Below are 57,671 nucleotides of genomic sequence, written 5' to 3' on the forward strand. Positions count from 1 at the left end.
CGCAGTGAGTTGGAAACTCTCATGCTGCGTTCTCAGGGGAGGGGAGAGCGGCGACGCTCGAACCTTACCCGACGAGGAGGACGCGGCGACGTGTTCCTCCTTACCCGACAAATCTACGGCTGGAGTGGATGGGATTAAATCCCTAACGCCTAAGCAGCGCCTAGAACTGGTGGCAACACTAAATTTAGGTACAAAAGCCAGAGCCACACGAAGGGTAATGATTCCAAAACCCGGAAAGGCTGAAAAACGTCCCCTCGGAATTCCCACAATGTATGACAGAGCGCTTCAAGGTCTGGTTAAACAGGCTTTGGAACCAGAGTGGGAAGCAAGGTTTGAAGCCAATTCCTACGGCTTTAGACCGGGAAAGTCATGTCATGATGCAATGGAAGCAATATTCCAAAGTATCTGCAAGAAGCCTAAATACGTGTTAGATGCGGACATAGCAAAATGCTTCGACCAAATCAATCACGAGCGATTGCTAGAAAAATTAAATACCTTCTCAGGCATACGCCGCCAAGTCAAATCTTGGTTAAAAGCAGGATACCTACTAAATCGGCAATGGGAACCAACCCATGCAGGAACGCCTCAAGGCGGAGTTATTTCCCCACTTTTGGCTAACATCGCCCTGCATGGATTGGAAACAGCAATAAGAAGCTGTATAAAGACCAACGCTAACACAAAATACAATTTAGGGGTAATTCGCTACGCAGATGACTTTGTAATCCTTCACAAAGATTACGAAGTCTTGATGCGTTGTAAGCAAGCTGCGGAAAACTTTTTGCGTGACATTGGACTTGAGTTAAGACCCGAAAAAACCCGAATCGCCCATAGCTTGGAAAATATGGGTGAGGAAAAGCCAGGATTCAAATTTCTTGGTTTCAATGTACGCCAATACAAACTAGGCAAGCATCAGAGTAAACAAGGGTTCAAGACTCTCATCAAACCTCAGAAAGAAAAGATACAGGCTCACCACCAAAAGTTGGCTAACATCATTAGAGAAATGACAGCTTGTAATCAAGGACAACTAATTGGAAAATTAAACCCAATTATCCGAGGCTGGTCAAACTATTACAGCACAGCGGTGAGTAAAGAGACATTCAAGTCAATTGACAATCTTTTGTACTGGAATCTTAGAAACTGGGGAAAAACTCGACATAGCAATAAAAGCGAAAAATGGGTATACAAGAGGTATTGGCAAAGAATCCAAGAAGGAGACTATAATGCCATGACCTTTGCGACCAATCAAAACGGGAAAAATCCCGTCAGGTTACTAAGCCATGCCGAAACACCTATAGTTAGGCATAGTAAAGTTAAAAGCTCATCAAGCCCATTCGACGGTGACTTAATCTATTGGAGTACGCGCCTTGGGGAGCATCCCGAAGTGGATGCAACGAGAGCCAAGCTCTTGAAGCAACAAAGCGGAAGGTGCGCCTATTGTCGCCTTAACTTTATGGATGGAGACTTGTTGGAAATCGACCACAAAATACCTAAAAGCCTGGGAGGTAAGGACTCCCTGAACAACTACCAACTACTTCATCGCCATTGCCATGACAAGAAAACTGCAAATGATGGCAGTCTGGAGAAGCCCCAATGTCAAGGATAGGTTAAATGAGGAGCGGAATGAGGTGAAAGTCTCACGTTCCGTTCTGGAGAGCAGCGGCTCTCGTAAGGGAGTCGCTGACTTTAATCGCTCTCCTGTTAACGCCTGCCATCTCGTCTGTTACCTACCTGAACTGCGAGACAATCCCGATTATTGCTCGCAAAAGAAAACGTTACCTCAACTCAAGAAAACACATCCTTGGTATAGCGAAATATATTCGCAAGTCCTTCAGGATGTAGTTAAGCGAGTTAAGACAACATTTGACCGTTTCCTAAAAGGTGATAGCAGCGGAAAACGCAGCGGAAAACCTCGATTCAAAGCTCGCAGCCGCTATCGCACCTTTACTTATCCGCAAATGAAAGAGGGATGCTTACAGGGCAACTTGATTAACTTGCCGATGTTTGGGAAAGTTAAAGTTGTCTTGCACCGTCCTATCCCTGACGGGTTCAAAATCAAAACCGCATCTGTCACCAAGAAAGCTGATGGTTATTACCTTACGCTCTCCCTAGAAGACAAGACAGTTCCAGAGATAAAGCCAGACTTTAATCCTCGCTCGATAACAGGTATTGACGTGGGATTGAAGGATTTTTTGACAACATCTGAAGGCGAAACAGTCGCCCCGCCCCAATATTACCGTAAAGAACAAAAATGCTTGCGAACTATTCAAAAGCGAGTGTCACGTCGCAAAAAGGGGAGCAATAGCAGGCTTAAAGCTATTAAGCAACTGGGCAGACAACACAAGAAGGTTGCAGATAAAAGAAAAGATTTCCACTTCAAGACAGCTAATGGGCTGCTGTCAAAATATGACGTAATTGCACACGAGGATTTAAACATCAAAGGTCTAGCTCGTACAAGGTTGGCTAAATCTGTGTTGGACGCTGGGTGGTCAAGTTTTCTGTCGATACTGACAAACAAAGCCGAAAACGCGGGTTTGTTGGTTGTCCCAGTAAGTGCCCATAATACTTCACAAGATTGTTCTAATTGCGGCGAGAAAGTACCAAAAAAGCTGCATATTCGTTGGCATGACTGTCCTCACTGTGGGTGCAGTCTAGACCGTGACCATAATGCCGCAATAGTAATCAAAAATAGAGCGGTGGGGCAACCCGTTCTTAAAGCTCAGTTAATGTCCTATGCAATAGCAGGAGTCACTGAGAAGCCTACACCAATGGTGACAGCTTGTGTTGGTGTAGGAGTTGTCACTACCCTAAATCCAGCGTATAGTGGGAATCTGGTCTTTGCCAGACACGAGACTTTTCATCCCCAGTTTGGCTGGCTCAAAAAGGGTTTTGATGCAGCCACACAAGATCCAGAAGTATTAGTCCATGAGTTTTATTCCCCGCTTCTCATATAGTCACGATCTGGTGAGGCATTTGGGAGTCATCGAGGGTGCGCGGGCTGTCATCGAGGTGTTACCGCTGCCACCCGATACCACTCTACGCCTGCGCCACGATGCTTTGCAAAGAAGTACGCGCAGCTCGACTCAAATTGAGGGTAATCCCTTGGATGAAGCGGCGGTGCGACGGGCGATAGCGAGGAGCGATCGCACGGGAAGTGATGCCGAACAAGAAGTCCGCAATTATTGGCGGGCGCTTGACCGCGTTGAGGAATTTACCGAAGCACAAACCCCGATTACAGAAGCATTTATCAAAGAACTACACCGCATTGTCATCGTGCGCGGTCGCGGACGGCGGGGTAGCAAAAGCGAGTATCGCATCACAGAATGTCCGGTGGTGGATACAGTCACGCGGGCGATCGATTACGGGCCACCTGAACCGCGGGACGTACCTGTGCTGATGGGGGAATTAGTCGATTGGCTATCTTCAACAGCCGCCGCCGAATTGTCAGCCCCTATCCGTGCGGCTATCCTCACCCACCGCTTTCTCAGCATCCACCCATTTAATGACGGGAACGGTCGCACGGGACGGCTGTTGGCTACTGCTGAACTGTGGCGTTCCGGCTACCGAATGCGGGGGTTTTTCTCGTTTGACGAGTATTTTAATGCCGATCGCGATCGCTATTACCGTTCGTTGCAGATGGGGCTGCCGGTGAACTTCTACGAAGGTCGTCACGACCCTGACCACACGCCCTGGTTGCTTTATTTTGTTGAGACGATGGCCCGTGCGGCCGATGAACTGCAACTCAAAGCCAAATCTCTCTATCAAGGTGCTGCTCCTGACGCACCCCCCTGGGAAGAACTGTCGCGTCGCTCTCAACAGCTCCTCACCCGACTTTTGGCAAGGGTTTTGGATGGAGTGGAAAATCCCTTTGCGATCGGCGTTTCAGATATTGCATCTTGGTTTGGGATTTCGGACAAGACTGCCCGCGAATGGCTGCAAGAGTGGACTGAAGGTGGTTTGATCTATCCGGTTTTGGTGGGTTCTGGGGCAAGAGTCCGCAGTTACGCACTAGCTGAGGAGTGGATCTCTGCTTGCTTCAAAATAAGGGAATCGCTTTCGGAAAATAGCGGAAGTTAATTTGGGCATTTTGCCCCTAATTCCAGGTAGTCGTTACGAATTTGCAAGGGTTTTAGCTGTTATGACCCAAAAAATAACGGAAGTAGGTTCGGAAAAATAACGCCTATTTAACCGGTGGTCGGCGGTGCGATCGCGAATGGCTGTAATGATATTAGGACTTACGCATTGACAAAAAGCATTATCTATGTACTCTCGGCCATAGCATCACTCTGAAGGTTCGCAAAAATATGCTCACGTATAACTAAAGTGAACAGATTTCTTTGTACTTGATACCAATTACCAATTATCTTTTCAGAGCGCATCAACTCCAATTTAACAAATGCTTGAAGTGAACAAAATATATGAGTTTTGATTGCATTGGTATTTCTCACCATGAAACGACAAATTCCACAAACTTGTTTGATTGCTCTGTGAAAGTTTTCAATGCCCCAATGAGTATCATGAATCGTCACAAATTGACTTCTAGTTGTTTCTCCGAGTTCTTCCGAGTTTGGTAAATATAAAATATAGTGTCTAGAGTCATCTTTTTTGAACACTTTCCTAAACAATTTTATAAATCCAAATTCTTTCTTCGGAGTGATTGTTCCTTCATCTGAAACCTCCACAATCTCTACTGCACAATACTTTTGAGGTTCACTGGAGACAGTTCTATTCTTTTTAACTGCGAATAAAAAACCCAATTTCTGGTTTCTGAGAAATTTTAAATTTTCTACTCCTGAATACCAACTATCACCCGTCACTATTTTTGGTTTCACCCCCCAATTCATGATTTCCGTCATCATTTCTCTAAAATATTCATTTTTTGTTTTGCCCTCTTCTCGATCATATATTCTATAATTGATCGGGACTGAATTACCATTGATGTCACTATAATACAGGGTGATTAAGTTTAAGCCTATCATCGTTTTATGGTATTTGCCAGACCAAAAACGACCGATTAGTTTTGTGATTTTGGGGTCGCTATAAGGTTTTTCTATTACTGTATCATCAATACTCAGTATTCCTCCTTCTAAGGTGATAATATTCTGAGCTGTCTCGAATAAATCTTTCGGTTCATATCTTTCTCTTAATAAAAATCGATTGATAGAATCATGGGAAACATCTCCCAATATTTCTGCTAACCTATTACACCCCCCAAACTTTGGTTCTAAGAGCAAAAATAAAATATACTTTTCGGCGTTGCATTGTGCTGTCGAGGGTTTGGTAGTTTTTCTCATTGTCAAATACCTGGAAAGTAGACCACTCATATTTATCAATGCACTATTTTGTGATTTTGTCAATGCGTAAGTCCTAGATATGATGGCGGAATGGCAATCAATACTGCTCGGTTAAGCAATTTCGTGGGTATGATATGTCAGGTGACTCAGTTGCTAGTAAGTTACAACCCCAGAACGATGAATACGGTGGAGGAACTCCAACAAGTCGATCGGCAAACAACCCGCTCGCGTCAAAAAACGGCACGTCGCCCAGTGGCAAAAAAGCGCGATCGCCCGATCGACTCAGCAGTCTGCTCCCTTATCAAATAGCACTCAAGCATATAAAATAGAAATTGACTGGCGGACAATGTGATTCAGGGTGAATAATTCGCTAATTGAGACCAGCCCGCGTGGCTGGGGGTGATAGAAGTCCCTGAAACGCTGGAAATTAGCGCTTCGCTTCGGGCGATCGTTAAATGTTCTTCTTTGAAGAGACGATCGCCAACGCGATTGATGAGGCAAATCAGTCGATCGGACTCAGCCAGCGGGCTGGCAATAGGAGACCTATCTTATTTTTACACAAGAGGGTTAACCCTAGATTCTATCTAGGTTAGGCATCACGCACTCATACAAAAAAGAAAAGGCTTTCAGGCTCCTCACACGTCACAGAGAAAGGCTCAAATCCTTAAAAATTGGTTTCGGCGCCTAATACCTATTGGTTTCATGCGCCGTTATCACCCAGCTTGAATAATTTTTATTTCCAAAAAACCTAATGTCACAAGTAACAACTCCCAACAATTCGACTGCACCTTCTTCCCCAATCCTGCCCTCCCCCCCCGTTGCTGTGGGCGGTATGGATATCCAAGGCGTCGAAACACCCCCCTCACCCATCGGTGATGGTACTTCTACACCGCCATCATCGAGTGGTGATGGTACTTCTACACCCCCCTCACCCATCGGTGATGGTACTTCTACACCGCCATCATCAAGCGGTGATGGTACTTCTACACCCCCCTCACCCATCGGTGATGGTACTTCTACACCGCCATCATCAAGCGGTGATGGTACTTCTACACCCCCCTCACCCATCGGTGATGGTACTTCTACACCCCCCTCACCCATCGGTGATGGTACTTCTACACCGCCATCATCCCCAGTAACAACTCCCAACAACTCAACAGCGCCTTCTTCTCCAATCTTGCCACCCTCCCCAAGTAATGGTTCTTCTACTGAGTCAATACCACCAGTAACAATCCCCAACAACTCAACAGCGACTGCTTCTCCAATCCTGTCACCATCTCCAAGTTCAAGCCCAACTCTCATTACCACCCAAGTCAGCTTACTCAATTTAGACCCAGAGTGTCCAGAACTCCCAGAACCGCCAACAGTTATATTTCAGCCACCAGTGCAACCGCCAAAAGTTACTAGCGACGGGCGCATCACGATTATTGGCGATAATGGTCGCAGTTTTCCCAACAGTGGGGTTAACGATGACATTTTAATCTTTGATGGAGGAAGCAACGATCTTATTTTTGGCGGCAACGGCAATAACTTAATCTGGGGTGAGTTCGGTGCAAATACCTTAATTGGTGGCAGTGGCGATGACACGATCTATGGTGGTGTCATAGATTTATTGAAGCGCAATCAGAATCAACCTTTGTCTGCCCAAATGCAGAATCAACCTGCATTAATCTTTGGTGGTAGTGGCAACGATCTACTGTTTGGGATGGAACAAAACGATACCATCATTGGCGATAATGGCAACGATCTCGCTTATGGGGGTAAAGGAGATGACTTGATCTATGGCGAAAAAGGGCCCGATACTCTTTATGGTGGTCAAGGTCAAGATACGATTATCGGTGATTACGGCGATCGAAATACTACGGATACAAATGATCGGGGAGATTTGCTCTTTGGCAATCGTGGGGATGATGTGATCGCCGGTGGCATTGGCAACGATACTATTTATGCCGGAAAGGATAATGATATCGTTTTGGGTGGCAAAGATAATGACTTGCTCTGGGGCGAAATTGGTAATGATACCCTTGTAGGTGGTGAGGGCGATGATACTGTATACGGTGGTACTAGAGATCCGAACAATCTAGATTCTCAAGGGCGTGACTTGCTATTTGGAGGGTCTGGAAATGACTTGCTCTTTGCCAATGAAGGTGAGGATTCGCTTTCGGGAGGTGAAGGTAATGATACATTATACGGGGGTAAGGGTAATGATATCGTTGACGGCGGCAGGGGAGATGATTTGCTGTTTGGCGATGACGGCAACGATACAAGTTGCGGTGGTGATGGCAATGATACTATTTATGGCAGTACAGGAAATAACACCTTCTCTGGTGGTGCCGGCAACGATCTCTTGTTTGGTGGGGTCGGCAATGACTTAATAGCAGGGGGCGAGGGGGCAGATACGTTCCGGTTCCAGTATCTCGAATCGGGCGAATCAGCGGTATCAGTTGGTGGTGGCCTAAACGGAAATCCTTTTGGGTTAGATACGTTGACTGATTTCACACCCGCACAAGATAAGATTCAATTGGATCGCAGGGCCTTGCCCGTGTTGCAACCAGGTACGTTGCCAGCAAATCTTTTTAGCGTTACTAATAACTTTAATGTTAATAATCAGGGTGCGAGTCCGGCTCGGGTAATTTACGACAAAACAAGCGGTTTGGTGTACTACAATTCTTTGGGTACGCTAGGGAATGAAGTACCGTTAATGCAGCTTCAACCGAATCTGAATATCACTTCCAACGACTTTGATATCGTGTAAATATCTAGGGAGGCAAAGCCTCTACACAAGTGCGTTTTCTAGGGGCAAATCCCCTGCGGTTGCCCCTCGTAAATGGTAATGCTGCGTCTAGGAGTGATATCGATTCCGGTTGCACCGTCCGTGATTGTTGACTGTTGACTGTAGAAGGAGGGGTCAAAAAAATGAAAATTGCGCGAATTATTTGTTGGCCTCCGGATTCGACTTTACGCCCGACGATGAACCGCAGATTTGATATCATTCCGGCAGTAAAGCCGGAATTGATATGATAAAGCTAAACCTGTTTCCAGAAAGAACAAGCAATCCAATGTGTCAAGGCTTTTACGTTGCCATTCCCCCATTCCCCATTTGATAGCGATCGTGGAAAACAAGGCAGATATCTACTATAGTCGCAATAACGTCCTTTACCCACAAGAAGAATTAACGGACGCGGAAACTAGCTATCGGCGAGCGATCGCCCGCGAACCCAACAATGCAACCGCTTACTATAATCTTGGAGTCGTCCTTGACGAGCGGTATCTGCTACCTGAAGCAGAAAGCAACTACCGACAAGCGATCGCCCTTAAACCTGATTATGTCAAAGCTTACAGCAATCTGGGTTGCGTTCTTGTCAAGCTGGATAAGTTATTCGAGGCGATCGAGGTTTTCCGACAAGCGATCGCTCTTTCCCCCAAGTGGGCTAGCTTATACAATAACCTCGGCCAAGCATTTCAGGCACAAGGAAAAGTAGGTGACGCTATATCTGCTTATATCGAGGCGATCGCATTGCAGCCCGATCTGGTTTTAGCTCATTATAACGCCGGTCAAGTTTGGCAGAGCCAAGGTCAGCACGGGTCGGCGGGTCGGTGTTTTGAGAAGGTGATAGAACTCGCTCCCGATAACGCTTCAGCTTATAGTGAGTGGGGCTATTCTCTCATGGCAGAAGGCAAGCTGGATGCAGCAATGGCGTGCTTTCAGAAAGCAATTTCCCTACAGCCGACATTTGTTGAAGCTTACTGCGCTCTGGTTCTCCAAACCATACAGGAAAGCTCTGTAGAAGGTAAAGAAATTGACGAACTGGGACAAGCTAAAATTGCCTGTGCCAGATTTCTTCAAGCACTACAGCGGCAATCAAACGCTCCCGAAGTTTATGCCAATCTCTGGCAAACTTACGTCCATTTAGGAAATGTTTTATTTCAGTATGGTGAATACAAACAAGCCGAAAGTTATTATCATAAAGCTTTACAGGTTAAACCCAATGACGTAGATATTTTAGGGCGGGTGAGTCATTGTTTGGTAAAACAGAAACGGCTCAAGGCGGCGGTGATAGTAGGTCAAATCGCAAGAATTATTCAACCAAATGCTAGTTCGATTTACTTTCAGTTGGAAAAAGTGAGAGCAAACTCGCTTCCCAAAGGCGCTTTATCTGCCAAAGATTGGGTTGTTACCGCACAATTAAACGGGGCTAGTTATATTAGCAATTTCCAGAAAAGCCAGTCAAATGCAGTCAAAATGCCTGTCCCACAAGGCTTATTAGAGATGTCTGTTGGTGTTGATGCGGAATTTGAGTCTAATCCAGTCTGTAGCCAATTACTTGACTTTGATGCCTCTCAAGCGGGATGTGAGGGATTAAACTGCACGCCGTGCTTGAAGCGAATTTACCAGCAGTTTGCTCCCATTCATCAGGGGTTAGGAATTCATGTTTTTAATAAGGGAGCGAACATTGCTATTGATTCCCCCAGTAATTTCGTAGCGGTAATTCCAGATGGGCGCGCTTGGGTTGTTCCGCAAAAAAACTCTTGGATGATTTGTAATGCTATTGCTATTATTACTCCCGATAATTATCTGTTAACAGATGTTTCTCGCGAGTATCCGGGTTCTTTGCCGGGGTGTATGCGACATGATACAAACAAACATCGGGTTTTTAATTTAGAAGAATTACCAATATTAGAACAAATTGATGGGACAGTTGCAGTATTATCTGGACTTTCTGGAAATGTTTACTTTCATTGGATGGTGGATATTCTGCCCCGGCTCGACATTTTACGTCAAAGTAAGGTAGATTGGGAGAAAATAGATTGGTTTTTAGTTAATAGCATCGCGCAACCTTTTCAGCGAGAAACGCTCTTAATGTTGGGGATTTCACCATCCAAGATTATCGAGAGCGATCGCCACCCTTACATTCAAGCTAAAAAACTCATTGTACCATCTTTTTCGGGTTCGCTCGGTTGGCTGCAACCGAGCGCTTTGAAATTTCTACGGCAGCAATTTCTAAAACAAATTTCATCGTCAAGTTCCCCTTACCCAGAACGTATTTACATTAGTCGAGCCAAGTCTCAATATCGGCGGATAATCAATGAAGGAGAAGTGATTGATTACCTGGCTAAATTCGGTTTTCAAACTTTTGTAACAGAATCTTTGTCGGTAGTGGAACAGATTGCGCTATTTTATCATGCTAAAATAATTATAGCCCCGCATGGTAGTGGGTTAACTAATATTATTTTTTGCCGCAATGGTACTAAAATTATTGAACTTGTTTCTCCTCACTATCTTAGACCTTATTATTGTATCATCAGTGAACTTTTAGGGCTAAAACATTACTATTTAATAGGGGAGGTATTTGCCTGTTATCCCATCCGAGAGCTGATGTATCAAAATCCGCTGACCGAAGATATTAAAATTAGCTTTAGCCAATTGGAAGAAATGATGAAAATTGCCAATATAATAAATCATAATTCCTCAATCGCGAAGCCGACTCAGAAGCAAAATCCTATGAATTCTGAAATTACCGCAGTGCAGTATCCCTCTGCCGCCAAACTTACTTCTATGGAAACTACTATCAATTCTGAAATTACCGCAGTGCAGTATCCCTCTGCCGCCAAACTTACTTCTATGGAAACTACTATCAATTCTGAAGCTACCGCAGTGCAGTATCCCTCCGCAGCCAAACTTACTTCTATGCAAACTACTATCAATTCTGAAGCTACCCTAGCGCAGTTAAATGAACAAGCCGAAGTTTATTTAACACAAGGAAAATTAGAAGAAGCAGAAACAGCTTGTTTGCAAGCTTTGAATATTCAACCGAAGTCAGCACCGATTCTCAAAATCCTGGGCAATATTTCGCACGCAAAAGGTAAGATTGAAGAGTCCCGACAGTGCTACATTAAAGCGATTGAAATTCAGCCTAATTTTGCCGCCGCTTATGTAAACTTAGGCAGTTTATACGCACAGCAGCAACAGTGGGATTCAGCCATAAAGTATTATCAACAAGCGATACACATTGATCCTAATTTAACGGCAGCTTACCGCAATTTAGCAAAGGTTTGGACGCAGTTAAATAAGCCGAGCGATGCGGCAGACTGTTGGTATGCTGTATTGAGTCTGGAACCGGAAAAATTTTCAGAACAAGAATGCGTCAATCTGGGAAATAGTTTTGTCCAGTTAGATGATATTAGTATGGGCATTTATTGTTACCAACGCGCTTTGGAATTAAACCCGAATTTGATAGGAGCTTATCAAAATTGGGGGGAAGCTATGAAGCGCCAAGGAAAGTTAGAAGAGGCGTTAGTTTATTATCAAAAAGCTATAGAATTAACTAACCAGGCGGCGGATGTGTCGGATTTATCCAGCCATAAAAATGGGAGTTTTGATAGCCATAAATCGGCGAAATTTGGGGATTTATCTAGCGCTCAAAATAAGCTACATGATAGCCATAAATTGCTAGATTCGCTTACTTCTGAAGATGCCGAGGCGTTAATTGTTTTGGCAGGACATTATTATAATAAGGGGAAATTGTCTGAGGCAATCGCGCAGTGTCAACGAGCAATCTCACTTCAACCCCAGGCTGTTGGTGCTTACCATATATTGGGGGAAGCGCTGCAAGTTAGTGGGAAACTCGAAGAGGCCAAAAATTGTTATTTTAAAATATTAGAAATTCAACCGAATTTTGCTGAGGTTTGGGCAAGTCTTGGTAATGTTTTCGCACAGCAGCAGCGATGGCAAGATGCAATTAATTCTTACCAAAAAGCCGTTAGTTTACAGCCTCAAGTTGCAGAATTTTATCGAAAATTGGCAAACGTTTTTGAGCGAATTGGTGCCACCGATGAAGCAGCAATCTGTTCGTATAAGGCAGTGAATTTAGAACCGCGAGGAGCCACCGCAGAGCAATGCTTAATTCTGGGGAATACGCTGTTGGGACAGGAGAAAGTTGATGAGGCGGTGGCGTGTTATCGTCTGGCTATTCAGTTGAATCCTAAGTTATCACCAGCTTATCATAATATTGGGGAAGTTTTGAGCAGGAAACAGGAGTGGGAAGGGGCAATTAATGCTTACCGTCATTCCATTCAAGTTAAACCGGATAATGCGGGGTCGCATTATGGTTTGGCAAAGGCTTTGTCTGCACAAGAATCTTGGGAAGAAGCCGTTGTTAGTTACCGAAAAGTTATCCAGTTCAATCCTAATTCGGCGGAAGTTTATCATCAATTAGGAGATGCGCTAACAAAGCTGAATAAGTTGGATGAAGCCGTCAGTGTGTATCGTCGGGCAATTGAGTTAAACCCGGATAATTCTTGGTCGCACAATAATTTAGGAGATACACTGATTAAATTACAACGGTGGGAGGAGGCGATCGCTCCCTACCGTTATGCTACACAGCTTAACCCAAGCTGGGCTTGGACTTTCTACAATTTAGGGGAAGCGCTAGCGCAATGCCAGCATTGGGAGGAGGCGATTGCGGCCTACTCTCGCGCTGTCGAGCTCAACCCCGAACTACCGGGGATTGAAAGCAAATTAGCGGGTGCTTTCCGAGAACGAGCTAGATTAGATTTAGATACAGCCTTTAACTGGTATCACAAGGCGATTAAAGTCAATGCCAATGAAGTAGAGACTTATCACGAGTTCCTAGAAATTAAGCAAAAATCGCCGGAAATTGGCTTACAGTTGGGCAATACTTTGGTGAACCACAATCGGCTGGATGAAGCGATTAATTTATATCAAACAATGCTTCAGACATTCCCTGAAAATCCGGCTATTCACTTAGATTTAGGTAAGGCTTTTGCTCGGAAGAAGGACTGGGAGTTGGCGCTGGCTGCCTACCGTCGCGCTATTGATATTGACCCAAATCATTGTTGGTCTCATCACGAACTCGCCGAAGTTTTAGCAGCACAAGGTAAGCGAGAGGAAGCAATATCTAGCTACTATCGCGCGATAGAAACTAATCCTTCTCCTTCATTTTGGCATTATCACAACTTGGCAAAAGTTCAGTCGAGTAACGGTGAATGGGAGCAAGCGGTACTCTCCTACCGCAAGGCAATTGAAGTAAACCCAGATTATTCTTGGTCGCACAGAAACTTGGGCGATATTCTAGCTGCACAGGGGAAAACTGATGAAGCAACTGTCTGTTATCGCCGCGCTATTAAGCTAAAACCTAGAATCTTCTAAATTTGAGATAAAAATCCTCCATGTCTGAGCAAATTGATAGATTAATTGTACATTATCAAAAAGCCTTGTTAATTAAGCCAGATAACGCCGAAATTTACATCAATTTGGCCCAATTATATTACAAACGGGGTCAACTTGATGAGGCAGTTACAGCTTGTGAAAGTGCACTCAAAATTCAACCCACTTTGACAGGTATCTCGAAAACCTTGGCTTTTGTGCTGCAACAACGAGGAGAAGTCGATGCTGCTTTTGAAATGTATAATGCGCTAGGCGAGCGATTGGTCAAGGAAGAAAAGTTAGAAGAGGCGATCGCTGCTTACAGCTCTGCAATTGAGCTAAAACCAATTGCTTATCAAGCTTACTATCGATTGGGGGAAATCTTTCAACGACAATGGAAGCTGGAAGAGGCTATATCTTGTTGTCTCAAAGCGATTGAAATTGAACCGCTATTTATTGAAGCGCACTATAACTTAATAGAATACTATAGAGTAAGTTACTCTATAAAATACGAAATAGAAAATCCCCTAGCCTTGGAGAAAGCAGTTCGCTGCTATCGTTACGTAATTCAAAACCATCCTAATTTTGCTCTGCCTTACATCGGTTTGGGAGATTTATTAACTTATCAAGGAAACTTGGCAGAGGCTATCTCATGTTATCACAATGCCTGTTACAAGCAAATCCTACAGACACGACCTGATTTTGCTAAAAATTATTGGGATACAAAAAACCCACGCCACCCTCATTTTCTCATCATTGGTGCTGGCAAAGGCGGTACCAGTTCTTTATATGCCTACTTAACCGAACACCCTAATATCTTACCAGCTATTAGAAAAGAAGTGGGATTACATCTGGAAATTTTTGATAAGGGGATTGATTATTATCTCTCTCATTTTCCCCCAATCCCAAAACAATCTATTTTTTTGACTGGCGAAGCCACTCCTTGGTATTTTGCCAGCCAAAGTTCAGCCCAACAACTAGGCTTAATTTTTTCTAACATTAAACTTATTTTACTGCTAAGAAATCCTGTAAAGAGAGCATTTTCTCATTATAAAATGCTGGTTAATTATGGCAGCGAACAAAGGGCTTTTGCTGAGGTAATTGCTTCAGAAATAGAACATCTCTCATCTGATGGTGAAGATGAATTTACCTACTGGCAGACAGAAAAAGGTTATTTATTATTGGGTTGGTATTTCCACTTTATCAAGAAGTGGATGGCTGTATTTCCGAGAGAACAGTTTTTAATTTTAAGGAGTGAAGACTTTTATGCTAATCCAGCGGCTACTCTAACTCAAGTTTTCGAGTTTTTGGGGGTGCCGGATTATCCCCTTGTAGAATATTCCAATTATAATCCGGGGTCTTATAATCCTCTAAGCGATGATTTGCGGCAGACTTTAGCCGAGTTTTTCCGACCTCACAACCAGAAATTAGAGGAATATCTGGGCATGAAATTTGATTGGGATTAACCCATCTTAATAGCGAGGTTTTAGCGGGTAGTGATTGGCTTTTGAACTTGTTGCTGTTCTGTTTTTAAACTCTCAATTTCAGCTTGAGCCTGTTGGAGTTGAGATTGCAAGCTATCCAGTTCGTCTTGGGTTTCTAGCGCTGTCTGCATCCAAGCTTGGGATTGAGATGCTAAAGCTTGGTATCGATTTCTATCTTGCTCAAGTTGCCACATTTGGCTTTGCTTTTGTGTTTCCGATTGCCAAAGTTGTTCGACGCAGGTTAAAAGTAGATTGAGTTGGCGTTGAGTCCATCGAGAAGCCTCTATTTGAGATAAGTATTGACGCAAATAATACCGCTCTTTTGGGATTTTTGCTGGGTCAATAACAAAAGCAGAGTGGGAGTCAGAGAGGTAGAGGGGATAGGGGTAGTAGGCAATCTCTTTACCAGTGGCGATCGCAGCCGCTAAAATATGCCAATTTAAAGCTAGCAAATCCCTGACCTCGGAATACCGAAACTCTCGCAGCAACTCCACCGCAAATAGAGCGCACAAATCCTGACTTTGGTTAAATTCCAGTAGCTTGAGTAAAGAGCCGTCATTCGAGTTGATAACTTCCAAATCTTTGTCCAGCTTCATGTCTGGACATACGACAGCTACGGCATCAGATTCACAAGCCGCCGTGACAAATTTTTCTACCATCATCGGGAGTGCGATGCGATCGCCCGCAAACTGCAAGAAATATTTTCCCGTCGCCAGTTCTACCAAACGGTTATAAGCCGCTCCCAAACTTTTATTAACATCGGACTCGACAAACTGATAGGTGGGAAACTGCTCTTTAGCCAGAGCGATCGCCTCTGGTATGGATTCGCCTGCGGGTGTCTCGTACAAAACAATAACTTCTAAATTTTGATAAGTTTGTCCCGCCAAACTTTCCAGGCAATCCCAAACTTTTATTGTATCAAAAAAACAAGTTATGCCTATAGTTACACGGGGATTTTGAGGGTCTTTGGGTGCTGATTTGATAAATGCTTCGCTCATATATTCAAGTTTTTGGTTAAGTAATTTTTGATTCACTTGTTCTAATAAAGCGCGAGCTGGGGCGATCGGCGTTTCAGGACAAGCTGAGATAGCTTCACTGATGGTGCCGGCGAGAGAGTGTACGTCTCCTGGCTCAAACCAGCGCACCCCATCGGTTCTTGAAATTAAATTTAAGGTTTCTTGAAATCCTCCCGTATCTGAAACCACTAAACTAACGGCTAACTGTCCCATCTCTAAAGCGGTATTGGGAAAGTTTTCTTGCAAGCTGCAAAGGCAGACAATGGGCGTCGGTGACTGACTGACTAAATTAATTGCTTCTAGGCTGGATAAATCAGGTAAAACATGGTAATAAAATTTACCCTTTAAAGCGCCATCAATATACTGCTGACTATCCAACCCTTGAAGCACAGTTGACTCTAATTTGATGATTTTACCAAGAAACAGAATGTAAATTTTCTCGGATATATCCGGGTTAAGCAACTGAAGGGCCTCTACAAACGTACAGAGTCCTTTTCTCTCCTCTAACCGCCCAAAAAACACCAGCGGTATCTGTTTCCTATCAAGTTGAGCAGTCAGAATATCGGATATTTTTAATCCTTCGGATGGCGAAGCATTCGGACACAAAACATTGGTTTTTAACGGTAAATTATCGCCCGAATGCTTCGCCCCTACATCCGCTGATAAGTTGAGGATAGGAATAAAATAAGGTAAATGAACAGCATGAGCAGTTTTCCAGCCATAACTTTCTACTTTTGACTTTAAAAAGTAGGAGGGAAAGCAACTTAAATCCGCATTGTCATAAGAATATTGTTCGTAGTGACAAGCCTGCCAAAACCATTTCGGATAATCTAGCGTGTATCTGCTATTGACTTCCCGCAACCACTCAAAACCACCGTGATCTGTAACACCAACGAGGCAACTATTACCTAGCACACCTGATTTTTTGGCTTGAATCGTGCGATAACCCAATCCCCAAATTGCGGGAAATTCAACATAAACAACTGCTTCTGGGAAATTAGCAACAATTGCTTGAGTAAAAAACAAACAGCAGAAACTTTCGCAATCAAAGCATTGACTGATAGAGTCTTCTTGGCATTTCGATAAAATTGCTTGGTGGATAGGTTGAAGATTTAGGACTTTTTCAACTTCGCCGCTAGAGAAGATGTGGTGGAGATTTGGTAGTTGCGATCTCCCTTGGAAGTTCTCATGGCTGTGGCAAAGCAAGAGGATGACATACCAACCTTCTGCTGCTAATTTTTGGCTCAATGTGGTATAATAAGTGCCGATACCGCCATTTTTAGAAAATCCTTCAAATTCGTTACTTGCTAGAATTGCAACTTTTTGAACTGAGGTGTTAAAAGCCTCGAAGAATTGGGGCTGAAACTGCAATTCTGAATTTTCAGGAGAGAGGATATGAGATACTAAATTTTCCGGTTGCATTTTCATAAAGATACTAATTAAACAGATGTAGGTTGGGTTGAGGTACGAAACCCAACTTCTCAAACTCTTGTAGGTTTCTGGTTTCGCTTTCTCCCCACATTAACCTACCCAACCTACTTATATTATGCTCTAGGGGATGGTGGGTTACGGCGCGGGTATCAACTTATTATGGCAAACAGATAAATCTTAAACCGCGCCGTAACCCACCCTACAGGAGGTTCACTTGTCTACTTCTCCCCCTATCGTAGATAATAGTTTTGCTACTTGGGGAATCTCAAGAATATTTCCAAATTTCTCTCGGGCTTGAATGAGTTCGCGTTTAGCTTGTTTTAAATCACCCCAATGAATAAAAGCCATGACTTTGGCAGCGGCAATATTTGGTCGCAATTCCTCTGTGACAATTTCAAGCGAGTATTCAAAAGCTCGCTCGATATCTTCGTAAGAAAAGATACTAAAGGGAGTATCCTGGTTTAGTAGTAAGGTGTCGATTGGTAGAGGGTTGATATATTCAAATACTGCTGCTTGGTAGAGATTACAATGATGTTTAAAGTATGGTTTCAGTTGGTAAATTAATAGATGAATCCAGGCGGTGTAAAAGTGGGCAAAATCATTATAGTGTACCAGAGAAGTCATGGGGATTAGATGAGGATAAAAGTTTAGGAAAATGCTTTTTGTCAGTTCCCAACTTTTCATAGCATCTACAAATAAATATTCTATAGGGCGGCTGTTCCAGCCAAGTTTCACCACATCTCCTGGGTAAACTGAGATCGAGTGACTCCAGGGACTAATTCTGCGAACAAACTCGTCCAGAAAACTATCTCCCTGTTTATATCTGCCTTCTAGGGAAGTTCCTTTGACACACCTATCCATATACGATGGTGCCCAAATGAATATATCGTAAGCATGAATGCGTTTGTCTTTGACAGTTACTTTAAGATTTTTTTCTAATCCCTTGGCTACAGAAATTGTTGCAGAACCAAGCCAGCAGCCCAAATCGATGATTTCGCCTTTACCATAATACTCATTTTGGGCATAATCTTCGAGAAAAACTTGCTCTTGAACAGAGGTCATCCCTAATAAGAAAGACGTTGATAAATCTTCATTAGACGAACGATTGCGACTGGGAGATGTTTGAAAAAATGCCGATTTCATGTAATCTAGTCGCTGGTTGAATAACCCTTGATTAACTTGCTCTAAAAATTCCCGTTGGGGAAGGGATGCGGTTTCAGGATAGGCGGCGATAGCGCTGGCAATTTCGCACGCTAGAGACTGGGAGTTTCCTGGTTCAAACCATCGTACACTATTTGAGCGGTCAATCATGTTTAATGTCTCCCGAAATCCCCCCGTATGTGAAACGACTAAACTCACGGGTAACTGTCCCATTTCTAAAGAACTATTGGGAAAGTTTTCTTGAGGACTGGTAAGGCAAACAATGGCAGGTGCTAATTCGTGGACTAGGGCAATGGCTTCTTGGCTAAATAAGTCCGACAATATGGTATAAGCAAATTTGCCTCCCAGTTCTTGCTGGATGTATTGGTGACTATCTTGGGGCTGAAGTTTTACAGAATGAAGCGGAACGTTTTTGCCTAAAAATATGATGTGAATTTGCTGGCTGATTTTCTCTCCTAATTGCTGAAGGGCATCAATGAAAGTCAGGAGCCCTTTTCTTTCTTCTAATCTGCCAAAAAAGATAATTGGTATCTGTTCCCGTTTAAGGTTCAGCGAAACTTTCGCTAACATGGGTCGGTTTTTATCTAGGGGGGGGACAATTGGGAAACAGTAGGGCAAATGAACCGCGTGAGCCGTTTTCCAGCCATAACTTTTGACTTTTGCTTCCATGAAAAAAGACAGGAAAAATGCTAAGTCTGCATTCTCAAAAGAATATTGCTCGTAACTATAAACATTTCTAAACCAATTTCCACCCTCTATAATATATTTCTCATGGGCTTCATTTAACCACTCTTGGCCACTGTGCATTGTTACGGCTGTGACGCAATTTTTTCCTAACACCCCTGAACGTTTTGCTTGAATGGTGCGATATCCCAGTCCGCACAAATCGGGAAATTCTACATAAATTGGAGACTTGGTAAAATGAGCGGCAATTGCTTGAATAAAAAAGAGGATTTTATAACTCTCTGATTCTACCCAGTCCCATTGCTTAAACTGAGATAAAATTGCTAGATGAACCGACTGTAGTTCCAAAACTTGCTCGGCTTCGCAGGCGGAAAAGATATGGCGGATATGGGGGAGTGTCGATTCTCCGTGAAATTCTTTTTGAGTTTGACTGAGAATTAAAATAATATATCCACCTTGGGCTGCTAATTTTTGGCTCAATGTGGCATAGTAAGTGCCAATTCCACCGTTCTTAAAAAGGCCTTCATATTCAGGAGTGACGAGGATTGCTACGGGTTCTGTGGAGGCAAATAATTTTTCAATAAAGGGTTGCTGGAAGCGCACTGCCAAATGATTTGCAGACATTTCATTTAGTAAAGTTAATTGATTCATTGCGTAAGTCTTTTTAAGTTGACACTAATGCCGCTACACCTAATCTTCCTATCTTTCTTCAATCTGTTTCTTCACCCAAGCGCGAAAGGCTTTCATTGTTTTATTTCTTCCCTCGATTTTACTTTGTTTTAAATAATGGGGAATCACCTCATTAAGCAATGGCAAGCCGGGAAAATGAGGACTTTCAGTAACCTGCACGTAACGCCCCGCTTGCAGCACGTTGATTTCTAATTTTGTCCCGTTAAACCGCCACAATTCTCCGACTCCTAATGCTTCATAATTATTCAACTGGGTGCGGGAGGAAATGTCAATCTCAATGGCTAAATCTGGGGGCGGTTCTACAGTTAAATCGATGCGTTTTTTCCCCCGAACGGCTGCTTCGTTTTCGATATAGAAACAGCTATCGGCTTCTAAACCTTGTTGCATCGTTTCGCTTTTAAACGTAGTAGAAGCCAGATTTCTGAACTCAACGTCTAGTTCTTCCAGCAAAATTTCCACTAAGTTGCTAATAATAATTTTATCATCTTCATGTTCCGGTAATGGCACCATAATTTCTAAAACTCCCTGACTATAATTAATCCGCGACCCCCGTTTTTCACCAGACTCCTCTAACATTTGTTCGTACATTTGCCAACTGACATCGGTCATCAGGAGTTGCTGACCGGGGGGGACGATGATTTGTTTAAGTTGGACTTGCATAGTTTCCTCTCTTTTGTGTTAGGGATTCGCCCCTGAATTATCTGGGCCAGTCGAGTTTGGTGCTGCTGAGACTTCACTTTTTGCAATTCTACTGTTTTTTGATGCAGTTGAGCTTGAGACTGTTCTAACTCTGCCTGAGTGGCGTGCAGTTGCAGATCTGACTGTTGTAATTGAGCTTGGGTTTGCCGTAGCTGTTGTCGAGACTGCTCTAGTTCTGCCCCATCTTGCTGCTGCTGACACTCTAGTTGCTCTACTTGGGATCGCGCCTGGTTGAGTTGTTGGCGATAAGCCTCTAACTCTGCCTGAGTGGTCTGCAATTGTTCCCCTTCCCGTTCCAATTGCGATCGCGCCTGGGAGTGTTCCTCTTTTAATGTTTCCAATTCTCTCGTTTTTTGATGCAGTTTTTCGTGAGAATCTACCAACTCAGCTTGATTTTTTTGGAGTTGTTGTCGATACTGTTCGAGTTCTGTCTGAGTGGTCTGCAATTGTTCCCGTTCCCGTTCAAGTTGCGATCGCGCCTGGGAGTGTTCTTCTTTTAGTGCTGACAATTCTCTCGTTTTTTGGTGCAGTTGCTCATTAAATTCTGTTAACTGAGTTTGCAGTTGAGTTTGAGACTGTTCGAGTTCTGCTTGCGTTTGTGATTGTTGGATTTTTAATTCCTCTAATTGGTCTTGAGTTTGGGATTGTTGGATTTTGAGTTCCTCTAATTGGTCTTGAGTTTGGTGGAGTTGCTCGTTAGACTTTTTCAACTCAGCTTGAGTCAGTGTGAGTTCGTCTTGAAGTTGCTGTGCGGTTAGCATCCAACCTTGAGATTGGGGAGAGAGAATCTGGTTATTTGTTGAAGAAAACTGACTCTCTGTTTCGAGTGTTTCCATAAGCTTTTCTGGTGTTAGGGGTTCGACTTCGTAATCAAAGATGCCTAGACTTTTAACGCCTTCTGGTTTTTGACCGATGATGTAGCGATCGTAAAATTCATCTTCTACCTCAAATAATTCTATCTTATCAGAGGTTGGTGACTCTCTGTAACAAAAATGGAAGAGAATTTCTTGAGGAACTAAGCTGCATATAGCAGCAACTCTTTCTGTAGCAGTTGTATTGGGTGGCGAACCGTGAAAAAGGCGTTTGTCATAGATCAATGCCTGTCCTGCTTTCATGGGAATGCTAGTAAGATACTGTTGCTGTATAATAGACATCTCCGAAAACACTCAAAGCCTCTGTATAGTTAAGTTCTAGGACGTAAATGTAATCATCGTAAATTAGCTAGTGTGTACGATGAAACCATAGTTTGAGATATTTATTGTTGATAATTATGCCAAGATATTGAGGAAGCTGTGTTAATTTTTATTCGAGCATTTCCCCGCTTTTCCTAATGGTAATATTAAGGCTCCTATTCGCAACCTTACTATTCCACAAATCGTTAAAATTACTTGCTCATATTTTTGGGGGTTTAATCTAAATCTTTCTTGGGCAACTCGAAATATCTTGACCGTTCTAATTCGATGTTCCACAAAAATTCGGCGAGCCGAAAAAGCTTTGTTTTGTTCTTTTTGTTCAGTTGTTAATTCTCGGTTTCTGGGTTTTTTAATGGGAGTTGTTATTAAATCTTCTCCAACGTAAGCTTTATCTCCCTTAAATCTTTGTTGAGGGTCAAACTCGGAACGATATTCCCGGAATAAGGTTATATCGCTTTTAGGTCCAGGTTCCCCTGCCACAACATCAACTATATCTCTACCATCTGGCATGATAATTATTTGACTTTTGAATGTATGATTACTCTTCTTGCCTGAAAAGTATTTTTCTTGTTCCTCCTTATCTCCAGGTCTCTCTCTGACTTGTTCGTAGGTATCTACTATTAATTCATATTCTGTGAGTATTTCCTTAACTATTGCATGGTCAGCAGCGTTTTTTTTTACTTGTTCCAGCAAGCTAGATGGTAGCAATCAAAGCAGGTGCGGCAACCAATAGTTAAATGTATCATTAGCTGTAGACTCACTTACTCCAAACTGGATGCCCAGAAGTTGAAATGTTGTCATATGCCTCAGATAGACCAAGGTTAAAATTATTTGTTCGGGAAGAGATAGTTTTGGTTTTCGACCTCCTCCACCAGCAATAATTCTCACTTTCTTTGCTTCTAGTAAAGCTTGTTTTTCATGATGTAATCGTTCGGCATTTTGGAGCAATTGTTGTAACTCTTCATAGGCCAGACCAATTAATCGCTGTGTTTGTTTAGGATTTTCTTCAATATGATTCAGGATGTCGCTCATCTTTCTGTGTAAAAAAAGGTCTCTTATGTTCTTTTACCACATAATGTTACTATTTTGGAGATGTCTAATGGATAAAATATCTTGGCTGTAGGGAAAGCTTTCAAACATCCAAAGTGCTCTGAGCTTTGAATTCAATAAATGGCTTTTTTTGACAAGTTGAAGACAGCCATTTTGCTCGTTGACCTCAATAGGTCATAGGTCGTGTTTTAACGGGATGTAACTTAATTGTAAGTTTAGTTAGAATAGGCTATCTGGCAAAAAACAAAGGTATGGCGCTGTTCACTCTCGTTAATCTCTTGCAAAATCTCGCTTCCCAACATCCCGTTCGCGCAGCGTCCCCGCAGGGGAATCGCATCGCCTACACCTTCCTAGAAGATGGGGAGAACGAGAACGCCAGTTTTACTTACCGCCAATTGGACGAAAAAGCTAGGGCGATCGCCACTTACTTACAATCTCAACTCTCTGTTGGCGATCGCGTCCTGCTAGTATATCCCCAAGGGTTAGAGTCCATAGTCGCTTTTTTCGGTTGCCTTTACGCTGGAGTCGTTGCCATTCCCGCACCCGCACCGGAAGCGGCACGGCTAAAACGTATTTTACCGAGACTGGAGGCGATCGCCACCAATGCCAAAGCTTCATTAATCTTAACCACCGCCAGGCTGCTAGCCAACCGTGACGGCCACCATTTAACATTTAAGGCAAGAAGCTTTGTCAGCCAACTCAATCGCAGGGTTTCACTCCTACTCAACTACTATTTGGCAGAGGGAGAAATTGCCCAAAAAACGCCCCAACTTGCTACTATTCCTTGGACAGCCACTGAGAAAATTCCTTTCCAACTTGCTGCCCAATGGCAACTGCCGGAAATTAGCACCGATACCCTAGCTTACCTACAATATACCTCTGGTTCCACTTCCACCCCCAAGGGAGTGATGCTCGACACTTTTGCCCCAGCCTACGGATTGGCAGAAGCCACATTGTTAGCAGGACTTAAACAAAAAATCAGTTTACTATTGACATCTCCCTTAGGTAGAGGTTAGGCTCGGTAGGAACGTTACCTATTAATAATTCGACTTCATCTCACACCCCATACTCAAGCACATTTCATATCAGGGAGTAACAGTTATCGAGTTGGTCAAAAGTCTATAAACAAGGCAATGTCTGGTTTATAATCTTTTCCCATTGCATACCGAGTTATTAGTAGGAACAAAAAATGAAATTGATTTGGAAGGGTTGCAGTTTCGCATTACAAGTATTAGCGATTATTATAGCAAGTCCTGTTATTGCTGAAATCGTTAACATTAATTTGCTTCATCTTAATGACATTTATGAAATCGCCACCCCAAAGGGAGAAAATGCTCGTGGTGGATTAGCGCGTGTTGCCACTTTGCGACAACAATTGCTGAGGGAAAACCCTCGTACTTATACTCTGTTGGCTGGAGATCTTTTGAGCCCTTCAGCATTAGGAACCGCTAAGATAGATGGCAAACCTATAGCCGGTCAGCAAATGGTAGCGGTCATGAATACTCTAGGACTTGACTACGCAACATTTGGAAATCACGAATTTGATTTGAAAAAAGACCAGTTCTATAAACGATTGGAAGAATCTCAATTCAGATGGTTTTCGGGTAATGTATCAGATAAAAAAAACCAGCCCTTTAATGGAGTCTCTCCATATATAGTTCTTGAAGTAAAAGGCGAACAAGGTACTGTAGTACGAGTTGGTTTAATTGGCCTAACAATTCCTATAAACAGCCCTGGATATGTTAACTACATTGACCCAATTCAAGCAGCAAAAAACCAAATAATGGAACTGAAGGGCAAAGTCGATATTCTGATTGCCGTAACTCATCTTTCAATAGACCAGGATATACAATTGGCAAAAGAAGTACCGGAAGTTAAAATGATTCTGGGTGGTCATGAGCATGAAAATATACAGGTGTGGCGAGGTCAAAACCTTACTCCAATTTTCAAAGCTGATGCCAATGCCAGAACCGTGTACGTCCACCGTTTGAGCTACGATACTACTACCAAACAGCTTAAGATTGACTCAGAGCTTGTACCGATTGATAAGAAATTTGATGAAGACCCCAGCACGGCAAATGTGGTCAAGGAATGGGTTGAAAAAGCTTTTGAAGCGTTTAAAAAGGATGGTTTTAAGCCTGAGGATGAAATTACGACAACAAGTGAGCCGCTCGATGGTTTGGAAAGTAGTATTCGTAATCAACCTACGAACCTGACTCAATTAATTACTAAATTCATGTTAACTGAAGTGGAAAAGGCTGATTTAGCTATAATTAATAGCGGCTCGATTCGGATTGATGATGTAATAAATCCGGGTCAAATTACCCAATACGATGTGCTTCGGATGCTGCCGTATAAAGATAATGTTGTACCTGTTGTGATGAAAGGTAGTCTGCTAGAAACTGTATTGAATCAAGGAAATAAAAATAAAGGCAGTGGTGGCTATCTTCAAACAGCTAATGTAAGTCAGGATGAACAAAAAAAATGGATGATTAACGGTCAAATCCTTGACAAGAATCATAAGTACACAGTTGCTATCAATGAATTTTTAATGGAGGGGAAAGAACAGAACTTAGATTTTTTGACTTGCGAACACAGTGATATTACGTGTATGGATCAAAAGAAAGATATACGTTCTGTTGTGATTGACCAGTGGAAGAAGTGGAGAGAGCGATCGCACTCCACCTGTCGCGAAATCGCTTTCCTCTGCCAGAAATCGTTGTTCGAGGCAACTTTTCCCCAAAACAATCTGCTTGGAGGGGATGCCCGCCGCAACTCTGATCTACACTAACTCCCTCATATCAACCATCATGCAGCAATAAGTGAGCAAGCGATAATATTAATGTGTAACAAAGTTCCCTAGATACGATAACCATAATGTGGTAAGAAAATTTAGGTAATCAATCAAAGTATTTCCACAAGGAGTTTCTTATGACGGAAGTTAAAAATGCAGATGAAGCCGCATCAATAGTTTTGGAGCAAGCCATGTTGGCGGCGGATCAAGGTACTTTTTCTGTAGGAGGTGCAATCATCTGCAATGCGACAGGTAAAGTCATTAAAGTAATGCACAATAATGTGCTAAAGCCTTTGAAGAATGGCAAAACTTTTACCTATGATCCAACTGCTCATGGTGAGCGTCAGCTCGTTTATTGGTATTACGAGAATAAAGATAAAGATAAACTACCTGAACCCAGCGAGTTGACTATTGTGACAACACTTGATCCTTGTGTCATGTGTACAGGAGCATTATTAGCTGCTGGGTTTAATGTAGGTGTTGTGGCAATCGATGATTTTGCAGGGATTAACTACGACAGTAAATTTACCTTTGATGACTTACCGGAAAAATTGTGTCAAGTGGCTAAATCGAAATTTGGCTACTACGCTTGCGGGAAGGATGGCGAGCCCAGTACCTATAGACGCAACTATATGGGGTCTGATACTGTAGTTTTTAAGAATACAGAGGTTAGCGCAGAAAGACTAATGGGATGTGATGCAATTTTTAAAGCTAGTGTAGAAACAGTTCGTAAGAACAGTTCTAATTCTGGCTTAGACCCCGGCAAGTTATCAGATCCAGCAAAATTGCCTGATGATTCGCCTATCAAAAAGAAATACCAAGAGATTTATTCTGATGCCTTCAAGGTAAAAGTACCTCCTCGTCTTCCAAATACTCAACTTCTCAACGTTCTTCAGAGGGTAAAAAATGCTAAGTCAGGCGCAAAAAATGCTGTTGCACTGTTAGATACTTTTGGCAATGTTGTTCTATGCCTAGCGGACAGTTTTGATGAGAGTCCTGTTCATACTGCATTTATGAATGTCACGCAGTTTTATGCAACTACCCGTTTTGAACTAATGAATAACGAAGACAAAAAAATACAAGAAGATGCAGAGCAGTATCTAACTCACCCCAAATACGGAACATTTGTATTTCTCTATGCACCTAATCCTAGTGATGCGACAACTCTTATGACATTGGGGGCTTATGGCTCTACTATGGAAGGGCCTATACCGCAGGTGTTTCCTGCAAATTTTCAATATTATTATCCACCACAAGACGGCAGCTCAATTGAAGAATTGCGCTCAGTTATGATGAAGTTACCGCCGTTTTATACCAGCACAGCACAAATCTCTGCAATGGAAGTCGGCAGCACTAATTCGGAAAGTATGCCTATTCCCATTTACCTGTATAAAGCTGAGAACCCACCCCGCTACCATTACACAACTAACCCCACTGATACACCGGGGCAAGACTGGACTAAAGCTGGGATTGCATTTTTCGCATTTCAGCAACACACCGTCGGCGCGACTGCCGTACATCAGTTTAGTGCCGGATCGCCACAGCGTTACGGTTTTGATACCAGCTCCTTGCCAGCACCAGCTTGGACTAATGACAATAAGGATGCTTTTTATGTGTTGACCAGCGCAAGCAATAACTCCGTTCCAGTGTACCAGTATCACCAAATCTTGCCTGGTGGTTTGTGGAATATGTTCTACTCCCTCGATCCAAATGTTAAAGGCTGGATCAATGATGGCATAACCTTCCACGTTTTGGGCGGTTAGGTGGATGCCTAAGTTAGGGAGTTGCCTCCCTAACTCGGCTACAGAACCGTGCATGAATATTTCTATTTGATAGTGTGCGATAAGATTTTGTATGTGATTTTCTGGTAACATAGGCAATCATTTAAAGAAGAGCAACGATCGCATCCAAACCTCGGATATTATAGACGAGTAGGACGCGATCGCTTCCCTTCTTAACTCCTGTAAATTCAAAAAATTCTCGGTTCAAGCTGCAAGGCGCGACGGTAGCAGGTACTTGCTTCGTTAATTTGACCGCGTTCTGCTAAAATGTCTCCCAAGTGTTTGTGCAATCGCGAGTAATCTGGATTCAGTTCGATCGCACGTCGGTAAGATGCGATCGCCTCATCCCATTTCTTCTCTTTCTCTAAAACCTTTCCTAGCTCTAAGTGGATTTCAAAGTTATCTGGGTGAAATTGAAGTGCAGTTTGGTAAGATGCGATCGCATCATCAAAGTGATTTTGCCTAACTAAAGCATTACCTAGTTGCAAATGAATTTGAGCATCATCTGGCTTAACTTCCAGTGCCTGATGATAAAGTTGGATGTCATCGGGGTTAGACGCGATGCGAGAGCGATAATAGTTCATTACTCCCTCTACTCCATGAGCTTGTTGGAAATAAGCCTTCAGTTGTGCTAATTCAATCTGTGAGGCGGATAATTGAGCCAGCGTCAGTGCTAATTTCTCCTGGGCCAGTTGCAGTTGTACTGGTTCTTGGTTTATTTGCTCTGGTTGTATTTTGTCTATAAATTCATGCTCGTTTCTGCTTGTCAAGAGTGGAAATTTTTCCAGTATTGGCTGGATTTGAGATAGGTTTGTTAGCACTTTTTCTTGCTCATATTCTCGCTCTGCCTGCTCTAAACAAGCATTCATTTTTTCTGCTAAGATTTGGACGTGAGGTTCTTGCCATAAAGTCATGTGGTTGCCCGGAACCTTGTGAACTTCAATCCCACCTGCAACCCAACTATTCCAGCCATTGGGTTGCATGGGATCGAACTCAGATCCAGTAATATCCTCTTGGGATGAGAAGTAAACAACTTTACCCAAGTATATTTGTGGGACATGACTAGCTAAAACCTCAATATTAGCGTCTAAAACTTTAAAAATATTTTCAACTTGCTTAAGGCTAACACCGTTATTTAACAAATCCTCCCGGTGTTTTTGATCTCTGATTTTTATACTTTTTTTAAACTCAAGTTTTTCTTCTTTAGTTAGCATTAGATTTCGACTATCTATCATAATTACTAGCGAAACTTGCTGACCGAGTTTTTTTAGTTGTTGAGCTATTTCAAAAGCAATATTACCTCCTATACAGAGACCTCCTAATAGATACGGGCCTTCAGGTTGAACTGTTCGTATTTCTTGGATGTAGTAAGCTACTATATCTTTCATGCAGGTGTAAGGGGCTTTTTGTCCATCTAGCCCTACTGCTTGTAGCCCATAAAAAGGGCGAGCGGGGGCTATGTAGCGTGCCAATATAAAAGATTCTGGACTGTGAACGTAAAAGAAAGGTTGCTTGCCTCCATTAGGTTTTACCGGGATGAGCGATCGTGACTTCACTTCTCTGTTTTCCAGAATAATAAAATTGGTTAGTTGCTCAATAGTGGGTGCTTCTACTAAACTCGCCAAAGGAATATTTTGAACGAATAAATTTTCTATTTCAGCTACTAAACTCGCAGCTTTTAGCGAATCTCCCCCTAACTCAAAGAAGTTGTCTTTGGTGCTAATGGATGTAATACCTAAAACCCTTTGCCAAATTTGAATTAATTGGAACTCTATATCATTCTGAGGAGTAGTCTTCTGGTGAACGGATGCACTTGCTAAAGTCCAAACAGCGATACTATTCAAACTGCCATCAAGAAAAGCTTTCCGACACGCTTGGCGCTGAATCTTTCCACTAGAAGTCTTAGGAATGCTCCCCCGCTTCAGCAACACTACGGCATAAACAGGCAACTCGTAGTGTTCGGCTACAGCATTGCGAATCGCACTCACAACTTCATCCACATTCAGATTTTTACTCTTCTGGCGCTCGACCTCAAACACGATAACTAACTGCTCGACTCCATCAACTTCTATAGAAAATCCCGCTCTATAATTCGGACGCAAAGCCTCATGGCTCTTTTCCACCACCCATTCAATATCTTGGGGATAATAGTTTTCTCCCCGAATAATAATCAAATCCTTCAGACGACCCGTAACAAACAATTCCCCATCTTGAATAAATCCTAAATCCCCCGTCCGCAGAAACGGCCCTTCCCCCGTCTCCGCTAAGTAAGCGCGAAACGTCTCCTGAGTCGCATCGGGACGCTGCCAGTAACCCCGTGCCACCCCCGCACTCGACACCCAAATTTCCCCAACTTCATCCGAGGCACAGCCAGTCAACGTTTCTGGATGCACAATAGCCACAACAGTATTCCCTAACAGCCGCCCCGAACCAGCCAATCTTTGACCCGTCGGTGTCTCGACAATGCGATTTTGTGCCAACTCCGAAGCCGAAACCGTGCAGAAAACCAAATCATCCGTTTTCCGACTCGTCGTTACCATCAGAGTTGCTTCCGCCAGTCCGTAAGCTGGGGCAAAGGCAGATTGACGAAACCCACACGACTCAAACGTTTGGCAAAATTGTTCCATCACCTCCGGGTTGATAGGTTCGGCGGCATTTCCCGCAGCTTGCCAACTGCTTAAATCAAGAGTGGCGCGTTCTTCTGACGTTATCCGTTTTAAGCAATAAGCATAGGCAAAATTAGGGGCTTGGCTGTGGGTGGCGCGATAGTGGGAAATAGCTTTTAACCAGCGTAGCGGCTGCTTGATAAACGCCATCGGCGACATCAAATAACAAGGAGTGCCATTGTAAAGCGGTGCGAGAATCCCCTCTACCAGTCCGTAATCGTGAAAATAGGGCATCCAAGTAACGGTGATGCTGTTGGAGTCGTACCCGCAAGCTTGTTGAAGTTCCGCTAAATGGCACATCAGGTTGTTATGGTCGAGCATCACTCCCTTGGGCGTGGAAGTGGAACCGGAGGTATATTGCAGGTAGGCTAAGGTGTCGCCATTAATTTCCGGCTGTTGCCATTGGGCGGCTAGCTGGGAGGGAATTTTCTCGGTGGCTGTCCAAGGTAAGGCTACCAATTTGGACGTTTCCCTTGCAGTTTCGCGATGCGATAACAGACTGGCGGTAGTTAAGATTAATGAAGCTTTAGCATCAGATGCGATCGCCTCCAATCTCGGTAAAATACGTTTTAGCCGCGCCGCTTCCGGTGCGGGTGCAGGAATGGCAACGGCTCCAGCGTAAAGGCAACCGAAAAAGGCGACAATGGACTCTAAACCTTGGGGATAAACCAGCAAAACTCTTTCCCCAACGGAGAGTTGAGATTGTAAATAAGCAGCGATCGCCCTTGCTTTTTCATCCAACTGCCGATAAGTTAGACCGGCGATCTCGTTCTCTCCATCTTCTAGTAAAGTGTAGGCTGTTTGGTCTGGGTTTCGAGAGGCGCGATCGCGCAATAAACTATAGAGAGTTGCTTCATCAAGCTGACTTTGTTTGGCTGCAATATCACCTAAATATTTGTGTTCCCAAAAGGAGTCAGAATTTAACGCGATTTGAGATGATCCTACTCCCCAACTTTTCAAGATTCGATCGTGTTTTTCAGGCGAAAGATGAGCTTCTACATTAGCTAACTCTTGCCATTGCTCGCGTTCGATATTTGCTGTAGCTCGCTCGAATTCTAATTTCGCTCTTTCCCACTTGCCAACCTGAATAAAATACATCACCTTGGCAGCAATAACGTTTCGTTGCACCTGGGGCGGTACGATAGATAACGAATAATCAAAAGCGGCTTCAACTTCATCCCTAGAAAAATCATCAAATGAATATGAGTAATGCCATACCTCGTTAGGAATTTGCTTGATATACCGAAATACTTTTGAGGGATCTACTTCTGGTAAATCCACTGGGATAAAATATTCTCGCCAGCGGTACATTATTAAATGAATCCAAGTTTCGTAATAATGGGCAAAATCCTGATGGACTATCGAAGAAAAGCCAGGAATTAAAGAAGGGAAAAAGTTTTTTATAATGCTATTCGTTAACTCCCAAGATTTCATCGCATCAATAAATAAAAATTCAATCGCCCTTCCCTCCCAACCAATTTCTGTGAGATTACCAGGATGAACTTGAATCAGATGACTCCAAGGATTAATCCGTTTTAGATACTCATCTAAAAAACTATCTCCATCTTGGAATTTTCCTGTTACATCAGTTCCTTTGGCTATTTGTTCCATCGCTGGAACCCAAGTAAAAATATCGTAAGCGTGAATGCGTTGATTTTTCACTACTACCTGAGAATTTGCCTCCAGTCCTCTTGCCAGAGAAATTGTTGAGGAACCCAACCAACAACCTAGTTCTACAATTTCCCCTCGACCAGAATATTCATTTTTTGTATAATCTTCTAAAAACACCTGCTCTTCCCAACTCGTCATTCCCAATATCCACTGCCGGGATGAGTCCTTTGAAGACTGACTAGGAACCTGAAAAATCTCTAATTCCTCTAGAATTCTAAAAACTTCTTGACCAATTGGTTGATAAAGCTCCACAGGGAAATGAGCAAAATCAACCATATTTTTAGTTCTGGTTTGCTTTAAAATTTTATCTATATCAACAATCCAAAAGTTTAACTTTCTAGATAATTCGACCAAAGCTATGTTGAACTCTCGCCGTCGTAAGCTTTCAGGGCGTTTTACAAACTGATAATTGTGAGTAATGTTACCAGGTTCAATTGTGAGAGTATTAAATACTAAAATGTGGACGTTCCTTGCCTGCTTAATTTGGTTAATCAGTTGAGTGAAATTTTCAATAAAAGTTTCTAACGTCATCCGACCTAAACTGACAAAATGCTTCCGAAACCAATTGGCAGAAGATAAATCTCTTAACATTAAATCCATGCGTTGATTGTTCCACCAACCGCTTGGATCGATTAAAAAGCCATGTTCTCGATGTTGATAAACTACTCTCGCTACGTCAGGTGCAATGGATAGAATCACTACTTGTTTAGGAAACTCTTCAAAATTGCTACCATTAGAAACCCCAAAACTGGGACTGAATAGTTGATTATCAAAAAAGTTACCGGGAAGATAAAATTTTTCTAATACGGGAGCTAACAAATCTTGAGGACGATCTTTTAAATTTTGTAACAGGATATCCGATCTAGATTTCTCAATCTGCCCTTCTTTGAGAATGCAGCAAGTTCCTTTCAATATAGGTTTAATTAGAGGAACACAGGAAAACACTGATGGAAGATCGCAGCCTCCCAGGATATAGATACCAATTTTATTTTCTGGATGTGAACCAGACCAAAAAATAATATGGTTAGATTCCATATATTCTCCAGCATTTTTTATTTCAATGTTTGTTTCCATAATTAAGCAACTAATTAGTTAGGAATTTATCGAATTAGCACCAATCAAAGCGGAGGTTATACATAAATACCAGGATATGAGATGATATTGGGAACAACTCGAAATGTACTAGCTTCTTCCAATTTTGATTCATTAATTTGTTCATGTACATCAGTAGTTATTATGGCTAATAAGGCTCCTACTTCCTGATAAACAAACTCTTGTGCATAGCTGCGGCGTAAAAAACCTGTATCAGCAGAACAAACACGAACGAGCATATCCAGTTTGTGAATTTTATCTGATGTCTTCTCCGGTTCTGCCAAGCTTGCAAGTACGCTTTCAGGTGTTTCTAAAACAAGATTATTTTTCTCTTCTTCTACTTTGACTTCAAAGATATCGTCTCCATAGTCAATTTTATCTCCTACTTCCTTGTACCACTGAATAAAAATTCCTCCTTCAGTGCCTTTATTGATATAGGGCATGAGCAATTTAAACAACATTTTAATCTCTCCTGCGTCCAATTTGCTTAAGTAAAGGGCGATTTTCAAAAAAACCTACATCTATTATAACTCGTAAAAATTCTTGACAAATTGCACGATCGGCTTCAGGAGAATAGTTCAAAGCTGCAATAACGTGCTGTCCTGCACCCAATTCAGCTAAGAGCGATTCTACATCAATAATAGAAATTCCTTCTTGCATGGAGAGCTTGAGTAAAGCTAAATTTAACTTTTGAATTCTCAGGCGCAGTGTTTCACCGACGTTGTGATAATTGGTAGTACGCTCGCTCGGATCGAAGTCGCAACAATTATAACAGATAATATACGCATTTGTTTTTTCTTTCAGCAATTGAACCAACTGGCTAAAATTGGCTTGAGATTGCTCCGCAGACAGTAAACCTGTGGGATAAAAATGCTGTTGAAACTCGTGTTTTTCCGCCTCAGATCGTTGCTGTTTCCAATCTTCAGCAATATCGATAAGATACCCTGTTTGGCAATGTCGCCACAAGTTCTTAGTAATCTCTGCCTGGGTGGAAAAGACTATAATATCGATATCTACTCCTAGCAAGGAAGTAGGAGATTGTCCTGTTAACAAAGTTTCTAGCTGCTTAGATGGGAAGCTACCTAATTGTTCGGAAGCGTGCAATTCATTTAGTAAGGGAATTTTTTCCAACTGTTGTAACCAACGGTCAGAACGTCCACCGGGTTCGTAGATAATTTCAATTTGAAAAGCGCGAGCGTACTTTTCATTAATTAAATTTTGTAAACCTTTTTCTAGTTTTTCTCCTCCTTGTGTTAAAGGAAGTAGAGAATCAATGACATCGCGATCGCCTTTCACCAAAATACGAATAGTTGGTTTACCGCCCATCATAACTTGTTGACTTTTACTCGCCTCTGGAGCCTCATTTTGTATCATCATCACCAACTACTTATTCAAGTCAATATTTTGTTACTAAGGATTGAGGATTAAAAGCATTAGCAGTCAATTCACCGAGCAACTTATGCCAGACATGATTCGGGTTTTGTTCTACGGTAGCGACTAGCTTTTTCATTTCCTGAAGCACTTGGGGTTCTTCCTCATCGTACACATCTCCACTCAGCAACTTCAGTATATCTAAGCGATAGCGAGGGTCGCTGACAAACATCGTAAACAGAATATTCAAACGATAATAAAGGGAAATAAATTCGTACCAATTCTTCGTACCGCGTCGCAGCGTCGCCTCATAATCTCGCAAATGCTCTCGTGTCAATACTCCATTCTTTAAAGTAGACTGCTTAAAAGCTTTGATAATTTCTTGACTAGCTAACCGAGCGCTGTTTAAAGCTACACTGACTCCAGAAGAGAAAATTGGATCGACGAACCGCGCCGCATCACCAATTAAAACCCAACCATCGCCACAAAATTGCTTCATTGCATAGCTGTAGTCTCCTTCTTCCTGGAAAGGACGCAGTTGTTTAGCCTGCTTCAATTTTTCAAATACTTGGGGCTGAGTGCTGACGCAATCCCAAAAAAATTGCTCCCTCTCTTGTTTCTTCTTCGCAAAGTGCTCTTTCTGCGTCACAACACCAAAGCTAGTGATAGTGTCCGTAATGGGAATCTGCCAGATCCAACTATTAGATATTGGTAGAAAGTGAACAAAGATATAATCTTTTTTATCTGATATTCCTCGTTCATATCCTTCAAACCAAGTGTGAATGGCAAGTTGATTAAAAATTGGGTCTTTAACTTTTAGCTTTAACTGACTTCCAAGCAACGTCCGACGACCGCTAGCATCCACAACCAGTCGCACGCACTTCACAACTTCTCGTTCTTCGCTGGAAACGACAATGCGTGGAAAATCATCTTTCGGGAAATCGACGCGATTAACTCTTACCCCTTCATATACGGTTGTTCCCAGCTTTCTAGCGTGCTGAAGTAGGAGATGGTCGAATTTACCTCGATCCACATGATAGGTGTAGTTGCGATCGCCCTGCATCTCCCGTTCATCGAAGCGAATATCTACCCGACAATCTAGTGGTAATCCCTCCCAATCGTGATTGTAGATTTTATTACCTCTCACAGATGTCCATGCTGCACCGTATTTGCGAGGAAATTTTGCGGCTTCCATTTGTTCTAGCAAACCAAGTTCTTGTAGCACTCGGTTAGCTGCTGGTACAAGAGACTCGCCAACATGGGGACGGGGGAATATTTCGCGCTCGAATAGTACGCAACTGATACCTGCTTTAGCAAGATAGGCTGCTAGACTTGACCCAGCAGGCCCACCGCCGATAATACCAATATCAAAATCAGGTTTGTTAATATTCATCAACATCTGGGATTATTCTGACAATTTAATGATGGTAAGTAGCTGAATTTCGGTAACTTCTTGTTCTAAATTTTAAAACTACTACGATAGATACATCCTTACTATTCAACTTACCTCGGTTGTTAAAACAGGAAATATTAGGGAACGAGCTACACCGCATGATTCCGTTTGATATTCTTCCCGATCTATAACTAAATTTTTATATCCTTCAAACCATCGAGGTTTTTCCATCATATCCAAAAACTTATGGTATTTTTCGTAATTTTCAAAGAAATTTCCTGCCAGCATATAATGACCCGCTGCCATTGCTACTTCATGCCGCTTGTAGTCAACTTGCGAAACCGAGTTGAATGCCGCCCCAGCTTCCGCCCAACTCAGGGCATGAGGCTGATAAAATAGGCTAATCAGCCTGTAAACGAAATCATAAGCACCATTAATTTTCGCGTAGGCTTCCTCCAGATAGCTCCTATCCTGTGTTTGGTTCGATGAAAGCATCTTATCCACTGCGTTAGCAACTAAAAAACTGCTCTTCATAGACAGAAAAACACCGCTCGAAAAAATCGGATCTAAAAAACGGTTAGCATCCCCAACCATTGCATACTTGGTACTAAATTTATTCTCCGAATAATAAGAATAATCCCCTTCTACTTGAACAGGCATCGATATCGTTGCTCCCTGAAGCAATTCCTTAATAAACTCAGAATAATTTAGTTCCTGTTGATAGAGTTCGCTACACCAATCTCTTACTGAACTACCTTGAAGTTCCTGCCTTTTTTGGTTAAGATATGCAGTATCCATCACGACACCAACTGTCACCCAATCTACCCCTAAAGGGAACACCCAAGCCCATCCCTTCTTTTCACCTCCCAAGTAGAGAATAATTGAGCTTCCTTCTTCCAATCCACCCTTCAGGGATTTAATGCCTTTCCAATGCGTCCACAACGCAGTTCTGGCAAACCCTTTATGCTCTTTTCTCCAACCTTTACTGCTAGCGATGAAACTACAACGCCCACTAGCATCAATGATAAATCGAGTTTGTAAAAAAAGCCGTTCGCCATTTCGGGAAATCGCTTGAACTTCCACTTTGTCTGCACTACCTTCTACATCCAAGCTGCATACATCAACTCTAGTTTCTTCCCTTACCTCTGCGCCGTGCTTGCGGGAATTTTCCAGCAAAATTGTGTCAAATTCGCTTCGGTTTACCTGAAAAGATAGATAGCTTTCGTCTTTAATGACCCGATCGAAACACCAATATGTAGAAGCGGAACCGTCACTGCTAATAAAACGAACTCCTGGTTTACGCGCGAATCGCTTTTCCATTTGAACTAAAACGCCAAGTTCGCGAAAAAGTTCGTAGCAGAAGGGTAGCATTGACTCCCCAACGCGATCGCGTGGAAATTTTTCTTTCTCCAGCAAAACTACCTTATATCCCTTCCGTGCCAAAATAGTGGCAGCCGTCGAACCTGCTGGCCCACCACCAATTATCACGACATCGCACTGCTGGGGGATATTCATGCTTCAAGACTCCCAAGTTTTGACATCAATAAGGACTTAATAGTATCGATAGTCTCAAAATTATCTAACACCACCTCATCTGGATTTATTCTAACATTAAACTGTTCTTCTATAAAACTAATCAACACAAAAATCCCTAAAGAATCAATAATTTCTTCTTCAATCAGAAGTGACTTATTATCTAAAATTACTTCTGGCTTATCGTACATAAATTCTTTGAGTATCTGGCTTTTGAGGATTCCTTCCACCTCTGACTCTGTATAGCGTTCTGTTGGCATATCCTTAGCTCTCAAAGTAATTTAAGATCGACTTTCCCAGTGGAAGTTTTTGGCAAAGATGCCCGAATCTCTATAACAGCAGGAACCATATACTTAGGTAAATAGTCCGAACAGAAACTCGCTAAATCCTGCTTTTGCAAAGACTGAATATCGTGGGGAACCACAACAGCTTTGACGATCTGACCGAATTGTTCATCAGGAATAGCTACAACCGCTACCTCTGCTACTTGTGGATGCTGGTATAATGTCGTCTCTATTTCTCCTAGATCGATTCGATAACCGCGACTTTTAATCGTGCGATCGCGCCGACCTAAAAAGATATAATTTCCATCTGGTTCTTGCCTCACTAAATCGCCAGTTTTGTAAACCAACTCCTGCTTTTGCTCTCCCGTTGCTGACTGAGAAGACATATCGAACGAACGGGATACCAAAACCTCCTCAGTCAGATCCGATCGCCCCCAGTAACCGTCCATCAGCGAGCGCCCGCGCACGTAAAGCTCTCCCACTTCCCCCACCGTTGCTATTGTCCCCCTATCGTTGACAGCAAATACCTCATTATTAGCACAGGCTTTACCAATAGTCAAGGTCGCGATCGATTCATCGGGAATCTTCTCAACCGGATAATAAGTACAAACATTTGTTTCCGTAGGGCCGTAAAGGTTATAATATTTGGCCTGCGGTACGCATTCCATCAGTTGTCGCAAATATTTAATCGGAAAAACCTCACCTGCAAACAGAATAGCTCTTAAATTAGAAAAGTCATATCTTGGTAAATTCCCATGCAAAACCAATTGGATGAGGGCAGAAGGAACCGAGTACCAGACTGTTAGTTCTTGTTCGGCAATAAACCTAGCTAAGTCAAGCGGAAAAACTGTTAACTTTTCGGGAACGATGATTACAGTACCGCCAGCTTTGAGTGTTGTAAAAATATCGAAAACTGATAGATCGAAGTGTAGAGGAGCGTGATTGGAAACGCGATCGCCATAACTTACCTGAAAACATTCGGCAGACCAATTAATAAAGTTTAGTGCCGCCCGATGACTAATCATTACTCCTTTTGGAGTTCCAGTCGAGCCTGAAGTGTATAAAATATAAGCCAGTTCCATTTCAGTTACTTCGTTGACAGCTAAGGGAAATAAAGGTGCTTGCAATACATCCTGCCAACTGATAAAATTGTTGATAGTTCCTGAAATTTGGAAGGCATCCCCACCGACAACAATTGCCCGCCGAACGGGTGCGAGTTTTGGTAATATCTGTTCTAAACTGGCAAGTTTTTTAGCAGTAGATATTAACACCTCGATCCGGCAATCGTTAATAATAGATGCAATACGCCGAACGGGTGCCGATGGATCGAGAGGAACGCAGACAGCACCAGCTTTGAGAATGCCGAAAATTGCCGCTACTGCTTCAATGGATTTGTTGAGGTAGATGCCGATGCGATCGCCTTTCTCAACACCAGTATTCCTCAGAACGCAGGATAATCGAGACGAAACTTCATCAAGATCTTGATATGTGATAGAGTTATTATTATAAATGACTGCTTTTCGCTCTGGATATTGCTTGGCACTGATTTCTAAAAAATGATGGAGTAAATAAATCATATTTTAAGCAAGATTGAGGTTAACTAAACAGCGCAATAATATTCACAGGACTTACGCACTAACAACCTAATTATGTCATTCTGAGCGTTAGCCCTTCACTGCGTTCTGCAAGTAAACTCCGAATCTCAAAGCCTTGCAAAACCATTACAGTGCGTAAGTCCTGATTCATATATAGCGATCCTAAATCAGTCGCAAAATCGCTCTAGACCAGAATCCTTGCAGTGTGAGCATCTTGCTCGCGTATAATGCAAGCAAATCATTTAGGATTGCTATATAGCGGTTCTCAAGTAAGTGAGGTACACGCCAACGCAATTAGCCATTAGCCATTAGCCATTAGCCAACGCAATTAGCCATTAGCCATTAGCCATTAGCCATTAGCCATTAGCAATTAGCCATTACCAAGTGTACCTCATATACCTGAGAACCGCTATATAAGTTTCACCTGATAGTAATTTACAATCCCATAAACTGAGCGATAATCTGATACTGAATTTCAGACGTTCCCGAATAAAGCCGACTTCCCAAAGCATCCCGTAACTCTCGTTCCAGTTCGAGTTCCGTTAAATAACCATATCCTCCGTGAATTTGAATCGCATCTAAACAGGATTGTACCCAAGATTCGCTAATATAAAGCTTTGCCATCGCTGCTTCCATAAAAGCAGATTTACCTTGTTGTTTCAACCAGCCAAACTTATACAATAAATTTCTAGATGTTTCCAGTCGCATCTTCATATCCACAAGCTTACTAGAAATTAACTGAAACTTACCAATTGGTTGCTGAAACTGCTTTCGATTCTTGGCATATTGAGTGCATTGTTCAAGTAACCTTTCCATACTACCAATAGCACTAGCAAGAATGAAACCCCGTTCCCATTCCATACTGTGACTAAATACAGCCATTCCCGCACCTTCTTTTCCCAGCAAGTTAGCGGCAGGTACTTCACAGTTATCTAGAAGTAATTCAGCCATCTGTGCCGTTCTTAACCCCATTTTTGACATCTTTCTTTTGACAATCAAACCCGGAGCATCTTTTTCTACTAAAAAACAGGTAATTCCCCTTTTCCCTCGTTCTGGGTTGAGGGTGGCAAAGACTAGGATTAGGTTGGCGATATTGCTCCGCAACGGTGACGCGATATTGCTCCGCAACGCTAACGCGAACGCACCGTTAGTTACAAACATTTTACTACCATTTAAAATATACTTATCTCCTTCTCTTTGGGCAGTAGTTTTCAGGCTGTAAACATCCGAACCTGCCTCTGGTTCTGTTACTGCATGAGCGCCAATTAATTCGCCTTTTACAAGTTTGGGAAGATACTTGAGTTTTTGTTCGGGAGTACCAAATGTCAACAAAGGAATTTCGCAAGCCCATGTATGAGCGGCAATTGAGAAAAGCAAGCCGTTATCTTTACAACCGTATCCTAGACCTTCTAAAGCATAAATAGTTGTGAGGGTATCTAATTCTTTTCCCCCATATTCCTGGGGGATTGGCAATCCCATAATTCCCCATTCTCCACATTTTTTCCAACCCTCTAGGTTAAATTCTTCCTGCTGGTCTAGTTCGACAAGATTTTCTATCAATAAATTTTTGGCAAACTGAATTACGCTTTCCTTAATTTCAACCTGTTCTTTAGCCCATGAAAAATCCACTGAGTATTTTCCTCTGTTAGATGACTTGTTCCCCCACATTCCGCAGGTTTGCCGATCGAGTCTAACGTATTTTGTCTGACCGATCGCACCGACAAATCAACCAGGGCGATCGCTCTGATGGGTCAGCGATCGTCGGCAACACCTAGGCGATGCTCTTGTCTTTACCCCTGTCCTATAAATTAATATTGAGGCCTCAGACTTAATCGCAGCCGGCCTCCGATTGACCGTCGCCTCCTTCAGCTCCTTTTTCACCAGAGCTTGCTTGTACTGGATGACGAGAGCGATCGCACGCTTGTGTGTCCAACTGAAGAAACTGAGAAACTAAAGCCGGTGGGGGTGGCTGTCCCATTACCACTACAAAGAATTATTTTAAGCCCTTCTCATAAACTAACCAGGTATTGGTACTCGTGCGATCGCGCATTCATCGAGCGCCCTGATATCTTGGTTGAAGCCTAAGTCAAAAGTAGCATTAGATGGTATGGTCGCATCTATGCGAGCGGCAGCGGCAGGCTGGAGGTTTACAACCGGAACAATAGGTTTTAGCAGCAGTGGGTTCCGAACTCGCGCGGCCCTGCATGCGATCGCGCCAATCGGCGTAGAGTTAGGACTGTGGCAGGGCAGCTATCAAAACCAGACAATGCTATGGCTGCGGTGGTGGGACACCGAGGACAATTTGCTGCTGACAGGTGCAGAACGAGCCTCTAGAATCCAACAAGCACTTTTTGATAATTCCTCGGCTGTTGGGAATGGGATTGAATGCAGAGCAAGTGGGATAAGCCCTGGGTTTATCAGTAGAGTTCGTCAGGCAGCATTCCCAATCTTGATGCAGCTAAATTTGGCTTTCCCACACAAGAATTGTGGATTCTCAATCTAGCAAACCTTGCACTGCATCCGGCTATCGCCGTCACTCCCTAAAAAACCAAGGACTCTCGTGGCCAGGGGGTAAATTTTTACCCGACTGTCAAGCTCTGCGAGACAACAACATTTTAGTCGATTGATTGTCAGGTTAGCCAGACAACAACATTTTGCCTTATTACCGAGATCAGCCTTACACTCGCGAACAGCCTCAACGGAGCGCAAAAACCAGATAGTCCAGCCTCAACTTTATGGCTGGCATAGTGGGTACTACGCTACAAAATCGCTTCATAAATTTTAGCTACCTGCCAATTTTCTCACACTTGCTCAACTTGATTTTTTATTCAATTCCGAGGTCACAACTTGACTATTAAGTCAATCCACTTGTTGTTAAAAACGCTAAAAAATTAGCTAATTGTTGCGTCAGCTAAAATCAGGCATTTGCAGTATAAAGTCAGGCGTTTGCAGTATAAAGTCAGGCAAGTGCAGGTATTTGCAGGGGGTGCACTTTACCTGCATTTACCTGAAAATATCCTGCAAATGCCAGACTTTTTCGGTCAAATTACTGCTTTTTTGTGCTGTTCGTGCGTTTGCTTGTTGAGGCTGCTTTTGGCTGTTCTCAATCGGTAGCAAGCAATGGTTTTGTGATCACAAACCTGACTTTTACGCGCAGAAACAAAAACAATGCACCCTCATGAATGCGGTAATCCTAAGTGCAAGGCGATCGCGTCGATGCTCGCTGTCGGACGAACGATAATCACAGCGAGCATCGACTTGATAGGGTCAATGGTGAGCCAGTGGTAGCGAATTGCAGGCTGATTCGGATATTCGAGTAAGGGCAGCGGAGTCGCGAGTTGCAGTTTTTAAAGTCAAAATAATTCAAATCACCACAAAGGTTTGGCTTTGAATCGATCGCCGTGCAGCTATCGCCACAACTACCTAAAAACTAGGGCTGGAGTGTCAAGGGGCTTAATTTTACCCGATCTTCAACTGTGCCTCCCAATCAATACCACTGATGCGATGTTAGCCAAGTGTCTCAAAAGGCTTGGTTTTACCCGATCTCCAACTGTGCCGATTGCTCATACTATTGTGGCGGCTTTTGCTTTGACTACAAAATTTACTGGCTTACCTTCGTAACGGTTAGAGCATTCTGGCCGCCCAAAAATACTGAGGCACTTCGCTTTTTTGTACTAAAGTGCGGTAGCACTGCATTCAATCTCGCAAACAAACTGAACTGCAACTCAAGAAGAGAAAAACGCTACCGCCATTGTTCAGATACATTAATATGCAATAGCTGAATGGCTAATAACGAGGCCGCTATTTTTTAGGCAACCTTAACATTCTATTCGATTAGTTCTGCTTGCTCGATATTGAAAGTACAGCTTGCTATAAATGCTACAGTTAGTAGCTTGCCTCTGCTACAATTACTTGAATTGGGAGTGCAGAGTTTGCTGTTAAATTATTAAATTGATATTAAGTGTACCGTCACGGTAAAAAACCTCAAAATTAACTTTTTGAGACTGGCTTTTCATGAGTTTTTTTGCATAAATTTGAGTTTTTGTGAGTTTTCATGAGTAAAACTATGCAAGCTCAGCTTGAACTATTAGCTGAAGTCGAAGCAGTATTTGCAGCAAAAAACTCACAAAAACTCACAAAAGCTCAAATTTATGCAAGCTGGGAAACCAAGGAAAAAAGCAGAGATGAGCGATAGCAAGCAATGTTTTTGCGATCGCAAATCTGACTTTTACGTGCAGAAAGAGAAATAATGCACCCTCCTTTTACGGAAGCCTAACCGTAAGGTCGGGTTTAATACTTTTTTAAGCTTTAATGACAATTGTAACTATTTGTACTACAATTCAAGCTGAATATTCTATAGCTCTAAGAAATTAGAGGGAGAAAATGCTTCAAAAGCAATTCAACGAACTCATCACTTATTCAAGTGCGATCGCACCTAAACAAACTATTTTATACAAATAAATAAAATTATAGTCAGTCTCTACGTTAATAAACTGTCTAAATAGCCCTCTCCAATTGGGGGATATAAATTCACCTGAATAGCGCTTGTAGATTACAGTTATTAACTTGTATCTTGGCTCATAGTGTGATTCCTGATTAAAAGCTATGAAAACTTTACTGAAAGCAAGACCCAGAGAACGGCTATCAAACCATATCCACATTCGCCTAACTGACTCGGATTATAGCCAAATTCAAACATTAGCGAACCAAGTAAATTTGAGTATGAGCGACTTCATCCGTCGTGCAGCTTTGAAAAGAGCCATGCCACGCCCTCTAACTGTATTTGACTTGAAAGCCTATCAAGTTTTATGCCAAATTAATGCCCAACTTAGAGTTGCCGGAAACAACCTCAATCAGATTGCTAAAGCTTGCAATAGTGCTGTGGTATTAGGAGAACCCGTTACTGTCAATAGAGGACTCTTAGAAAGCGTACAGCACCTTATTCAACAAAACCAAACTGCAATTAAAACAATAGTTGCCAACCTCACCAAATCTACAGTCCGCTAATTTTTAACCAGCCTGAGCAATTGATGTAATAAACCTACTGCGAAACGGTTATGATTGGCAAACAAATCAAAGGTACAGGCTGGAGGGGATGTCTGAACTATGTACTCGGCAAAAAAGGTGCTTACTTAATTGGCGGTACTATGTGCGGACAGACTCCTGAAGAACTGGCTGCTGAATTTGCGATCGCCCGACAACTAAGACCTAACCTGAAAGTAGCAGTTTTTCACGCCACTTTATCTGTCGATAGCACCGAAAAATTAGAAGATTCTGAAGAAAATGACCAACGCTGGCTGGCAATCGCAGCCAACTACATGAAAGCGATGGAATTTGACAACAACCAGTATGCAGTTGTCAAGCACAACGATACAAACCATGACCACATTCACATTGTCGCCAGTCGCATTCGCCTAGATGGAAGTATCGTTGACGATAGCTGGGATTATTACAGAAGCCAAGAAGTAATCCGCCAGTTAGAAAGAGACTACAATTTAGAAGCTGTTACACCTAGTTGGGAAATAGATAAGCGAGCTCCGACTACAGGAGAACACAGATATTTACAAAGCAAGGGAAACAAGAGCGTTAGGGTACAATTGCAAGACCTAATTGATGAAGTTACTCAAGACAAGCCAACTATGCCAGAATTTGTTGAGCGGTTGCAGCAACAAGCCGTAGAGGTGCAAGTCGGATTGACTCGAACTGGAATCGGCTTCAGTAAAGGCATTTCTTACAATTTAGATGGAGTCGCTTTAAGTGGCACTCAGTTGGGTAAAGCCTACACTTTTTCTGGATTGCAGAAGCATCGAGGCGTTAGCTATGACAAAGGGCGAGATAACGCCCTAATTGACGCTTTAATGCAGCCACAACACTTAGCGAACGCCCCCCATGAGGCAGAGGAAAATGAGTTAGAGTCGTCACAATTCGAGTTAGGAGCAACCGCGCCTGCAACTCCTGCAACAGCAAATGAGTTAGAGTTGCCACAATCTGAGCTAGCAGCAATCGCACCTGCAACTTCTGCAACAGCAAATGAGTTAGAGTCGTCACAATCCGAGTTAGCAGCAACCGCGCCTGCAACTCCGGCAACAGCAAATGAGTTAGAGTTACAACTGTCAATCCTGCCTGAAAGGAATGAAACTCAGTGGCAAAAAGTGCGATCGCATCTAGCAGTCGAGTACAGTTTACCTTTAGAATTGCTTAATTTATTGCACTCTCATTCTTGGCTGTATGCCGGCTCAGAAAAGGCTATCTTCACGGCACGGACGCTTGACGGGGAAGCCCGGTTCGCTTTTGTTCTCGATGAAAGAGGCAACTTTACTACAACCCATCCCCTGTCATCTGAAGCTGCTTTCTGGGTAGCCACTACTGGAGAAATTGAGCGAGCTGTGATTGCCTGTAACCCAATCGAAGCCCTTTCACTTTTGCTTATTGAACAGGATAACTCTACAACAGCACCAGCCACAGTTTACCTAGGAATTGAACGAACTTCACAACTACCTATACAATTCTTACAAGAACTCGATAGCGTTATTATAGCGCTCGCCGAAAATTCTCAGCTCGCTCGAAATGCGATCTCGCTGCTACCGAATGCAGAACTTGTCAATCCACAGTCAAGTTGGAATGATATCTGGATACAATTAATTGAGCAAGAACAGCAAACTCCTAAACAAAATAACCAACAGTATAAACAGCGCATCCAAGATATAGAACTGGATTAGCTTTTACAGCTTTAAAAATTGATACGACTTACGCAACTGAGGAATTTTTAGACTATCTGTGGCGTAAGGTGCACTATTGCGATCGCCCTTAAGAGTTCGTCATTTCTGGAACAAAATCACTCATTTATGTGCAGTTTTACCTAAGTTCTTTACCAGTAGATGCCCAGCTAAATAGTTGGGCTATTCGTCAACATTGAGGCATTGAAAACCAAGTGCATTGGAGTTTATATGTGACTTTTAATGAATATAAATCCCGCATTCGGTCGTTCAACAGTCCTCAAAATTTGGCTTTTCTAAGACGAATGGCACTTAATGCCATCAATCAAGAAACGCCTCTCCGACGTAGTTTGCGACAAAAAAAGAACCGAGCGACGATGAATGATGACTATATGATGCAGATTCAAAGAGTGCTTGTGTCAAGCCTGATTGAGATGCTCTTACCCTAGACTCACTTACTCACGCTTGTGCTCTGTTGAAGTCGAAACGGCCAATATCCAACTTTCGACTCCTAGCTATCTTTGTGACTGATAAAGCTATGGTCGATGTTGGATTTGCTGGCATCAACCCGACCTACAAGCAAAAGCGATCGGCTCTCATGGCGAGTTAAGTCCAAGCTCGATGCTCGCTGTTGGACGAACGATCGTCCAACAGCGAGCATCAACATCTTTACTGGCTGCGAGATTAAAAACAGGAGGGCAAGGCGCGATCGCGTTGGGCGTTACCAGCCAATACCCAACTGCACCAACGGGCTTGCGTCGTGCCCGGCGATGCTCCATCGTAACCAAGGCTTTCCTGTACACCAACTGGCTCGCTCTTGGCTTCAATATCGACTCAAAGAGCGAGCGTACAGCGGGCGTCAAAATCCAAACAGCGAGCAAGTCAAACTTTCTCCTCTTAGCTGCCCAGAGTGAGCGTGAGCTAACTCCAAATTGCAGCTATTCTCATAGCAGTCTTGCAAAAACCATAAAAACCATAAATTGATCATTTTTACCCCCTTCTTACGTCTATTTGACATGGCTTGCTATGCGACTACCGTACTTATTACGAGGATTTAGCAGGATTCAAGAGGTGTCGGAGTACAGAAAATCACGCCAAAAGCAACAATTCTTTACAAAAACTCATAAGCATTTATACTTAAAATGAGGCTAAAAGTACGAAATAGGAGGTGTAATGAGTAAAAAATGTGCTGTTTTTTCCTCTTTTTTCCTCCCAATTTTTAGCTAATTTTTTTGGCTCAGTTATATCGATTTTCCTGCATTAGTTTGGTCAAAGTGCACTCGGATTGATAGAGTCAATGGGGAGCTTGCGTCAAAGCGGCTTGCAGGTTTATTCGGACATTCGATTGACATCCTCCCACCACTGATTCGGAATACTGAGTCCATGCTGCATCACCGATCGATTTGCAAGAGTGTCTATTCTTGACCATATTACGAACCATCAAGTCCTCATACGCCACCAAATCGGTTAGGGTCGAGGGGAGTATTACTACTCCACCCCTCCCATCCGAAACCGTGCTTGCGACTGTCGGGCAAGAGAGCATACGTCACCGTATCTCCTCCCCTCAGAACCGTACTTGCTACTCGTCGCATCATACGGCCGGGGCCTTTGCCTTCACAGAACGTTTACCACTATGTACCGTCTTATGGCAAATTTTATGTAGGTGTTGAAGATTGTCGATTTCATCTGTTCCACTTTTTACCAGAGGTACTATGTGGTGTGTTTCTAGAGCTTCTCCATTGTGTAGATTTTCCCCACAGATTGGACACAACCAGTTCTGGTTTTGGGCTATTTTGTAATATTTAGACCCAGGCTCCCAAATGGTTTTACCCACAGAAGAGCGATTTACTTCGTGATGCGACGATAAAACTTTGTAATTAGCAAACCCATCAACCTGACAAGCACGATGGACCGACCATAACAGGTGGAGACAGATCACCCCCATGTCTGGCAAGAAAATCTGCGATCATCAAAACCTTGAGGTTAATATAGACTCTAATAACCTTAGCAACAGCTCCTACGCGGAGCCAAAGCAATCGCAACGGTCACATAAGTCATCTACAGAACCCCGCCTCTGCCAAAGAAAATTCTACGAAGAATGCCCCAGTAGTGCAATCACAGATACAATCTATACGGCTGGAGTCACTGGTATGGATTTCTGGGAAATAAGCGAAACCAGTTTGAATGGTCGCAAAGATTTTTCCAAAGGTCGAGTTGAATTGCAAATCCGCGATCGTTTCGACCTAACAGACTTTGCTGAAATTGCCTATCAAGCCAAGGAAATTATCGCCCAGAACTTCGGAGAAGAAACCCTCAAACTGCACTATGCACTGGCAATGATTGCCTTTCGCAAGCCCGAAGTCGGGAGAGAGCAAATTACAGTATCAGCATCTAAACTCCTAGCTGACTTTGGTGAGAATAACAAAAAGAAACACTACATCCCAAAAGCCGAACGAGACGCCAATAGCCAGCCAGCCCGATACCTTTCTAAAGAAGAAAAACTAAGAGCCTTAGCCTATCATGGATATCTGCTAAAACGATTAGAAGTTTCCGTTAAAGCTTGGCGGATACGCAATAAAATATTTACTATTGAACACTCCAATCTCTGGGAGATTTTTCAAATTACCGAGGTGTTTCATCAAGAAAAAAACACCTTGATCGATATTGAAATCACTTATCGCCCTGGCAAATGGTTTGACAAATTTGCAGGTCACGAATACTTGCGGGAATTTGGCTACCTTACCAGCGAGGCGCTAAAACTAGATTATTACCAGGAAAAAATGGCTCTCAGACTGGCTTATTTTGCCCTATTTGCCCTGCAACAGCACAAAAGCGGTCGGTATCAAATAGAAACACTGCTGACGCGAATCGGGTATAAGAACGACATAGAGACAGCCAAGAGAAACGGAGTTACTGCCTCGAATTTAAAGCGCAGCTTCGATCGAGGGCTAAAAACACTGGGAAATTTTGAATACCCCTACCTCTTTGACTACGAGTCCGATGTCCCTGACTGGGCGTATCCAAACAGCCAAATTAAAAAGCCCAATCACTGGTTTGAAACCTGGCTACAACTTAACGGGACTTTACGCCAGCCAGAAGCGCTACCCAAACACCCACAACAACCCGAATCAAAACCAGAGCAACCGCAACCGCCCAAAAGACCCGCCCACAAGCAGAAGTCAGCTCAGCCAGCAGCCAACCTAACCGAACCCATAGCTTTTGGTCAATGGGTGAGAGAAGCTCGGAAAACTATGGAAGAAAGCCTGAGAACAATGGCAAAAGAGCTGGGTATCTCAGCATCCCAGCTATCTCAGATTGAGAACGGCTGCTATCCACATACCATCAAGCCCAGCCTGAAAACCAAGATAATTCGTCACCTTGGCTTAAATGAGTAACTAGCCAACCAAAAGGCATCTTGCATCCAGCGGAAAGACTCCCAATTCAGGGGGTCTTTTTAGCTTTTTGAGCAGCAGAGTGTTTAAACCGCTAAACACCTAAAAAATTAGCAAATTTGCTTGAATCTCTTATCTGACAATGGTTTCAGCGCCTAAACACTTTGGGGGTATTCGGAAAAGTTTAGGGGGTATTCGGAAAAGTTTAGGGGGTATTCGGAAAAGTTGTAAATTTGAAACCTTTGTCCTGTATAGCTTTCAGCGCCTAAAAATCTCCTGAGTAGTTTGAGTAGTTTAACGGAGTGTCACTAACCACAGCAGCCGAGTCAGACAGGCTAAGGATTGATTTCAAATTCTGCCCAATATAAAACGTGACGAGAGAAATTTATCTGAGGTGCTGGAAGCATTGCCGTCAAACCAAACGCACGGGAATTGCCCGCAGCCTTGCTGACACCAGAGAAACACCCCTACCCCTACGAAAAGCCCCCTCAACCCCGCCTAACCGCTTCCGGCTGCCCCGACCTTCCACCAACACCGGAGGTGTGCTGTGAACGCGCCCATCTCCCCACTGTCCGAATGGCTGGCTTCGGCCATAGACCCCGACCTCATCGCCCTTAACATCCAAACCCTCTCAGGCGACACCCCGTACCAATACCTCCTGTACGAAATCAACGCCGCCTCCGGCAGAGTCCATCCCGACGCACAATGGCGGTGGGCCAGAAAGCACTACAGCCACATCGAACACGGTGGCTGGTGGTGCAATGGTCTTGACCCCCTCAACAACTGGCAACCCATGTATTGGGGCTGCTTCAAACCCCAAAGGCCCCGAAATGCCTTTGACCCCAAAGGCAAAATCAAACCCGTCAAATACGAACACCCCCCCAAAAGCCCCACCAGAGCCTTCTTCCTGCAAGTCCCAGACCACATCTGGGCAAAAGTCGCAGCCCGCTACGATTTGCCCATCGACAACTCAGACAAACAACTTGGCTTCTGGCAATGGGTGTGGGACAACAACATCCCCGTCATCATCGTCGAAGGCGCAAAAAAAGCCGGATGCCTACTCACACTGGGCTACGCCGCCATCGCCCTCCCCGGTGTCACCGGCGGTGTCAGAACCAAAACCCCGCAAGGCGAAAAATGCGACCCCTACCTCATCCCCGAACTCCAACACTTCGCCACCCCAGGGCGGGAAATCTACATCTGCTTCGACTGCGACAACAAACGCCAAACCATCCAGAACGTCAACCGGGAAATTGGCAAACTCGGCCGCCTGTTCGCAGCGGCAAATTGCCCCGTCAAAGTCATCAACCTGCCAGGGCCAGAAAAAGGCGTTGACGATTTCGTGGTATCGAAGGGCTCCGATGCCTTCAACGCCCTCAAAAATGAAGCGCAAGGCTTCCAATTCTGGCTCGCTAGGGAATCATGGCTTTTAACCTATCCCGCCTCTTTAAAGCTCAATTCTCGCTATTTGGGAAAACTCCCCTATCCAGAGTCCGGGTTAGCCTGCATCAAAGCCCCCAAAGGCACCGGCAAAACCCAAGCCTTGACTAACTTAGTCTCACAATCCCTTGACACAGGCGATCGCCGCGTGCTGATAATTACCCATAGGATTCAACTGGGCAGGGCTATCTGTGCCAGCTTAGGAATCAACTACATCGACGAAACCAGAGACTCAGCCGAGGGTAAACTATTCGGATACGGCTTGTGCATAGACAGCCTCCACCCCCTCTCTCAAGCAAAATTCAATCCTGAAGATTGGGAAGGTGCGATCGTCATCATCGATGAGTGCGAACAAGTCATCTGGCACGCCTTAAACAGTTCAACTTGCCGCGAGAACCGAGTCGCCATCTTGCAAACTCTGCAAGAACTCATCCACAACGTCTTGACAAGTGGCGGCTTAGTTGTTGCCCAAGATGCCGACTTATCCGATTACAGCATCGACTACCTAATAGCCATAGCAGGCATCCCTATTTCGCCTTGGGTTGCTGTTAACGAGTGGCGGCCAAAACGAGGGCGAGATGTGACTTTTTTTGCTACTTCTAACCCGGCTTCGCTGTATGTGCAGATGGAGCAAATTCTGTCTCAAGAAGTCACTTGTTGCGACCTGGAAAGCCGTGCTGAATGTTGCCATATAAACGCTACTGAATGTAGCTCTATAAACCCTAGTAAATCTCACCCTGTAGAGCTACATCGACCGCGCATTATGGTTGTAGAAGACTCTCAAAAAGTCACCGGAAAATGGTCTTGTCGCAACCTGGAAACGCAACTGCAACGCCGCTTTCCCCATCAGCGAATTCTTAGGATTGATAGCGAATCAGTAGCCGACCCAAACCATCCCGCTTATGGCTGCATTGAGCAACTCAATGCTCAGATCAAAAACTACGATATTATCATCGCCAGCCCCACGATTGGCACTGGTGTCAGCATCGATATCCGAGGTTACTTTACAGCAGTTTTTGGCATCTTTAAAGGGGCGGTAGCCGTCAATGACGCTTTGCAAGCTCTAGCCCGTGTAAGGGATGAAAATGTGCCTTGGTTTGTTTGGACTCAACAATTTGGTTTCGGCAAAATTGGCAATGGCAGCGCTAGTTATCGAGCAATAATCAAATCTCAGCAGAAAGTCATTAAAACCAATATCAAACTGTTGCATGACGCTGATTTTGACATAGATTTCGCCCACGACCCGATTCACTTGCGGACTTGGGCTTTAATGGCAGCTAGAATCAACGTTGGAATGTGGAACTACAGAGAGGCTATTTGGGAGGGATTGAAGGCTGAAGGGCATCGGATAACATTGTGTCGAGAGACTCAATTACATCGGGAGATTAAAGTTATACAAATGCAACAATTGGCGGCTCACAATTGCCAAGACTGGGATTTATGGGAACAGCTAACTAAGCAAGCGCAAGAATTAGAAGAGGAGTTAGACAACTTAGAAACTGTAGCTAATTGTCTTAGCGATGAGGCAAAAGTAATCAGGGAAGAGAATAAGGTAGCTGAGGCTTCAGGGGTGGCCAATGCTGAAAACATTACTCTGTCTGAATACCTGAAATTGAAGGACAAGCGGGCTAAGACGAAGGCAGAACTAGACAAGCAGCGTAAATATCAACTGTGGGATACTTATGGAGTGCCTATTACGCCCGAACTAAAACTCAGAGATGATGATGGCTGGTTGCCAAAAATTAGCCTGCATTATTATCTAAGTTATGACCCTGAATTTGTCAGATTGCGAGATAAAAATCACTTGGCTGGACATCAGGAAAGGGGTAAAGGTAAGGTTTGTCCCCAAGATTTGCGCTTATTTACAGCTAGGGTGGAAGCACTTAATAAATTGGGAGTGATGGAGTTCTTAAACCCGGACAAAGAGTTTCGAGGGACTGACGCGCTTGTGATAGCTTTTGCTGAGCGGGTTAAGCTATGTTCTGTTGATGTGAAAGACTTTTTGGGCATCAGCGTCAATCCCAAGGCTAAGCCGATGGAAGTGGTGCAGTATATTTTAAGGGGTAAGCTGGGCTTTACTTTGCGACGGGTTCGCCAAGAAAGGTCTGAGGAACGAGATGCTTTAGGTAGGCCCAAACGCATTAGGGTTTACCAGTTTGAGTTTCCCCAGGATGGCAGGCAGACGATTTTTGAGGTTTGGCAGCAGCGGGATAAAGAGGCAGTGTCTTTGCCGGAAGCTGCTACTCAGTGTTTAAGAGGGGTATCTAGTGGCACAGGGTCGGATAATAGTATAGAGATGTCTGAGGATGTGTTTTCTGAGGGTGTGCCTCAACAGAATGATCGGGTGGTCTCGGCTGACACAGGGTCGGATAATAGTATAGGGATGTCAGAAGGTGTGTTTTCTCAGGATTTGCCTCAACAGATTAATGAGGTGGGAACTGTTGGCACAGGGTCGGATAATAATATAGGGATATCTGAGGTTGTGCCGCCTCTTGGTTTATCTCAACAAAATAATGAGGTGGGAACTGCTGGCACAGGGTCGGATAATAATATAGAGATATCTGAGGGTGTGCCGCCTATGGATGAGGAAGTGACTCACGCTACTCAAGTGTTTGGAGTGGAAGCTGCACCTAGGGAGACATTAACAACAGAAGGGATGGGAGTTGCAGCTTCATATCAGGCGATAGAGCCCGAAAATCATGCTATTCCTACTTATGAGACAAAAGTACCCCAAATAGCACCGTCTGAGCTGAAAGTTGGCTCGGTGGTGAGGTTCTGCGGTGAGGTTCAGAAATATGTCGTTAGAGCTGTTTCTGGGGCTCAGGTAATGGTGAAATCTCTGTTTTCGGGGCAATTCGTCAACACTTACACACACCGCTTAGAGCTTGCAGAAGAAGGGACAGGATGAGTTATTTATGGCATCGCGCACACATGGGGACAAGAAAGTTGAACGGCTTATTACACAAGGGTTTGAGTTAATAGTCTCAAAAAAGATCGAGAGTAGAGGCGATCACGATTAATGCTCAGTTCAGCCTTGTATTTGTGAACTGCGAGTGTGGCAAAAGAAATAGGTTGAACAATTTATGTCCGATGAATTCCCCATCATTATTGTCACCCAAGAAGCTTACGAACTTTCTAATCAGGAAGCAATGGGGAGTAAGTATAAGTTTTGGTTTGAACACCCAGAACTCGGCCGCTGCCTGTACAAACAAGCAAGACTTGATTTAGGCGAAGATTGGGCAGAGAAAGTGGCCTCCGAATTGTGCGAATTACTGGGAATTCCTCATGCTAATTATGAACTGGCCGCCACGAGTGAGGGGAATCTCGGTGTAGTCTCTTCTTACTTTTTACCCAACGGTGGCACCCTCGTTCACGGTAACGAACTTCTTACTCCCATCGTGCCAAATTACCCCACCTTTGCAACCTACAACCTGTCGCAACATACAATTGATCTAGTGTTGAGAATTATCTCTGATGAATCTGTGAATTTACCTATTGGTTGCACAGTACCCAGTGGCATCCAAAAAGCTGTAGAAGTGTTTGTCGGCTATCTTCTGTTAGATGCGTGGATTGGCAATGGCGATCGCCACCACGAAAACTGGGGTGTTATCCAAAATAAAGCAATGCTTACTTCAGGGGAAACAGTACACCTAGCGTCTACTACATCCGAAACAGCACACCTAGCGTCCACTACATCTGAAACAGTACACCTAGCACCCACTTACGATCACGCTTCTAGCTTAGGTCGCGACCTCTCTGATGAACAAAGGCAAAACCGCTCAGTAAAGTTTTATGCTAACAAATGTTTCTCAGCTTTTTATGGTAACGTTGATGATAAAAAGCCTCTCAAAACTGTTGATGTATTTGAGTACGCTGCACGTTGTTATCCGAATGCAGCGCATATATGGCTTGAGCGACTTGAAGGTATCTCAAAGGCGAATATACTAGATATTTTAAATCGAATTCCTAACACTCGTATCTCGCCTATTGCCGCCGATTTTGCCCAAAAGATTCTTGAATTTAATCAACACAGACTACTTACCTTGAGGAAAGCGCTACCGTGAAGACAAAATCAACACTTTTTTTGGCTTGGCAAGACCAAAATAGCCGCTCTTGGTTTCCCATTGGCAGGCTAACATTTGATGGAATTAACTACGAATTTACATACACACAAGGCGTTTTAGAAGCTCAAGAAAAGTGCGGTTTTGAACCCTTAGCCTCGTTTCCGCGCTTAGGTAAAGTCTATACATCAACTTACTTATTTCCCGTATTTGCTAATCGGTTGATGCCAAAAAATCGCCCCGATTACTCAAGTTTTATTCACTGGCTAAATCTTTCTCAGCATGAAAGAGATCCAATTGCCATGTTAGCCCGCAGCGGTGGGCGACGAGAAACAGATACGCTTACTGTTTTTCCGTGTCCCGAACTAGATTCAGAAGGGCGGTATCGCCTTCACTTTTTCTTGCATGGACTGAGGTATTTGCCACAATGTGCAATTGAGCGAGTTAACCGCTTAGAGACTGGAGAAAAGTTATGGTTAGCTCACGAATTTCAAAATCATTATGATTCTAAAGCATTGACTTTAAATACAGAAGACCACTATATTGTCGGGTATTGTCCGCGATATTTGAATAGTGAGATTTTTGAAGTTTTATTGATAAATCCCAGTTTGGTAGAGGTGCGCGTAGAGCGTGTCAATCAACCACCGACACCGCTTCAGTTTCGCTTGCTGTGTAATATAACTTCTCAATGTTATGATGGCTTTCGCCCCTTTTCAAGTGATGAATATCAGGCTTTGATCGGTGAGGTGGCAACTGTTTAACTCATAGGTTACGGTGACAATTTTTAGGGTAAAATGATGTGTGGATTGTCAGGAAAATAAAATTTTAACCGGGAAGTAAAACTCGCTCAGCCCATGCTTGATAATAACGTCGTTGCATTAAGAGGTTTAGGCTTCAAAAAGTACAATGCGAGATGCGCGTCAGCTTTCCCCAAGTCCCATCGCCGATTCTCTTTTTAGTGGTAAACGACTGAACAGGGGACATTAGGGTATCAAAACGGTATCAAACCTGTATCAAAACGGTGTCAAAAAACTGACGATGGTGGTTTTCTACGTTTCTCCGGGCGATCGCCTGACGGGGTAACAACTACTCTGCGACCATTTATAGATAAAGCTTTGAAGCTCCTTAACCTAAAAAAGAACCCGGCTTATTGACAGGTCTATTGACAATAATGATGATTACGATCGCCCCCCAGCTTCCTTCTCCGTTGTCGAAACCTGAAAAAATGGCGTAGGCGTAGCCAGCGTGAGGCTTCGCATTCCTCCATCTTTTTTGAGATTAATCGGTTTAAACCGCAAGTCTTGCTAGCTTTCAGGTTGCTTGTCACCCCGTCAGGGCGATCGCCTAAAATAAGGGTTTGGTTGAAGTGTACGAACCGGGAGTTTTTGAAGTTGAGTTTAGCGATTTGAATGGTCGGGCTTATGCGCTCGAGACTTTAAAGGCTCATCAACTGATGGTTTTACATCATTATAAGTTGACAGAAGAAATGTTAGTTAAAGTTTGCTAACTTCACCATATACTCATATACTATAGAGAGATTCACCGACACTCTCTACCAATTATCCACCTTCACTTGCATTAGAGCTATGGTTCAAACTAAACCGATTTCCAAAACCATCACTAGCTTAGACAATCTGGAAGAAAAATTTAATCTCCGTCCTACAGAAAACGCACAATTGTTTCCTGAATGGAATCAAAACTTACCCGAACTCACCGACCCAGAAACAGCCGCACTAGACCAAATCAGAAACCGATTTATTCGTCATCGCAAACGCGGTTCCTTAGCCGAAGGAACCATCAATCACTTAGTCATTTCTCCCTTATTAACTCTAACCGGCTTATACGACGAACCCTTTTTTGTCACTACAGAACCGGAAGTTGAACTCTTCCTAGAAGACAGAGACGAAATGCTGCGAGGACGCATCGACACCCTCATTATTCAACAGCAACTCTGGGTATTAGTTGTAGAATCTAAATCAACTATCGCCTTTTCTGTTGCCCTACCCCAAGCCCTCACCTACTTGATGGCAAACCCCAACCCAGAACGCCCCGTTTATGGATTAATCACAAACGGTGATGAATTCCAATTTATTAAACTTCTAATTCAACCTAACCCTCAATACGATTTATCTAATATTTTCTCCCTGTTACTCCCCTATCGCAATCAACTTTATGACATCATGCGAATCCTCAAACAAATTAGACAAATTATGCTACAATCATCCTGAAAATCATCTACTCGAATTTCCTCTTTTTTGTCAGCGACAGCTAGTTTTGGGCCTACTTTGATAGCAAAGTAGCTCTGATCGTTTACTGCCCAATTGTAATCCCTAACTTCAGAGCAGGATTATTGGCCCATCGCTCCGCTACGTGAGTATAAATAGAAGTCGTCCTGGGGTCTTTATGCCCCAACAAGTCCTGCACTTGCCGCAGTTCTGCCCCGGCTCGCAGCGCCAGCGTTCCCGCCGTATGTCTCAAACTGTGGGTCGATATCGTGCGCCCCGGCGAATGTTTCAGCCCTGCTTCCTTTAAATAGCCGTCTACAACCTTCCGTATCCCCCGGCGGCTAATCCGCTGCCCACCTGCCCGGTATCCCACAGCTACAAACAGCGGGCTAGAGGGCGCAAGCACTTCCATCGCTTTTCTCGCTTCCAAGTAATTCATCAGAGCGAGCGCAATTTCCGGCGTTAGCGGCACAATCCTAATGCTGCCCTTCCCCTCCACCCGAATCCCCAAATTATTGCCTTGCTGTACCAAATCAGCAATATTAGCCCGGTGCATCTCCACCGTGCGCGGTCCCTCCAGCGTCATAATCACCAGCAGCGCCTTGTCCCGCAGTGCCTTCACGCTGCCGTCGCTCTTAATCGTAGCCAGCAACTTCTCCACTTCCGACTTTTCCAGGTAAGTCACCTTCTCAGCAGCATCTCGCTTTTCCCTCGGTGGCTTCACGCTGAGGGCGGGGTTGACCAAAATCAGCCCCTTGGATGTAGCCGCATCGTAGAAACGCCTGACTACC

General features: G+C 43.4%; 42 protein-coding genes (1 of these 42 running past the window's edge). 21 read left to right on the forward strand and 21 right to left on the reverse strand.

All coding sequences use genetic code 11. The features are described 5' to 3' along the window. Nucleotides 1-207 (reverse strand): hypothetical protein (locus QUA16_RS09940; RefSeq protein WP_333103268.1); only part of this gene is annotated, 207 nt, incomplete at its 3' end. Here QUA16_RS09940 and ltrA point away from each other — a divergent pair. The 3 genes from ltrA to QUA16_RS09955 are packed head-to-tail and all read left to right on the forward strand — an operon-like array spanning nt 125 to nt 4,074. Next, nucleotides 125-1,603 (forward strand): group II intron reverse transcriptase/maturase, encoded by a 1,479-nt coding sequence (ltrA, locus tag QUA16_RS09945; RefSeq protein WP_333103194.1) that lies wholly within the window; start codon nt 125-127, stop codon nt 1,601-1,603. The two genes, QUA16_RS09940 and ltrA, sit on opposite strands and share 83 nt — an antisense overlap. Beyond that, on the forward strand, nt 1,548-2,951 hold the full coding sequence (locus QUA16_RS09950) for an RNA-guided endonuclease TnpB family protein (protein ID WP_333103195.1): 1,404 nt from the start codon (nt 1,548-1,550) through the stop codon (nt 2,949-2,951). The genes ltrA and QUA16_RS09950 overlap by 56 nt, the downstream gene beginning before the upstream one ends. Next, nucleotides 2,923-4,074 (forward strand): Fic family protein, encoded by a 1,152-nt coding sequence (locus QUA16_RS09955; RefSeq protein WP_333103196.1) that lies wholly within the window; start codon nt 2,923-2,925, stop codon nt 4,072-4,074. The genes QUA16_RS09950 and QUA16_RS09955 overlap by 29 nt, the downstream gene beginning before the upstream one ends. 182 nt (nt 4,075-4,256) lie before the next feature. On the opposite strand, the gene QUA16_RS09960 is transcribed toward QUA16_RS09955, so the two are convergent. Further along, nucleotides 4,257-5,291: an IS701 family transposase gene (locus QUA16_RS09960; protein ID WP_445252155.1), complete on the reverse strand. Its 1,035-nt coding sequence runs from the start codon at nt 5,289-5,291 to the stop codon at nt 4,257-4,259. Nucleotides 5,292-5,381: 90 nt separating this feature from the next. Between QUA16_RS09960 and QUA16_RS09965 the strand changes: the two genes are divergently transcribed. Next, nucleotides 5,382-5,600, forward strand: coding sequence for a hypothetical protein (locus QUA16_RS09965; RefSeq protein WP_333103199.1), 219 nt, complete (start codon nt 5,382-5,384; stop codon nt 5,598-5,600). A 375-nt stretch (nt 5,601-5,975) separates the two neighbouring features. On the opposite strand, the gene QUA16_RS09970 is transcribed toward QUA16_RS09965, so the two are convergent. Beyond that, the gene (locus tag QUA16_RS09970; protein WP_333181115.1) at nt 5,976-6,593 is read right to left on the reverse strand and encodes a hypothetical protein; all 618 of its coding nucleotides are present in this window, start codon (nt 6,591-6,593) and stop codon (nt 5,976-5,978) included. An 82-nt stretch (nt 6,594-6,675) separates the two neighbouring features. Here QUA16_RS09970 and QUA16_RS09975 point away from each other — a divergent pair, with 82 nt between their 5' ends. The 3 genes from QUA16_RS09975 (at nt 6,676) to QUA16_RS09985 (ending at nt 14,924) form a co-directional block, all read left to right on the forward strand. Then, entirely contained in the window at nt 6,676-8,046 is a 1,371-nt protein-coding gene (locus QUA16_RS09975; protein ID WP_333181116.1) for a calcium-binding protein, read from the forward strand. A 306-nt stretch (nt 8,047-8,352) separates the two neighbouring features. Next, the gene (locus QUA16_RS09980; RefSeq protein WP_333181117.1) at nt 8,353-13,461 is read left to right on the forward strand and encodes a tetratricopeptide repeat protein; all 5,109 of its coding nucleotides are present in this window, start codon (nt 8,353-8,355) and stop codon (nt 13,459-13,461) included. A gap of 20 nt (nt 13,462-13,481) precedes the next feature. Further along, nucleotides 13,482-14,924 (forward strand): tetratricopeptide repeat protein, encoded by a 1,443-nt coding sequence (locus QUA16_RS09985; RefSeq protein WP_333103205.1) that lies wholly within the window; start codon nt 13,482-13,484, stop codon nt 14,922-14,924. 20 nt (nt 14,925-14,944) lie between these two features. Here QUA16_RS09985 and QUA16_RS09990 read toward each other — a convergent pair whose 3' ends face one another. The 6 genes from QUA16_RS09990 to QUA16_RS10015 all read right to left on the reverse strand — a co-directional run bounded on the left by QUA16_RS09990 (nt 14,945) and on the right by QUA16_RS10015 (nt 22,848). Next, the gene (locus QUA16_RS09990; RefSeq protein ID WP_333103207.1) at nt 14,945-17,386 is read right to left on the reverse strand and encodes a glycosyltransferase; all 2,442 of its coding nucleotides are present in this window, start codon (nt 17,384-17,386) and stop codon (nt 14,945-14,947) included. A gap of 213 nt (nt 17,387-17,599) precedes the next feature. Continuing rightward, on the reverse strand, nt 17,600-19,858 hold the full coding sequence (locus tag QUA16_RS09995; protein ID WP_333181118.1) for a glycosyltransferase family 4 protein: 2,259 nt from the start codon (nt 19,856-19,858) through the stop codon (nt 17,600-17,602). Between the two features lie 75 nt (nt 19,859-19,933). After that, complete coding sequence (locus QUA16_RS10000; RefSeq protein WP_333103211.1) at nt 19,934-20,584, reverse strand: Uma2 family endonuclease; 651 nt, start codon at nt 20,582-20,584, stop codon at nt 19,934-19,936. After that, on the reverse strand, nt 20,533-21,777 hold the full coding sequence (locus QUA16_RS10005; RefSeq protein ID WP_333103213.1) for a phytanoyl-CoA dioxygenase family protein: 1,245 nt from the start codon (nt 21,775-21,777) through the stop codon (nt 20,533-20,535). Before QUA16_RS10005 ends, QUA16_RS10000 begins: the two co-directional genes overlap by 52 nt. Nucleotides 21,778-21,918: 141 nt before the next feature. Then, nucleotides 21,919-22,509, reverse strand: coding sequence for a transposase family protein (locus tag QUA16_RS10010; protein WP_333103214.1), 591 nt, complete (start codon nt 22,507-22,509; stop codon nt 21,919-21,921). Between the two features lie 15 nt (nt 22,510-22,524). Then, a complete protein-coding gene (locus tag QUA16_RS10015; RefSeq protein ID WP_333103216.1) occupies nt 22,525-22,848 on the reverse strand; it encodes a transposase family protein in 324 nt (107 codons plus the stop codon). Nucleotides 22,849-23,117: 269 nt separating this feature from the next. Here QUA16_RS10015 and QUA16_RS10020 point away from each other — a divergent pair, with 269 nt between their 5' ends. The 3 genes from QUA16_RS10020 to QUA16_RS10030 all read left to right on the forward strand — a co-directional run bounded on the left by QUA16_RS10020 (nt 23,118) and on the right by QUA16_RS10030 (nt 27,423). Further along, nucleotides 23,118-23,882, forward strand: a complete 765-nt coding sequence (locus QUA16_RS10020; RefSeq protein WP_333103218.1) for an AMP-binding protein — start codon at nt 23,118-23,120, stop codon at nt 23,880-23,882. Nucleotides 23,883-24,055: 173 nt separating this feature from the next. Beyond that, nucleotides 24,056-25,657, forward strand: coding sequence for a bifunctional metallophosphatase/5'-nucleotidase (locus QUA16_RS10025; protein WP_333103220.1), 1,602 nt, complete (start codon nt 24,056-24,058; stop codon nt 25,655-25,657). Between the two features lie 140 nt (nt 25,658-25,797). After that, nucleotides 25,798-27,423, forward strand: a complete 1,626-nt coding sequence (locus QUA16_RS10030) for a nucleoside deaminase (RefSeq protein ID WP_333103221.1) — start codon at nt 25,798-25,800, stop codon at nt 27,421-27,423. A gap of 206 nt (nt 27,424-27,629) precedes the next feature. Here QUA16_RS10030 and QUA16_RS10035 read toward each other — a convergent pair whose 3' ends face one another. From QUA16_RS10035 to QUA16_RS10075, 9 genes are all read right to left on the reverse strand, one after another. Then, complete coding sequence (locus QUA16_RS10035) at nt 27,630-32,852, reverse strand: AMP-binding protein (protein WP_333103222.1); 5,223 nt, start codon at nt 32,850-32,852, stop codon at nt 27,630-27,632. 56 nt (nt 32,853-32,908) lie between these two features. After that, a complete protein-coding gene (locus QUA16_RS10040; RefSeq protein ID WP_333181119.1) occupies nt 32,909-33,331 on the reverse strand; it encodes a hypothetical protein in 423 nt (140 codons plus the stop codon). A 1-nt stretch (nt 33,332) separates the two neighbouring features. Next, complete coding sequence (locus tag QUA16_RS10045) at nt 33,333-34,247, reverse strand: hypothetical protein (protein ID WP_333103226.1); 915 nt, start codon at nt 34,245-34,247, stop codon at nt 33,333-33,335. Nucleotides 34,248-34,266: 19 nt separating this feature from the next. Next, nucleotides 34,267-35,634, reverse strand: coding sequence for an NAD(P)/FAD-dependent oxidoreductase (locus QUA16_RS10050; protein WP_333103229.1), 1,368 nt, complete (start codon nt 35,632-35,634; stop codon nt 34,267-34,269). A gap of 105 nt (nt 35,635-35,739) precedes the next feature. Beyond that, nucleotides 35,740-37,149, reverse strand: a complete 1,410-nt coding sequence (locus tag QUA16_RS10055) for an FAD-dependent oxidoreductase (protein ID WP_333103231.1) — start codon at nt 37,147-37,149, stop codon at nt 35,740-35,742. Then, the gene (locus QUA16_RS10060; protein ID WP_333103233.1) at nt 37,146-37,427 is read right to left on the reverse strand and encodes an acyl carrier protein; all 282 of its coding nucleotides are present in this window, start codon (nt 37,425-37,427) and stop codon (nt 37,146-37,148) included. The genes QUA16_RS10055 and QUA16_RS10060 overlap by 4 nt, the downstream gene beginning before the upstream one ends. A gap of 11 nt (nt 37,428-37,438) precedes the next feature. Beyond that, entirely contained in the window at nt 37,439-39,028 is a 1,590-nt protein-coding gene (locus QUA16_RS10065) for an amino acid adenylation domain-containing protein (protein WP_333103235.1), read from the reverse strand. Nucleotides 39,029-39,481: 453 nt separating this feature from the next. Then, complete coding sequence (locus QUA16_RS10070; RefSeq protein WP_333103238.1) at nt 39,482-40,675, reverse strand: acyl-CoA dehydrogenase family protein; 1,194 nt, start codon at nt 40,673-40,675, stop codon at nt 39,482-39,484. Between the two features lie 199 nt (nt 40,676-40,874). Next, complete coding sequence (locus tag QUA16_RS10075) at nt 40,875-41,024, reverse strand: hypothetical protein (RefSeq protein WP_333103240.1); 150 nt, start codon at nt 41,022-41,024, stop codon at nt 40,875-40,877. 96 nt (nt 41,025-41,120) lie between these two features. Here QUA16_RS10075 and QUA16_RS10080 point away from each other — a divergent pair, with 96 nt between their 5' ends. From QUA16_RS10080 to QUA16_RS10100, 5 genes are all read left to right on the forward strand, one after another. Further along, the gene (locus QUA16_RS10080) at nt 41,121-41,549 is read left to right on the forward strand and encodes a hypothetical protein (protein ID WP_333103242.1); all 429 of its coding nucleotides are present in this window, start codon (nt 41,121-41,123) and stop codon (nt 41,547-41,549) included. Nucleotides 41,550-41,971: 422 nt separating this feature from the next. Next, the gene (locus QUA16_RS10085; RefSeq protein WP_333103244.1) at nt 41,972-42,160 is read left to right on the forward strand and encodes a hypothetical protein; all 189 of its coding nucleotides are present in this window, start codon (nt 41,972-41,974) and stop codon (nt 42,158-42,160) included. A gap of 952 nt (nt 42,161-43,112) precedes the next feature. Further along, a complete protein-coding gene (locus QUA16_RS10090) occupies nt 43,113-43,241 on the forward strand; it encodes a hypothetical protein (RefSeq protein WP_333181121.1) in 129 nt (42 codons plus the stop codon). A gap of 410 nt (nt 43,242-43,651) precedes the next feature. Then, the gene (locus QUA16_RS10095) at nt 43,652-44,053 is read left to right on the forward strand and encodes a plasmid mobilization protein (RefSeq protein ID WP_333103246.1); all 402 of its coding nucleotides are present in this window, start codon (nt 43,652-43,654) and stop codon (nt 44,051-44,053) included. 50 nt (nt 44,054-44,103) lie between these two features. Then, nucleotides 44,104-45,765: a relaxase/mobilization nuclease domain-containing protein gene (locus QUA16_RS10100; protein WP_333103247.1), complete on the forward strand. Its 1,662-nt coding sequence runs from the start codon at nt 44,104-44,106 to the stop codon at nt 45,763-45,765. A 593-nt stretch (nt 45,766-46,358) separates the two neighbouring features. On the opposite strand, the gene QUA16_RS10105 is transcribed toward QUA16_RS10100, so the two are convergent. Continuing rightward, complete coding sequence (locus QUA16_RS10105; protein WP_333103248.1) at nt 46,359-46,643, reverse strand: hypothetical protein; 285 nt, start codon at nt 46,641-46,643, stop codon at nt 46,359-46,361. 710 nt (nt 46,644-47,353) lie between these two features. Next, a complete protein-coding gene (locus tag QUA16_RS10110; RefSeq protein WP_106334385.1) occupies nt 47,354-47,707 on the reverse strand; it encodes an HNH endonuclease in 354 nt (117 codons plus the stop codon). Between the two features lie 205 nt (nt 47,708-47,912). Between QUA16_RS10110 and QUA16_RS10115 the strand changes: the two genes are divergently transcribed. From QUA16_RS10115 to QUA16_RS10140, 6 genes are all read left to right on the forward strand, one after another. Then, nucleotides 47,913-49,157: a helix-turn-helix transcriptional regulator gene (locus tag QUA16_RS10115; protein WP_333103249.1), complete on the forward strand. Its 1,245-nt coding sequence runs from the start codon at nt 47,913-47,915 to the stop codon at nt 49,155-49,157. A 544-nt stretch (nt 49,158-49,701) separates the two neighbouring features. After that, the gene (locus QUA16_RS10120) at nt 49,702-53,502 is read left to right on the forward strand and encodes a plasmid replication protein, CyRepA1 family (protein ID WP_333103251.1); all 3,801 of its coding nucleotides are present in this window, start codon (nt 49,702-49,704) and stop codon (nt 53,500-53,502) included. A 175-nt stretch (nt 53,503-53,677) separates the two neighbouring features. After that, nucleotides 53,678-54,658: a hypothetical protein gene (locus tag QUA16_RS10125; protein ID WP_333103253.1), complete on the forward strand. Its 981-nt coding sequence runs from the start codon at nt 53,678-53,680 to the stop codon at nt 54,656-54,658. Then, complete coding sequence (locus QUA16_RS10130; RefSeq protein WP_333103255.1) at nt 54,655-55,416, forward strand: HIRAN domain-containing protein; 762 nt, start codon at nt 54,655-54,657, stop codon at nt 55,414-55,416. The genes QUA16_RS10125 and QUA16_RS10130 overlap by 4 nt, the downstream gene beginning before the upstream one ends. Before the next feature lie 605 nt (nt 55,417-56,021). Continuing rightward, nucleotides 56,022-56,162, forward strand: a complete 141-nt coding sequence (locus QUA16_RS10135) for a DUF4926 domain-containing protein (RefSeq protein WP_333103264.1) — start codon at nt 56,022-56,024, stop codon at nt 56,160-56,162. Between the two features lie 79 nt (nt 56,163-56,241). Then, the gene (locus QUA16_RS10140; RefSeq protein WP_333103257.1) at nt 56,242-56,883 is read left to right on the forward strand and encodes a restriction endonuclease subunit R; all 642 of its coding nucleotides are present in this window, start codon (nt 56,242-56,244) and stop codon (nt 56,881-56,883) included. Nucleotides 56,884-56,965: 82 nt separating this feature from the next. On the opposite strand, the gene QUA16_RS10145 is transcribed toward QUA16_RS10140, so the two are convergent. Then, nucleotides 56,966-57,671, reverse strand: the 3' portion of a protein-coding gene (locus tag QUA16_RS10145; protein ID WP_333103259.1) for a tyrosine-type recombinase/integrase. Its footprint extends 308 nt past the window's final position; the window shows 706 of its 1,014 coding nt (coding positions 309-1,014); the start codon falls outside the window, past its right edge — the gene reads right to left on this strand; its stop codon occupies nt 56,966-56,968.

Origin of the sequence: Microcoleus sp. S13_C3 (assembly GCF_036700905.1) — a bacterium.
In the GTDB taxonomy this organism is placed as follows: Bacteria; Cyanobacteriota; Cyanobacteriia; order Cyanobacteriales; family Microcoleaceae; genus Microcoleus.

Bases quoted from the DNA above. Each gene is read 5' to 3' on its own strand.
- QUA16_RS10055 (WP_333103231.1), bottom strand. From the start codon at position 37,149: ATGAATATCCCCCAGCAGTGCGATGTCGTGATAATTGGTGGTGGGCCA.
- QUA16_RS10115 (WP_333103249.1), top strand. From the start codon at position 47,913: ATGGATTTCTGGGAAATAAGCGAAACCAGTTTGAATGGTCGCAAAGAT.
- QUA16_RS09985 (WP_333103205.1), top strand. From the start codon at position 13,482: ATGTCTGAGCAAATTGATAGATTAATTGTACATTATCAAAAAGCCTTG.
- QUA16_RS10045 (WP_333103226.1), bottom strand. From the start codon at position 34,247: ATGATGATACAAAATGAGGCTCCAGAGGCGAGTAAAAGTCAACAAGTT.
- QUA16_RS10060 (WP_333103233.1), bottom strand. From the start codon at position 37,427: ATGCCAACAGAACGCTATACAGAGTCAGAGGTGGAAGGAATCCTCAAA.
- QUA16_RS10090 (WP_333181121.1), top strand. From the start codon at position 43,113: ATGCAAGCTCAGCTTGAACTATTAGCTGAAGTCGAAGCAGTATTTGCA.
- QUA16_RS10040 (WP_333181119.1), bottom strand. From the start codon at position 33,331: ATGTTGTTTAAATTGCTCATGCCCTATATCAATAAAGGCACTGAAGGA.
- QUA16_RS09995 (WP_333181118.1), bottom strand. From the start codon at position 19,858: ATGTCTGCAAATCATTTGGCAGTGCGCTTCCAGCAACCCTTTATTGAA.
- QUA16_RS09955 (WP_333103196.1), top strand. From the start codon at position 2,923: ATGAGTTTTATTCCCCGCTTCTCATATAGTCACGATCTGGTGAGGCAT.
- QUA16_RS09960 (WP_445252155.1), bottom strand. From the start codon at position 5,291: ATGAGAAAAACTACCAAACCCTCGACAGCACAATGCAACGCCGAAAAG.
- QUA16_RS10005 (WP_333103213.1), bottom strand. From the start codon at position 21,777: ATGTCTATTATACAGCAACAGTATCTTACTAGCATTCCCATGAAAGCA.
- QUA16_RS09990 (WP_333103207.1), bottom strand. From the start codon at position 17,386: ATGAAAATGCAACCGGAAAATTTAGTATCTCATATCCTCTCTCCTGAA.
- QUA16_RS09965 (WP_333103199.1), top strand. From the start codon at position 5,382: ATGGCAATCAATACTGCTCGGTTAAGCAATTTCGTGGGTATGATATGT.
- QUA16_RS09970 (WP_333181115.1), bottom strand. From the start codon at position 6,593: ATGAGAGTTGGGCTTGAACTTGGAGATGGTGACAGGATTGGAGAAGCA.
- QUA16_RS10065 (WP_333103235.1), bottom strand. From the start codon at position 39,028: ATGATTTATTTACTCCATCATTTTTTAGAAATCAGTGCCAAGCAATAT.
- QUA16_RS10020 (WP_333103218.1), top strand. From the start codon at position 23,118: ATGGCGCTGTTCACTCTCGTTAATCTCTTGCAAAATCTCGCTTCCCAA.
- QUA16_RS10015 (WP_333103216.1), bottom strand. From the start codon at position 22,848: ATGAGCGACATCCTGAATCATATTGAAGAAAATCCTAAACAAACACAG.
- QUA16_RS10140 (WP_333103257.1), top strand. From the start codon at position 56,242: ATGGTTCAAACTAAACCGATTTCCAAAACCATCACTAGCTTAGACAAT.
- QUA16_RS10075 (WP_333103240.1), bottom strand. From the start codon at position 41,024: ATGGGACAGCCACCCCCACCGGCTTTAGTTTCTCAGTTTCTTCAGTTG.
- QUA16_RS10000 (WP_333103211.1), bottom strand. From the start codon at position 20,584: ATGCAAGTCCAACTTAAACAAATCATCGTCCCCCCCGGTCAGCAACTC.
- QUA16_RS10030 (WP_333103221.1), top strand. From the start codon at position 25,798: ATGACGGAAGTTAAAAATGCAGATGAAGCCGCATCAATAGTTTTGGAG.
- QUA16_RS10050 (WP_333103229.1), bottom strand. From the start codon at position 35,634: ATGAATATTAACAAACCTGATTTTGATATTGGTATTATCGGCGGTGGG.
- QUA16_RS10035 (WP_333103222.1), bottom strand. From the start codon at position 32,852: ATGGAAACAAACATTGAAATAAAAAATGCTGGAGAATATATGGAATCT.
- QUA16_RS10025 (WP_333103220.1), top strand. From the start codon at position 24,056: ATGAAATTGATTTGGAAGGGTTGCAGTTTCGCATTACAAGTATTAGCG.
- QUA16_RS10110 (WP_106334385.1), bottom strand. From the start codon at position 47,707: ATGGGGGTGATCTGTCTCCACCTGTTATGGTCGGTCCATCGTGCTTGT.
- QUA16_RS10100 (WP_333103247.1), top strand. From the start codon at position 44,104: ATGATTGGCAAACAAATCAAAGGTACAGGCTGGAGGGGATGTCTGAAC.
- QUA16_RS10095 (WP_333103246.1), top strand. From the start codon at position 43,652: ATGAAAACTTTACTGAAAGCAAGACCCAGAGAACGGCTATCAAACCAT.
- QUA16_RS10125 (WP_333103253.1), top strand. From the start codon at position 53,678: ATGTCCGATGAATTCCCCATCATTATTGTCACCCAAGAAGCTTACGAA.
- QUA16_RS09950 (WP_333103195.1), top strand. From the start codon at position 1,548: ATGACAAGAAAACTGCAAATGATGGCAGTCTGGAGAAGCCCCAATGTC.